Annotated in this window: 51 protein-coding genes and 8 pseudogenes; 21 read left to right on the forward strand and 38 right to left on the reverse strand. The window is 64.9% G+C overall.

Annotation, left to right across the window (positions count from 1 at the left end):
- Both BW981_RS19360 and istB read left to right on the forward strand, forming a co-directional pair.
- Positions 1 to 381 (forward strand): annotated as a pseudogene (locus tag BW981_RS19360) (IS21 family transposase); the annotation flags it as partial.
- Positions 378 to 1,232, forward strand: a complete 855-nt coding sequence (gene istB / locus BW981_RS19365) for an IS21-like element helper ATPase IstB (RefSeq protein WP_076442222.1) — start codon at positions 378 to 380, stop codon at positions 1,230 to 1,232. The pseudogene BW981_RS19360 and the gene istB, both read left to right, overlap by 4 nt.
- A 376-nt stretch (positions 1,233 to 1,608) precedes the next feature.
- On the opposite strand, the gene BW981_RS19370 is transcribed toward istB, so the two are convergent.
- From BW981_RS19370 to BW981_RS19385, 4 genes are all read right to left on the reverse strand, one after another.
- A complete protein-coding gene (locus BW981_RS19370; protein ID WP_062106251.1) occupies positions 1,609 to 1,902 on the reverse strand; it encodes a putative quinol monooxygenase in 294 nt (97 codons plus the stop codon).
- Positions 1,903 to 2,013: 111 nt separating this feature from the next.
- Positions 2,014 to 2,754, reverse strand: coding sequence for an SDR family oxidoreductase (locus BW981_RS19375; RefSeq protein WP_064311493.1), 741 nt, complete (start codon positions 2,752 to 2,754; stop codon positions 2,014 to 2,016).
- Between the two features lie 204 nt (positions 2,755 to 2,958).
- A complete protein-coding gene (locus tag BW981_RS19380) occupies positions 2,959 to 3,255 on the reverse strand; it encodes a putative quinol monooxygenase (protein WP_064311494.1) in 297 nt (98 codons plus the stop codon).
- 71 nt (positions 3,256 to 3,326) lie between these two features.
- On the reverse strand, positions 3,327 to 4,121 hold the full coding sequence (locus BW981_RS19385; RefSeq protein WP_076442296.1) for a type 1 glutamine amidotransferase domain-containing protein: 795 nt from the start codon (positions 4,119 to 4,121) through the stop codon (positions 3,327 to 3,329).
- A gap of 113 nt (positions 4,122 to 4,234) precedes the next feature.
- Here BW981_RS19385 and BW981_RS19390 point away from each other — a divergent pair, with 113 nt between their 5' ends.
- The 4 genes and pseudogenes from BW981_RS19390 to BW981_RS23500 all read left to right on the forward strand — a co-directional run bounded on the left by BW981_RS19390 (position 4,235) and on the right by BW981_RS23500 (position 6,568).
- Positions 4,235 to 5,170 carry a LysR family transcriptional regulator gene (locus BW981_RS19390; RefSeq protein WP_076442223.1) on the forward strand — a complete coding sequence of 312 codons (936 nt, stop codon included), beginning with the start codon at positions 4,235 to 4,237 and terminating at the stop codon, positions 5,168 to 5,170.
- Between the two features lie 124 nt (positions 5,171 to 5,294).
- Positions 5,295 to 5,563: pseudogene (locus BW981_RS23495) on the forward strand (Tn3 family transposase); the annotation flags it as partial.
- A gap of 15 nt (positions 5,564 to 5,578) precedes the next feature.
- Positions 5,579 to 5,719 (forward strand): annotated as a pseudogene (locus BW981_RS19400) (ArdC-like ssDNA-binding domain-containing protein); the annotation flags it as partial.
- Positions 5,720 to 5,824: 105 nt separating this feature from the next.
- On the forward strand, positions 5,825 to 6,568 hold the full coding sequence (locus BW981_RS23500; protein WP_244560388.1) for a hypothetical protein: 744 nt from the start codon (positions 5,825 to 5,827) through the stop codon (positions 6,566 to 6,568).
- Between the two features lie 414 nt (positions 6,569 to 6,982).
- Here the strand turns inward: BW981_RS23500 and BW981_RS19410 are convergent, their stop codons facing one another.
- From BW981_RS19410 to BW981_RS19430, 5 genes are read right to left on the reverse strand one after another with little or no spacing between them, the layout of a single operon-like run.
- A complete protein-coding gene (locus BW981_RS19410; protein ID WP_348521417.1) occupies positions 6,983 to 7,867 on the reverse strand; it encodes an SDR family NAD(P)-dependent oxidoreductase in 885 nt (294 codons plus the stop codon).
- The gene (locus BW981_RS19415) at positions 7,773 to 8,480 is read right to left on the reverse strand and encodes an ABC transporter ATP-binding protein (RefSeq protein WP_076442227.1); all 708 of its coding nucleotides are present in this window, start codon (positions 8,478 to 8,480) and stop codon (positions 7,773 to 7,775) included. Before BW981_RS19415 ends, BW981_RS19410 begins: the two co-directional genes overlap by 95 nt.
- On the reverse strand, positions 8,480 to 10,288 hold the full coding sequence (locus BW981_RS19420; protein WP_076442229.1) for a branched-chain amino acid ABC transporter ATP-binding protein/permease: 1,809 nt from the start codon (positions 10,286 to 10,288) through the stop codon (positions 8,480 to 8,482). Before BW981_RS19420 ends, BW981_RS19415 begins: the two co-directional genes overlap by 1 nt.
- Positions 10,288 to 11,175, reverse strand: a complete 888-nt coding sequence (locus BW981_RS19425; RefSeq protein WP_076442230.1) for a branched-chain amino acid ABC transporter permease — start codon at positions 11,173 to 11,175, stop codon at positions 10,288 to 10,290. Before BW981_RS19425 ends, BW981_RS19420 begins: the two co-directional genes overlap by 1 nt.
- A 25-nt stretch (positions 11,176 to 11,200) precedes the next feature.
- Positions 11,201 to 12,403, reverse strand: coding sequence for an amino acid ABC transporter substrate-binding protein (locus BW981_RS19430; RefSeq protein WP_175624177.1), 1,203 nt, complete (start codon positions 12,401 to 12,403; stop codon positions 11,201 to 11,203).
- 474 nt (positions 12,404 to 12,877) lie between these two features.
- Between BW981_RS19430 and BW981_RS19435 the strand changes: the two genes are divergently transcribed.
- Complete coding sequence (locus BW981_RS19435; protein WP_076442233.1) at positions 12,878 to 14,281, forward strand: UbiD family decarboxylase; 1,404 nt, start codon at positions 12,878 to 12,880, stop codon at positions 14,279 to 14,281.
- Between the two features lie 15 nt (positions 14,282 to 14,296).
- Here the strand turns inward: BW981_RS19435 and BW981_RS19440 are convergent, their stop codons facing one another.
- The 18 genes from BW981_RS19440 to BW981_RS19525 all read right to left on the reverse strand — a co-directional run bounded on the left by BW981_RS19440 (position 14,297) and on the right by BW981_RS19525 (position 32,786).
- On the reverse strand, positions 14,297 to 14,815 hold the full coding sequence (locus BW981_RS19440; RefSeq protein ID WP_076442235.1) for a TIGR02444 family protein: 519 nt from the start codon (positions 14,813 to 14,815) through the stop codon (positions 14,297 to 14,299).
- The gene (locus tag BW981_RS19445; protein WP_076442236.1) at positions 14,812 to 15,420 is read right to left on the reverse strand and encodes a UbiX family flavin prenyltransferase; all 609 of its coding nucleotides are present in this window, start codon (positions 15,418 to 15,420) and stop codon (positions 14,812 to 14,814) included. The genes BW981_RS19440 and BW981_RS19445 overlap by 4 nt, the downstream gene beginning before the upstream one ends.
- Positions 15,417 to 16,886 carry an aldehyde dehydrogenase family protein gene (locus tag BW981_RS19450; RefSeq protein ID WP_076442238.1) on the reverse strand — a complete coding sequence of 490 codons (1,470 nt, stop codon included), beginning with the start codon at positions 16,884 to 16,886 and terminating at the stop codon, positions 15,417 to 15,419. The genes BW981_RS19445 and BW981_RS19450 overlap by 4 nt, the downstream gene beginning before the upstream one ends.
- A 95-nt stretch (positions 16,887 to 16,981) precedes the next feature.
- Positions 16,982 to 17,902: a LysR family transcriptional regulator gene (locus tag BW981_RS19455; RefSeq protein ID WP_076442239.1), complete on the reverse strand. Its 921-nt coding sequence runs from the start codon at positions 17,900 to 17,902 to the stop codon at positions 16,982 to 16,984.
- Between the two features lie 116 nt (positions 17,903 to 18,018).
- The gene (locus BW981_RS19460) at positions 18,019 to 19,002 is read right to left on the reverse strand and encodes a Bug family tripartite tricarboxylate transporter substrate binding protein (RefSeq protein ID WP_076442241.1); all 984 of its coding nucleotides are present in this window, start codon (positions 19,000 to 19,002) and stop codon (positions 18,019 to 18,021) included.
- Positions 18,999 to 19,814 carry an alpha/beta fold hydrolase gene (locus BW981_RS19465; protein WP_076442242.1) on the reverse strand — a complete coding sequence of 272 codons (816 nt, stop codon included), beginning with the start codon at positions 19,812 to 19,814 and terminating at the stop codon, positions 18,999 to 19,001. Before BW981_RS19465 ends, BW981_RS19460 begins: the two co-directional genes overlap by 4 nt.
- 4 nt (positions 19,815 to 19,818) lie before the next feature.
- Entirely contained in the window at positions 19,819 to 20,526 is a 708-nt protein-coding gene (locus BW981_RS19470; RefSeq protein WP_083712501.1) for an ABC transporter ATP-binding protein, read from the reverse strand.
- Position 20,527: 1 nt separating this feature from the next.
- The gene (locus BW981_RS19475; RefSeq protein ID WP_076442244.1) at positions 20,528 to 21,271 is read right to left on the reverse strand and encodes an ABC transporter ATP-binding protein; all 744 of its coding nucleotides are present in this window, start codon (positions 21,269 to 21,271) and stop codon (positions 20,528 to 20,530) included.
- Entirely contained in the window at positions 21,268 to 22,308 is a 1,041-nt protein-coding gene (locus BW981_RS19480) for a branched-chain amino acid ABC transporter permease (protein ID WP_083712502.1), read from the reverse strand. Before BW981_RS19480 ends, BW981_RS19475 begins: the two co-directional genes overlap by 4 nt.
- Positions 22,301 to 23,191: a branched-chain amino acid ABC transporter permease gene (locus tag BW981_RS19485; RefSeq protein ID WP_076442246.1), complete on the reverse strand. Its 891-nt coding sequence runs from the start codon at positions 23,189 to 23,191 to the stop codon at positions 22,301 to 22,303. The genes BW981_RS19480 and BW981_RS19485 overlap by 8 nt, the downstream gene beginning before the upstream one ends.
- Before the next feature lie 66 nt (positions 23,192 to 23,257).
- Positions 23,258 to 24,436, reverse strand: a complete 1,179-nt coding sequence (locus tag BW981_RS19490; protein ID WP_076442248.1) for an ABC transporter substrate-binding protein — start codon at positions 24,434 to 24,436, stop codon at positions 23,258 to 23,260.
- Between the two features lie 48 nt (positions 24,437 to 24,484).
- Positions 24,485 to 24,961, reverse strand: a complete 477-nt coding sequence (locus tag BW981_RS19495; RefSeq protein WP_076442250.1) for a PaaI family thioesterase — start codon at positions 24,959 to 24,961, stop codon at positions 24,485 to 24,487.
- A 4-nt stretch (positions 24,962 to 24,965) separates the two neighbouring features.
- Positions 24,966 to 25,769: an enoyl-CoA hydratase/isomerase family protein gene (locus BW981_RS19500; RefSeq protein ID WP_076442252.1), complete on the reverse strand. Its 804-nt coding sequence runs from the start codon at positions 25,767 to 25,769 to the stop codon at positions 24,966 to 24,968.
- Between the two features lie 36 nt (positions 25,770 to 25,805).
- Complete coding sequence (locus BW981_RS19505) at positions 25,806 to 27,350, reverse strand: AMP-binding protein (protein WP_076442254.1); 1,545 nt, start codon at positions 27,348 to 27,350, stop codon at positions 25,806 to 25,808.
- Positions 27,343 to 27,876: a (2Fe-2S)-binding protein gene (locus BW981_RS19510; RefSeq protein ID WP_076442256.1), complete on the reverse strand. Its 534-nt coding sequence runs from the start codon at positions 27,874 to 27,876 to the stop codon at positions 27,343 to 27,345. Before BW981_RS19510 ends, BW981_RS19505 begins: the two co-directional genes overlap by 8 nt.
- Positions 27,864 to 28,691 carry an FAD binding domain-containing protein gene (locus tag BW981_RS19515; RefSeq protein WP_076442258.1) on the reverse strand — a complete coding sequence of 276 codons (828 nt, stop codon included), beginning with the start codon at positions 28,689 to 28,691 and terminating at the stop codon, positions 27,864 to 27,866. The genes BW981_RS19510 and BW981_RS19515 overlap by 13 nt, the downstream gene beginning before the upstream one ends.
- Positions 28,688 to 31,636 carry a xanthine dehydrogenase family protein molybdopterin-binding subunit gene (locus BW981_RS19520; protein ID WP_076442259.1) on the reverse strand — a complete coding sequence of 983 codons (2,949 nt, stop codon included), beginning with the start codon at positions 31,634 to 31,636 and terminating at the stop codon, positions 28,688 to 28,690. Before BW981_RS19520 ends, BW981_RS19515 begins: the two co-directional genes overlap by 4 nt.
- A 304-nt stretch (positions 31,637 to 31,940) precedes the next feature.
- Entirely contained in the window at positions 31,941 to 32,786 is an 846-nt protein-coding gene (locus BW981_RS19525; RefSeq protein WP_076442261.1) for an AraC family transcriptional regulator, read from the reverse strand.
- 1,107 nt (positions 32,787 to 33,893) lie between these two features.
- Here BW981_RS19525 and BW981_RS19530 point away from each other — a divergent pair.
- Complete coding sequence (locus BW981_RS19530; RefSeq protein WP_076442263.1) at positions 33,894 to 35,540, forward strand: DUF3987 domain-containing protein; 1,647 nt, start codon at positions 33,894 to 33,896, stop codon at positions 35,538 to 35,540.
- A gap of 51 nt (positions 35,541 to 35,591) precedes the next feature.
- On the forward strand, positions 35,592 to 36,665 hold the full coding sequence (locus BW981_RS19535; RefSeq protein ID WP_139333857.1) for a hypothetical protein: 1,074 nt from the start codon (positions 35,592 to 35,594) through the stop codon (positions 36,663 to 36,665).
- A gap of 192 nt (positions 36,666 to 36,857) precedes the next feature.
- Here BW981_RS19535 and BW981_RS19540 read toward each other — a convergent pair.
- The 10 genes and pseudogenes from BW981_RS19540 to BW981_RS19590 all read right to left on the reverse strand — a co-directional run.
- Positions 36,858 to 37,253 (reverse strand): annotated as a pseudogene (locus BW981_RS19540) (DDE-type integrase/transposase/recombinase); the annotation flags it as partial.
- A pseudogene (locus BW981_RS22370) lies at positions 37,253 to 38,025 on the reverse strand (IS5 family transposase). The pseudogenes BW981_RS22370 and BW981_RS19540, both read right to left, overlap by 1 nt.
- Positions 38,026 to 38,099: 74 nt before the next feature.
- Positions 38,100 to 38,824 (reverse strand): annotated as a pseudogene (locus BW981_RS23505) (IS3 family transposase); the annotation flags it as partial.
- 72 nt (positions 38,825 to 38,896) lie between these two features.
- On the reverse strand, positions 38,897 to 39,223 hold the full coding sequence (locus BW981_RS23510; RefSeq protein WP_083712503.1) for a transposase: 327 nt from the start codon (positions 39,221 to 39,223) through the stop codon (positions 38,897 to 38,899).
- Entirely contained in the window at positions 39,223 to 39,603 is a 381-nt protein-coding gene (locus BW981_RS23515) for a hypothetical protein (protein WP_244560389.1), read from the reverse strand. The genes BW981_RS23510 and BW981_RS23515 overlap by 1 nt, the downstream gene beginning before the upstream one ends.
- Before the next feature lie 17 nt (positions 39,604 to 39,620).
- The gene (locus BW981_RS19570) at positions 39,621 to 40,739 is read right to left on the reverse strand and encodes a S1C family serine protease (RefSeq protein ID WP_076442269.1); all 1,119 of its coding nucleotides are present in this window, start codon (positions 40,737 to 40,739) and stop codon (positions 39,621 to 39,623) included.
- Positions 40,736 to 41,227, reverse strand: coding sequence for a phosphate-starvation-inducible PsiE family protein (locus BW981_RS19575; protein WP_076442270.1), 492 nt, complete (start codon positions 41,225 to 41,227; stop codon positions 40,736 to 40,738). The genes BW981_RS19570 and BW981_RS19575 overlap by 4 nt, the downstream gene beginning before the upstream one ends.
- A 123-nt stretch (positions 41,228 to 41,350) precedes the next feature.
- Positions 41,351 to 41,842 (reverse strand): Hsp20/alpha crystallin family protein, encoded by a 492-nt coding sequence (locus BW981_RS19580; RefSeq protein WP_076442271.1) that lies wholly within the window; start codon positions 41,840 to 41,842, stop codon positions 41,351 to 41,353.
- 20 nt (positions 41,843 to 41,862) lie between these two features.
- On the reverse strand, positions 41,863 to 42,261 hold the full coding sequence (locus BW981_RS19585; RefSeq protein ID WP_076442272.1) for an Hsp20/alpha crystallin family protein: 399 nt from the start codon (positions 42,259 to 42,261) through the stop codon (positions 41,863 to 41,865).
- Between the two features lie 14 nt (positions 42,262 to 42,275).
- On the reverse strand, positions 42,276 to 42,650 hold the full coding sequence (locus BW981_RS19590) for an Hsp20/alpha crystallin family protein (protein ID WP_244560390.1): 375 nt from the start codon (positions 42,648 to 42,650) through the stop codon (positions 42,276 to 42,278).
- 275 nt (positions 42,651 to 42,925) lie between these two features.
- On the opposite strand from BW981_RS19590, the gene BW981_RS19595 reads away from it, so the two are divergent.
- The 12 genes and pseudogenes from BW981_RS19595 (at position 42,926) to BW981_RS19655 (ending at position 54,723) form a co-directional block, all read left to right on the forward strand.
- Complete coding sequence (locus BW981_RS19595; protein WP_244560391.1) at positions 42,926 to 43,333, forward strand: MarR family winged helix-turn-helix transcriptional regulator; 408 nt, start codon at positions 42,926 to 42,928, stop codon at positions 43,331 to 43,333.
- Between the two features lie 16 nt (positions 43,334 to 43,349).
- Entirely contained in the window at positions 43,350 to 45,182 is a 1,833-nt protein-coding gene (ftsH, locus tag BW981_RS19600; RefSeq protein ID WP_076442276.1) for an ATP-dependent zinc metalloprotease FtsH, read from the forward strand.
- A 61-nt stretch (positions 45,183 to 45,243) separates the two neighbouring features.
- Positions 45,244 to 48,159: an ATP-dependent Clp protease ATP-binding subunit gene (locus tag BW981_RS19605; protein WP_076442278.1), complete on the forward strand. Its 2,916-nt coding sequence runs from the start codon at positions 45,244 to 45,246 to the stop codon at positions 48,157 to 48,159.
- Positions 48,160 to 48,369: 210 nt separating this feature from the next.
- Entirely contained in the window at positions 48,370 to 49,356 is a 987-nt protein-coding gene (locus tag BW981_RS19610) for a sigma-70 family RNA polymerase sigma factor (RefSeq protein ID WP_244560392.1), read from the forward strand.
- A gap of 174 nt (positions 49,357 to 49,530) precedes the next feature.
- The gene (locus BW981_RS19620) at positions 49,531 to 50,181 is read left to right on the forward strand and encodes an HdeD family acid-resistance protein (RefSeq protein ID WP_076442282.1); all 651 of its coding nucleotides are present in this window, start codon (positions 49,531 to 49,533) and stop codon (positions 50,179 to 50,181) included.
- 2 nt (positions 50,182 to 50,183) lie between these two features.
- A complete protein-coding gene (locus BW981_RS19625; protein WP_139333859.1) occupies positions 50,184 to 50,390 on the forward strand; it encodes a hypothetical protein in 207 nt (68 codons plus the stop codon).
- Positions 50,391 to 50,463: 73 nt separating this feature from the next.
- Positions 50,464 to 51,075 (forward strand): hypothetical protein, encoded by a 612-nt coding sequence (locus BW981_RS19630; protein WP_210188705.1) that lies wholly within the window; start codon positions 50,464 to 50,466, stop codon positions 51,073 to 51,075.
- Positions 51,076 to 51,112: 37 nt separating this feature from the next.
- Positions 51,113 to 51,637 (forward strand): NADH dehydrogenase ubiquinone Fe-S protein 4, encoded by a 525-nt coding sequence (locus tag BW981_RS19635; RefSeq protein ID WP_280174208.1) that lies wholly within the window; start codon positions 51,113 to 51,115, stop codon positions 51,635 to 51,637.
- 99 nt (positions 51,638 to 51,736) lie between these two features.
- The gene (locus tag BW981_RS19640; RefSeq protein ID WP_244560394.1) at positions 51,737 to 52,420 is read left to right on the forward strand and encodes a rhomboid family intramembrane serine protease; all 684 of its coding nucleotides are present in this window, start codon (positions 51,737 to 51,739) and stop codon (positions 52,418 to 52,420) included.
- A pseudogene (locus BW981_RS23520) lies at positions 52,420 to 53,037 on the forward strand (ATP-dependent Clp protease proteolytic subunit); the annotation flags it as partial. The gene BW981_RS19640 and the pseudogene BW981_RS23520, both read left to right, overlap by 1 nt.
- Before the next feature lie 50 nt (positions 53,038 to 53,087).
- On the forward strand, positions 53,088 to 53,516 hold the full coding sequence (trxC, locus tag BW981_RS23525; RefSeq protein ID WP_076442292.1) for a thioredoxin TrxC: 429 nt from the start codon (positions 53,088 to 53,090) through the stop codon (positions 53,514 to 53,516).
- 55 nt (positions 53,517 to 53,571) lie between these two features.
- Positions 53,572 to 54,723 carry a cation:proton antiporter domain-containing protein gene (locus tag BW981_RS19655; protein WP_244560395.1) on the forward strand — a complete coding sequence of 384 codons (1,152 nt, stop codon included), beginning with the start codon at positions 53,572 to 53,574 and terminating at the stop codon, positions 54,721 to 54,723.
- Between the two features lie 325 nt (positions 54,724 to 55,048).
- On the opposite strand, the pseudogene BW981_RS19660 reads toward BW981_RS19655, so the two are convergent.
- A pseudogene (locus tag BW981_RS19660) lies at positions 55,049 to 55,228 on the reverse strand (ATP-binding protein); the annotation flags it as partial.
- Positions 55,229 to 55,442 lie beyond the last annotated feature (214 nt).

A 55,442-nucleotide genomic window follows, 5' to 3' on the forward strand; every position in this document is an offset into this window, starting at 1 on the left:
CTGCACTATCTGGCGCTGATCGAGGTCAAGCCGAACGCGCTCGACCAGGCGGCGGCGTTGCAGGGCTGGGACCTGCCCGAGACCTTCCAGCACCTGCGCCATCTTCTGGAAGCGCGGATGGGCAATCGCGGCAAGCGCGAGTTCATCCAGGTGCTGCGGCTGCTGGAGGCCTTGCCGCGCGATATCGTCAGCTTTGCGGTCGGCGAGGCGATCCGGCTCGGTGCCATCGGCTTCGACGCGGTTAAGCTGATCGCGCTGGCGCGGCTGGAACGACGTCCGGCACGCCTCGACCTGGCGGCCTATCCTCACTTGCCGAAGACGGCGGTGAAGACGACCTCGGCGGCCGACTATGCCGTGCTCCTGCCGGGAGCGGCGGCATGACGAAAGAGACGCTGCCGCCGGGCACGACCTCAGGAACGCCGCAGGTTCTGCTGGCGCATCACCTCAAGCAACTGAAGCTGCCCACCGTTCTGCGCGAGTACGACAAGGTCGCGCGGGAATGCGCCCGCGACGGCGTCGATCATCCGCGCTACCTGCTGCGGCTGGTCGAGCTCGAACTGATCGACCGTGAGCGGCGCACGGTCGAGCGGCGGATCCGGGCGGCGCGGTTCCCGGCGGTGAAGAGCTTCGACACCTTCGACTTCACGGCGATCCCGAGCCTGAACAAGATGCTCGTGCTGGAGCTGGCACGCTGCGGCTACATCCTGCGCCGGGAGAACATCATCGCGCTCGGCAACAGCGGCACGGGCAAGACCCATGTCGCTCTCGCGCTCGGGCTGGCCGCTTGCCAGAAGGGCTTCTCCGTCGCCTTCACGACGGCGGCGTCCCTGGTCAGCCAACTCCTCGAGGCCCGCGACGAGAAGCGCCTGCTCAGGCTCCAGCGCGAGTTGCAGGCGGTCAAGCTGCTGATCGTCGACGAGCTCGGCTATGTGCCGCTCTCGCCGACCGGCGCCGAGCTCTTGTTCGAGGTCTTCTCCCAGCGCTACGAGCGCGGCTCGACCATCGTCACCTCGAACTTGCCCTTCGAGGACTGGACGTCCGTCCTGGGATCGGAGCGTCTGACCGGCGCGCTGCTCGACCGGCTGACCCACCACGTCAGCATCCTGGCCATGAACGGCGACAGCTACCGCCTCAGGCAATCGGCTGGCCGCAGGCGCGCCACAGCTGCGGCGGAGCAAAACCAGGCCACCGCCGACGGTGTCGATCCCGACACCGGCGAGATCACCGCCTGATCAACCTCGGCAGCGCGATATGGCAAGGGCCCCGATCGGGGCCCTTGCCATATCCGCCAGCGCCTGACGCCAGTGGCCTGCTTTTACTCCGCCACCCTGGCCTGGTTTTGCTCCGCCGTTGACAAAAGCGGCAGATTGATAACCTCAAGAAGTTCCTGCGAAACCAACGGCGCCATGATAACGCAACAAATCAACGCCGACTTATCAGCAGCAGCATCAAAAGGCGGGATAAGCGCAAAAGATAAGGCCATCCACTATCGCGGATGGCCTGTCGTATTCTTCTCTTTAGTTCCAGAGCCGGCCGGGCCGTCCATTCCCGAGGGCAGGCGACCCTAACCGTGCAGTCGTACGGCAGCTTGGGGTGCCGACCGCTCCGCTATTTCGCGGCCAGCAGGGTGAACTTGTGAATCTGCGGCGGTTCGGAAAACAGTTCTTCCGCCTTCTCCATCAGCGCGGCGGCAACCTTGCCGTCAAGATGGGCCTGCCGATCCTCCTCTGTGTCGAACGTATCGAAGATCGCGTACGCACCGGGACCTTCCTCGATCGCGTACCAGGTCAGAGTGCCCGGCTCGGCTTGAACGAGCGGCAATGCCGAGGTCAGGAAATTGGCGACATCGCTCTCTTTACCGGGTTTGGCCTTCAGTGGCACGTACAGCGCGAGTTTGGGCATCATCGACTCCTCAAGTTAAACGGACAGATATCATTCGGCAGAGTAACGGACGAGCGGGCCGGTACGTTCCCCATGAGGCGGAGCACACGCGGCCCCGCCTCCTCGTCGAAATCAGAACTGCTGTGCGGTCGGCCGGATGACGATCGCGTTGACGTCAACGTCATCAGGTTGTTCGACAGCGAACGCGATAGCACGCGCCACCGATGCCGCCGGGATGGCCTGCTTGTAGAAGTCGAGCACCGTCTCGGCTGCCGTGCCAGACGTCGTGAACTTCAAATCGCTTTCGACGGCTCCGGGCTCGATCGACGTGACACGGACCTTTTCACCCACCTCGTGGCGCAAGCCCTCGCTGATCGCGCTGACCGCGAACTTGGTACCGGAGTAGACCGTGCCGCCTGGTGCGAAGACCTTGATGCCGGCGACCGAGCTCAGGTTGATGATGTGGCCGCTGCCCTGCTCGAGAAAGCCGGGAAGGGCCGCCGCGATGCCGTAGAGCGTACCCTTCAGATTGACGTCGATCATCTGGTCCCACTCGTCGGTGTTGACCTCGGCCATCGGACGGATCGGCATCAGCCCTGCGTTGTTGATCAGCACGTCGAGGCGGCCGAAGTCGGCAATGATTGCGGCGACGACGGACTGGACCGCCGCCTTGTCGGTGACGTCGAGCGCGTAGCTACGTGCCGTGCCGCCGTTTGCGGCGATGTCCGCGACGACCTCGTCGAGCTTGTCCTTGCGCCGCGCGGCGATGGCCACCTTTGCGCCGCGTTCCGCGAGAAGCCGCGCGGTTTCTGCGCCGATGCCGGTGCTGCCGCCGGTAATGAGAATGACCTTGCCTTCGATACCCTGGGTCATGACTGTATTCCTTCAAGTCAGTTGTTGATTTTTCGCCGGATAGCGGCTCCGCCTCAGCGGTAACCGCGTGGATGAATGAGGCCCAAGAGTCCCACGCGGAGTGCAGGTGCCAACAGGCCGATCATCCGCAACTCCTCTCTGTAGAACGGTTGTGCCAGCAGCGCCGTACCCACCCATTCTTCAGGCTTGCCCATGGCACCACCCTCAGGTCGCCGAGACGGGGTTGAGGACGAACGCGGCGCGCTCGGCCAGATCGCCGATCTGAGAGAGATAGTTCTGGAAGTGGGGCGTCTCGCGGTGGGCGGCGACCGCATCCGCGTCCGCGTACAGCTCGTCGAGCACGAAACGGTTCGGATCGCTCTGGTCCTGCCACAGATCGTAGCGCAAATTGCCCGGTTCGGCACGGCTCGGCTTTAGCATGGCGTCGAGCAGAGCGCGCAGGCGGTCGACGGTATCCGCACGGGCGGTAAGGACGGCGACGATCTTCACGTTGGCGGTCATGGCACCGTTCCTTGTCTTGGCTATATCCGAGGGAGGGCGCACCCTGAGCGCCCCGCCGGTCATCCTCGTACTCACGCAGCGGCGCGATCGAGGGCTTCGATCAACGCGTCGGCCATGGCCCGGTCCGATGCCGGATTCTGACCCGTGATCAGCTCCCGGTCCACGACGACATTCGAAGCGAAGTTCCTGTCGGTGACAGAGACGTCGCCACCGGCCGACCGCAGCGCCTTTTCCATGTCGAAGTAGAGCTCGCCCTCCAGCACCTGCTCCTCAGCGATCTTCTCCTCGCTCGCCGAAAAGACTGTCATGCGGTAGCCCGCGTAGATCCAGTCTCGCGCCAGGTCGGCCGCCCCGGCGTCATCGCCTTCCTCCAGCGCCTTGCGGAAGGCCGGAGCATCCTCGAGCGCGGCAACAACGACCACCGGTCCGTGGCAGAGGAGCGCGGTCGGCTTGTTCGCTGCGTGGAAGTGACGGAGGATCGTGCCCGCATCGCGGTCCACCATGAGGTCGACGATGGGCGCGTGACCTCCCGGCACGAACACGCCAGCAAAGCCGTCCAGACCCTCGTCGACGACCGATTTCAGCGTACGCACGTCGTTCATCGCCGGGTGGCTGGCAAAAAAGTCCTTGGCGCGCTGGAATGCCGTCTCATCGCCGCCAAAATGATCAACCGAAACGGAGACGGCGTCGATGTGCGGCTTGGCCCCATTGGGCGTGGCGAGAACAATATCATAGCCGGCGTCGAGCAGAGCCAGCGCGGGGACCGCCGTCTCGTTGAGATACTGACCGACCGTCGCGGTACCGCCGCCACGCAGACCGAGTTGTGTCGCGTTCGATCCAAGAACGAGAACCTGACCCTTGCTCATCTGAACCTCCATGTTCGCGGCGTCGATCACCGATGGACGCTAAATGGGCCTCGTTGACATATTCTAGAAGTTTATCTTTTTGATTTCAGATATAACGCTAACAGGATGACTGTATGCGCTACGATCTGAACCTGCTGCCGATCTTCGTCGCGTTGATGGAGGAGCGCAGCGTCACGCGGGCCGCCGAGCGCATGGGCATGACACAGCCCGCCCTGTCTAACGCCCTGTCGCGCCTACGACTGATGCTGAAGGACCAACTGTTCGTTCGTGAGCGCTACGGCATCCAGCCGACCCCGATCGCGCTCGAACTCTCACCGCTAATCGCCGAGGCACTCGCCCAGCTCGACGACGCGGTCCTCGGTCAGCAGGCCTTCGACCCCGCACAGGCCGAACGGCTCTTCACGATCGCGCCGAACGGCTATGTCGAGTTCGTCATCGTCCCCGCTGTCCTGGCGCGCCTGGAGAAGGTCGCGCCCGGCGTAAAGCTCCGCCTGACACCTTACGGCAACGATCTTGTGGAAACAGGCGTCGTGTCGGGCACGACGGCGCTCGTGCTGGGCCGCATCGTCGATCCGCCCGACAACCTCGTCGTCCAGCACCTGATGGACGAAGGGCTCGCCTGCGCCGTCCGCGCCGACCATCCGGCCATCGGCGATGCCATGACGCGCGAGCAGTTTGAGACGATGAAGCACGTCAACATCGTGCCGCCTGGCCGGATGCGCGCCGGGCTGTTCCAGGCGCTGGCGCAGCAGCAGCTTAAGCGCGACGTCGCGATTTCCGTGACCAATTTCTTAGCGGTAGCCGAGATGGTGGCGGTGACCGACTACTGCGCCACCCTGCCCTCGCTCATCTGCAGGCGGCTGATGCACGACCCCCGGCTGAAGATCCTGCCCGCCCCGGTCGACCTCGGCAGCTTTCCCGTGGAAATGGCCTGGCACGTCCGCTACCGGCACGATCCCGCACACCGCTGGCTACGGGCGCTGATCGGCGAGGTCATCACCGACTTCAAGGGCAAGACGGCAGCGACAGCCATGCCGTCGCCAGCGTGATGGACGTCTGTCGGCCGCGCGACGCCGGTTGACTTCCGTAAGCGCCCCTGAAGGCTGAGGTTCCTCTTGCGTATTTCCACCGACGCCATCTCACGAAGCGGCATCGGCTCACCGCGGGCGAAGAGATACCGTCGGCGCATCCGATCATGTGTTCGGCCTCATGCCATTCATCGGCTACCGCTTCGCGACGCGCCTGCGCGGCCCGAGGGACCGGCGTCTGCATCTGTTGCCGGGCCAGGAAGCGCGGCTGCTGCTGGCCGCATGAGCGGCGATCCGGTCGCAATCGGGCATGTTGACGCCCGTTGGGACGAACTGCTGCGTCTCATTATCTCGATCCGCAGCGGCACAGCCACCGCATCGGCGATGCTGCGCAGATTTTCCGCTTACCCACGTTAGAATGGACTGGCGCTGTCGGGATTAACAGGCGCCCGCGCCAGTTCAGGCCGGGCGAGCCTCTATGACGACATCACCGACAAGATCATCGCCGAGCTTGAGGCGGGCCGCGCGCCCTGGGTCCAGCCCTGGGGATCGGCCGCGGCCAAGGCGCCGGGCCACGTCAAGCTTGGTGTCGACGCGTGCGTAGTTACGGCCGAGTTCGGTGAGGTGTGGCTTGCTGCCGGTTTCGTGACACCGAGATTGGGTGTTTCATGAAAGGTGTCAATCCTGACGGCGAAGATCGTGCGCGGTGCTGTGCCCGGCGCGAAGCGCTCGACGTGGATCATGCGACCGCCGCAGCATGGGCATGGCGGATGCGGTTCAGGGGTCTGCTCGGGTTGGTCGGCGGCGAACAGGACGTCGTTCCTGACGATGTCGTCCGGGGTCGTCGCCACGATGATCTGCCTGATGCGACGATGGCGCCGGCGCGCCGGCCTGATGCGCGGCAACAAGGCCCGTTCGCGCAACGCACGGCTGGCGGCCGTGAAGCCCTTCTTCCGCTATCTCGAACACCGCGTACCCGCAGTACTGGATCAGGCCTTTCGGGTGCACGCCATTCCGATGAAGAAGATTGACGAGACGCTCGTGGCTTCGCTTTCGCGCGCCGAAGTCCGAGCGCTGCACGATGCGTCGGACCGGCGGACAACATCGGGTATCGACCATCCCCGGCGATGGCCTCGACGACGACGTATCGGTGCCTCGCGGGCTGACGGCTTGCTTGCGCGCGGGCCGAGCTCTGCGTTTCCGCGCGAGCGGACCTGCGGCCTTGGAAAGGCCTTTGTGGACGATGCCATCATGATCAGCGAACGGCCACCGGCGGTCGAAGACCGGGCGATCCCGCGCCATTGGGAAGGTGTCTCATCCTGGGCCTGCACAGCGGCGATCGGCACTCTCGTCGAACGCAGCTCGCGCTGCACGATGCTGCTGCACCTGCCGCGCCAAGAGGGATATCAGTGGGGATAGCGGGCAAGAACGGCCCGCCACTTGCGGGACACGGTGCTGAAGCCGTTCGCACGGCGCTCGCCCAATTCATGAGCGAACTGCCCGCGACGCTTCGTCAATCGCTAACCTGGTCCCAGTTCAATCGCTGACCTGGGACCAGGGAGCCGCGATGGCTCAGCACGCACGGCTCCGCATTGAGAGCGGGCCGGCACTTTACCGGGAATCTGGCTGCTGCCGCTCACGCGATGAACACGCGTCATCGCAAAACGCTCGGATGGAAAACACCGATCGAAGTGCTCGATCCGTTCCTCGCTCAGCAATAGGATGCTGGTGTTGCGATCGCGGGTTGAAGCCGCCATTGCAGGCGATGCGCCGGTCTGCAGCAGGCTTTCCCGCCTGAAAGGCGGCATGATCGCCGTGTTCCGGCAGCCGAGATCAGTGCATCACCGATCCGCCGTCGACGACGATCGTCTGGCCAGTCAGGAAATCACTGTCGGCGGCGCTGAGATAGATGAGCGTTCCGAGCAGGTCCTCCGGCTGGGCTTCGCGCTTGAGCGCGCGCGTGGCGACGTTGTTAGCGACCACGTCTGCGGCCCAGGCGGGATTGACCTTGACGTTGTCGCTCATCACCAGCCCCGGCGCGATGCAGTTCACCCGGATGCCGTCCGGACCGAGCTCGCGCGCCAGCGCGCGCGTGAAGCCGACGACGGCCGCCTTGGACGTCACGTAGTGCAGCAGCATGGGCGAGCCCTTGAAGACCGTCCCAGAGGCGATGTTGACGATCTTCCCGTAGCCCTGCGCGCGCATCTGCGGCACCACCGCCTTGGCGCATTCGAACGAGCCGCGCACGTTCACGCTCATCACGGCGTCCCATTCGGAGGACGAAATCTGATCAAACGGCTTCAGCGCGAGATTGCCGAAGAGTCCTGCATTGTTGATCAAGATGTCGGCGCGCCCGAAGCGCGAGACGGTTTCCGCGACCATGTCCGATACCGAGCCGGGTGACGTCACGTCCGCCGCGACGGCGATCACGTGCCCGCCGGTCGCCGCGATGGCTTCCCGCGTCTCCTCGGGCACGCGAATATCCGAGATGCAGACTGCCGCACCTTCCTTCGCCAGCGCCAGCGCATAGCTCGCCCCGATCCCCTGGGCGGCGCCGGTCACCAGCGCCACTCGTCCTGCCAATCTCGCCATTCGCTTTTCTCCAGAACCGCCCGCAACGCTCTCAATCGAGCCCGAGGAACTTCGCGCCGAACTCCGGGTCGCCCAGCAGGCGCTCGCGCGTGCCGTCGAAGGCGTTGCGGCCGTTCTCGATGACATAGGCGCGGTCGACGAAGTCGAGGGCGCGGTGGATGTTCTGCTCGACCAGAAGGATCGTCACGCCGCTTTCGGCGACGCGCCGGAGCGCGTCCATCACGTCGTAGATCACAAGCGGCGCGACGCCGAGGAAGGGCTCGTCGAGCAGCAGGAGCCTGGGCTTCGACATCAGGGCCCGGCCGATGGCGACCATCTGCTGCTGGCCCCCCGACAATTCGCCGGCATGCTGGCCAGCCTTCTCGCGCAGGATCGGAAACAGTTCGAGGATATGCTCCAGCGTCCGCCGCAGATCCGACCGCGCATGCCGCAGATAGGCACCCATCTCGAGATTCTCCCGGACCGTCATCTCCGGGAAGAGGCGCCGTCCCTCCGGCACCAGTGCGATTCCCTGCGCGACGTTCTCGGCCGGCGGGCGCCCGGCGATGGGCTGCCCGTCGAAGGTGATCGCGCCGGACTGGGGCGGATACAGTCCCTGGATCGCGCCCAATGTCGTGGTCTTCCCGGCGCCGTTGGCGCCGAGTAGGCCGACCTTCTCGCCAACCTGGATGTCGAGGCTGACATCCCAGATGGCACGCATCTTGCCGTGGTCCACGACGATGCGGTCGAGGCTGAGCATCAATGGCCCTCCTTGCTCGCCACCTGGCCGAGATAAGCGGCGAGCACGCGCTCGTCCTTGACGGCCTCTGCCAGGGGGGCGTCCGCGATCACCTGCCCCTGCTCCAGCACGATCAGCCGGTCGACGACTTGCGCGAGTGCCGAGAAGATGTGTTCCACCCAGATGACGGTGATGCCGTAGACCTCGCGGATATCGCGGATATGCTCCACGAAGCGGCGGATCTCGGAGGGCGTCAGGCCGGATGCGACCTCGTCGACGAGCAGCAGCTTCGGATGCAGCGCGAGCGCGCGGGCCAGCTCGAGGCTCTTCTTTTCCTGCAGGCTGAGCGAGTCCGCTCTCTGGTCGAGACGGTCCCCCAGCCCCACGAAGGCGGCATAGCTTGCGGCTTCCGACAGGGCGTCGGGGAGAGCCGGGCCGCCGGGGCGGAAGGTTGCCGCGATCGCGACGTTCTCCGCGACCGTCAGGTCACCGAAGGGGCGCGGGTTCTGGAAGGAGCGGCCGACGCCCACGGCGGAGACCTGGTCGCGGCGCAGGCCGGCGAGGTTGCGCCCGTCGAAGATCAGCTCGCCCGTCGGTTCGTAGACCTTCGAGATGCAGTTGAAGAGCGTCGTCTTGCCCGAGCCGTTGGCCCCCACGAGGCCGACGATCTCGCCCTGCCGGATGGTGATGTCGACATTGTTGACTGCGATGTTGCCGCCGAAGGCTTTCGTCAGCCCCCGGCAGACTAGCAGCTCGGATGACGGGGAGGGCTTGCGCTCCGGCAGGGGCAGCCGCGTGGTGCTCGTGCTGCGGGAGGGCTCTTGCCTGTCCAGATGGATCTCGCGCGACAGGAAGCGCAGCGCCGGCAACGAGCGGACGAGCCGGGAGCGCAACAATCCTCCGGGCATGAAGCGCCCGATCATGAGGATGATGAGACCGTACACCGTGGCGTGGAGCATGGTCATGTTGACGAGCAGCGCCTGCTGGATGCTGAACAGGAGGGCGACGCCGATCATCGGACCCCATAGCAGGCCGGAGCCGCCGAAAAGCGCCATGGCGACCGGCACGAGCGCGACATTGAGGCCGAAGACCGTCGGCGGATCGATGTAGCTGAGCTGCCAGGCATGCACCGCGCCCGCCAGGGACGCCGCCGCCGCCGACAGCACCATCACGCCGAGCTTGGCCGGGAAGATGCGGATGCCGACGACCTCGGCCGCCTGCTCGTCGTTGCGGATACTCTTCAGGGCGTAGCCGAAGCGCGAGCGCGCCAGCACGACGGTGAGCGCAAAGGTGCAGGCCGCGATCGCCAGCGCCGTATAGAAGGCCTGCGAAAGCACGTATTTCGGCGGCAGGACGACGCCGTCGGCGCCGCCGGTCAGCCGCACGAGGTTGAATGCCAGAAGTTCGGACAGGGGGAGGATCGCCAGGGTCGCGAAGGCGAAATAGTCGCCTTTCAGCCGAAACAGCGGGAAGGACAGGATCGCGGCGACCGTCGAGACGACCGCGATCGCCATGACGAAGCACAGGGGCGCTGGAACGCCGGCGGCAAGCGCGATGCTGAAGGCATAGGCGCCGATGCCGTAATAGGCGAAATGCCCGAGATTGACGTAGCCGGCGAGGCCGCCGACCCAGTCCCAGCTCTGCGCGAGGATGAAGGATACGAGCAGGGTGAAGATCAGGCTCGTAACGTAGGGAACGCCCAGCAGCGGCACCAGCGCGATCGCACCGACGCACAGCGTTGCGACGATGGCGCCGACGAACGGAGCGGGTCTGCGCGCGGCAGCCGCCGAGGCGCCGATGGCGGCGACGGGATCGTTGACGCGCGACATCACGCCTTCCTCGTATTGCCGAAGCCGTTGGGGAAGGCGACGAGGATGATGAGGAGCAGCGTGATCGACAGGGCCGGCGCCCATTCCGGAGCCCAGAAGAAGGCCGTGAAGGCCTCGGCGACGCCGAGGAACAGGCCTGCCGCCAGCGCTCCGACGAGATTGCCGATGCCGCCGAGGACGATGATGGTGAAGGCCTTCACGGTGAGGCTGAAGCCGGTATACGGATCGACGGGGTAGACCATCGCGTAGAGTACGCCCGCGATCGCCGCGAGCGCGGTCCCGAGCCCGAAGGTGATGCCGTGGATCGCGCGTGAGCGGACGCCGCAGATCGTCGCCCCGACATGATCCTGCGTCACAGCCCTGACCGCCCGCCCGTACCAGGAGCGGGTCAGAACCAGTTGCAGGACGACGGTCAGGAGCGCGATGCCGGCGAGCATCCAGGCTTGCGAGACCGGGATCAGCACATCGCCGATCTCGATCACGTCCGACCGCAGCGGAATGTTGCGCGGCCGCGGCCCGGCCAGCGTGGCGGCGACGTCGCCGATGACGATCAGGGCTCCGACGGTGGTCAGAACGGTGCCCACCGAGGCCTCGAAGTGATTGCGCCGCTTCAGCGGCGCAAGCAGGAGATCGTGGAATCCCCAGCCGAACAGGAAGAAGGCCAGCGCCAGCCCGGTGATGATGGCGACCAGCGCAAGCGGGCTCGCGCCGAGTGCGCCATAGAGGATGCTGGCGAGCACGCCCGCGATCGCCAGCAGCGTGCCGTGCGAGAAATTCAGGATCCGCGCGACGCCGTAGATCAGCGACAGACCGAAGGCGAAGAGCGCGTAGAGCCCTCCGATCAGAACGCCGCCTATGGCGATCTGGGCGAGAATGTCGAGCGGCATCGCAGCGATTCCCCGGTGCGCCGTATCAGTTCCAGCTCGGCGCAGGCCAGACGGCCTTGCCGGTCTGCTGCGGCCAGACGACAACGACCTTGCCGTTCTGAATCTGGATCGTGTACGCGCCGTTGCTGGTGGGGAACCCCTTGTCGTCAAAGACGATCGGCCCGGGAGGCGACTCGAAGGTGCCGTTGGTCAGCGCCTCCCGCACCTTCTCGCGGTCGACCGCGCCGGCCTTCTCTATGGCCTGGACCATGACCAGATAGGAGCCGATGCGCGCCATGGTGAAGATCGACTCGAACATGTCGACCTTCGAGCGTTCCAGCACGCGGCCGACCAGTTCGCTGTGCTTGCCGCCGACGCCCGGATACCAGGCGAGCTCGCCGGTCATTCCCTCGATATCCTTGCCGACCTGGCGCGCCAGGGAGCCGGTCAGCATGGTGTGATGAACGCCCATCGCCTTGACGCGCTGCTGGCGCATCTGCTGGACCAGCGGGGCCGAAACGTTGTCGAAGGACGCGATGTAGACGATGTCGGGCCGCGCCGCCCGGATCTTCAGGATGATGGCCGAGAAGTCTTTGGCGTCCGCCGGAAAGGTCTCCTTGCCGACGACCTTGATGCCTTGCTCTTCGGCCTTCGGCGCCCAGAAATCGGTGATGCCCTTCATCACCGGGTTGTCGTGGGTGACGAAGAAGATCGTCCTCGGCTTCGGATCGGCCTGGGCCAGCATCTCGAAATAGCGCTGCGACCAGAGCGGCACGACGGGATAGGGCGTGCCCCACATGTATTTGAGGCCGCGGACATAGGCCGAAGGGGTCGCGACGTTGGCGGCCACGATCGGGATCTTGTGACGTTCCGCGACCGTGGGAACGGGCAGGCCGAGAGAGGTCCAGTCCGGCCCCACGAAAAAATCGACGTTGTCGACCGACGCCATTTTCTCGTAGAGCGAGACGGCGGTCGAGGGGTTCGACTGATCGTCGTAGATCACGATCTTGACCGGGATCTTCTTGCCGCAGGAGGCGACGTTGACCCCGCCCTGCTTGTTGATCTCGTCGAAGAAGTTCTCCGTCATCGCCTTCCAGTTGTCGGTCAGCGTCGAGAACGGCCCGGTCTCGGAAATGGTCGTGCCGAGCAGGATCGGCTCGTCGCAGGACCCGACCTTCGCCTGGGCCGGGCTGAGGAACGCCAACAGCCCGAACATGGTCGCCGATATGGAAAGCGCTGGTCTGATCATTGCTCGATTTCCTCCGAAGCACGCGGTTTTCCGCATCTTTGGGCCGAATAGAGCGATCAGCAGTCGTCTTGGCCAATATGGAATGTTGATGCCCTTATCTGCCCGGATGATACTTGGGCGAAGCCGATTGAAGTGCCTCGCCATATCCCAACCGGCCTCTGACGAAGCCCGGCAACACGTTTCGCTCAGGGTGCCCGGTCGGACGGCGGCCGTGCGGTCCGCGCGCGGCAGCGCGATCCAGGCTCCGCGTCCCTCGGGCGACTCGGCTATCATGTGATAGCGGCCGCTTCCGTCATCATCCGCCGTGATGCCGGGAATAACGACAAAATATTACCGCCGAGGGCGGAGGCCACCTACGGTTTCCGGCATGGATCCTCGTTCGCCGGCTTTGGTCGCCAGAGATGGTTCGCATAGTCTGCGCCGGAAAAACCGCGAGCCGGGGCTCGGCTGGCACGCGCCATGGGTGAAGCGTCAATGTCTCAAGTCTCTTCCGCCGCCCCTTCGCCCGTATTCACCCTGCGGGACTGGCTCGACCGGCTCGCCGGCAACGATCGTTTGGCCGTGGCGAAGCCCGGCATCGGGCTCGTGCACGAGGTCGCGGCGGTGGCGAACCGGCTGGACGGGCGCAAGGCGAGCTTCTTCCCGCGGCCCGGCGGCCATCACGGCTCGGTCGTCTCCGGGCTGGTGTCGAGCCGGGCCTGGATGGCCGAGGCGCTGGGCGTCTCGCAAGGCGAGCTGGTGCGTCATTTCCAGAAGGCCGCCGCCAATCCGCTGCCACTGAACGAGGTGGCGGACGCACCGTGCCAGACTGTAGTGCACGACCGCGACATCGACATCCTGAAGCTGATGCCGGTGCCGACGCTGAACGAGCATGACAGTGGGCCCTATGTCTCAGCCGGGCTGATGATCTCGCACGACCCGGCGACCGGCGCGCAGAACGTCGCCATCCTGCGCTGCCAGATCAGCGGGCCGGACCGGATCGGCGTGCTGATCCTGCCCCGCCATACTGACCTGTTCTATCGCAATGCGGAGCAGGCGGGAGAGGGGCTGGAGGTGGCGCTGGTCGTGGGCGTCGATCCCGCGACGCTGCTGTCCTCGCAGGCGATCGTCGCCGCAGGTCAGGACGAGCTGGAGATCGCCGGCGCGCTGGTCGGGCGGCCACTCGACGTCGTGCGTTGCAAGACCAACCGCGTGCTCGTGCCGGCCGAGGCCGAGATCGTGATCGAGGGGCGCATCCTGCTGCGAACCCGCGAGCCCGAAGGGCCTTTCGGCGAGTTTCCGCAATATTACGGGGAGCGCGCCGACCGGCACGTCATGCATGTCGATGCGGTGACGCATCGCGAGAAGCCGATCTTCCACACCATCGTCGGCGGCGGGCTCGAGCATCTTCTGCTCGGCGCGATACCGCGCGAGGCGACGATCCTGGCGACCTTGCAGCGCAGCTTCCCGAACGTGCAGGATGTCCACCTCGCGCTCGGCGGCGTCGGCCGCTACCATCTCTACGTCAAGCTGAAGCAGACCCAGACCGGCGAGGCGAAGAATGTGCTGCTCGGTGCCTTTGCCGCGCATTACGACATCAAGCATGCGGTGGTGGTCGACACGGATGTCGACATCCACGATCCGCAGGAGGTCGAGTGGGCAATCGCGACCCGCTTCCAGGCCGATCGCGACCTCGTGGTGATCTCGCATTCGCAGGGCTCGAAGCTCGATCCGTCGACCGAAGGCGGCGTCGGCGCCAAGATGGGCCTCGACGCCACCATCCCCCTCGACGCGCCCGAGATGAAGTTCAAGCGCATCCGCGTTCCCGGCCAGGCCGAGGTGGATATCGACGTCGTGATCGCGTCGGGCTCCGACTGGCGCGGGGCGCTGGAACGGTAGGCCGACGCGGCAAGCTCAGCTGCTTCGCGGCGTCGCGGCGATCTGGTCGGCGCAGGCGGCGACGATCGTGTCGAGCCATGCCTTCGAGGCGGCGTCTATCGGGGCACACGGCAGGCAGGCGGCGAGATTGCCGGCGACGAGCGTCTGATCGGCCGCCAGCCCGGAGGGAAAGCGCGCCTGCCTCCATTCGACCAGCATGTCGAGTTCGATCCGCTCGGCGGCCAGCTCGTCGATCCTGATGCGGTCGCGAAGGGTTGCGCCCTCCGGACGGGTCACCGCAGGGGAGGATTTCAACTGCGTTCGGATCGCCCTGAGTGGCAGGATCGCCTGCTCGCGCCAGGACCAAACCAGCGCGGCGGCGTCCGCCGCGCCTTCGGAGGAGAACACGACGCCCTCGCTCGCCAGCCAGCCGCCGAAGAGCAGCAGCACGATGTCGGCGCCATCGCGCTGCTGCAGCCGCAGGCAGGCGTCCTGTACGTCCGGGGCGGCATAAACCGCGCCGATGAAGCGCCAACAGCTCTCCTGCGCGCTCATGCCTCGCTTACGCGGCGGCGCGGCTTCGGGCCGACCGCCTCGCCCCAGCGCCTGACCGTGCCGGCCTCGATGCCGAACAGGTCGAGCATGCGACCGACACTGTGGTCGACCATCTCGTCGATGGTGCCGGGCCGGACATAGAAGGCGGGCACCGGCGGGGCGATGATCGCGCCCATTTCCGAGAGCTGCGTCATCGAGCGCAGATGGCCGGTATGGAGCGGCGTTTCGCGCACCATCAGCACGAGCCGGCGCCGCTCCTTCAGCACCACGTCTGCCGCGCGGCTGAGTAGGCCCGAGGTCACCCCGGTCGCGATCTCCGACATCGAGCGGATCGAGCAGGGCGCGACCAGCATGCCAAGCGTGCGGAACGAGCCAGACGAGATCGCCGCGCCGATATCCTGCTGCGCATGAACGACATCGGCCATTGCCTTAACCTGCGCGATCTTGAGATCCGTCTCGTGCGCCAGCGTGATCTCGGCCGAGCGCGACATCACGAGATGCGTCTCAACACCGGCCGCGCGCAGCAATGCGAGCGCGCGCACGCCGTAGATGACGCCCGACGCACCCGAGATGCCGACGATCACACGTTGCCTTGCACCGCTCATGAAGCTGTGAGGGCCGGGACGACCCCGGCATTGAGATAGATGTGCTTGAGTTCCGTGAAATCGGCGAGCCCGTCGAAGCCGTGCAGACGCCCGAGGCCGCTCTGGCGATAGCCGCCGGTTTCGGCCTCTGCGAAGAGCTTGTTGTGGTCGTTGATCCAGACCGTGCCGTTGCGCAATGCGCGCGCGATCCGCATGGCGCGCGAGACGTCGCGGGTCCAGACGCTGGCCGATAGCCCGAACACGGTGTCGTTGGTCTTCGCGACGGCTTCGGCCTCGCTTTCGAAGCGTTCGAGCACCAGTAGCGGCCCAAAGATCTCTTCCTGGGTGAAGAACGCCTTGGTGTCGGTATGGGCGACGATCGACGGTGTCAGATAGGCGCCCTCCGCGAGCACGCCGCCCGGCACCGAGCCGCGCAGCACGACCTCGTCGGCAAGATCGAACGCTTCCTCGATACGCGCCCCGACCTTGTCGCGCGTGGCATGGTCGATGAGCGGGCCGATCTGCGTCGCGGCATCCAGCCCCGGCCCCACTCTGAGCGCGGACAGCGCCGCGCGCAGGGCCGCCTTCATTTCCCCGTAGCGCGAGGCATGCACCAGCACGCGCCGCGCCGCAGTGCATTGCTGGCCGGAGATGATGGTGGCGGCCGCCGCGATCTGCGGCGCGATCGCGGCGACATCGATATCCTCGAAGACCACGCAGCAGGATTTGCCGCCGAGCTCGAGGGAGAGCTTCTTCATCGTTGGCGCGGCCGCAGCCATGATCGCCTTGCCGGTTTGGGTCGAGCCCGTAAAGCTCAGCACGTCAACATCGTCGGAGAGAGCCATCTCCTGCGCCGCTTCGTGGCCGGTCTCGGCGACCATGTTGCAAACGCCCGCCGGTGCGCCCGCCTTGTCCAGCTCCTGCAGGAAGGCGGCGGTGAACAGCGTGGTCTGCGGCGCGGGCTTGACGATCGCCGTGCAGCCGACGGCGAGGGCCGGAGCCAGCGAACGCACGAGCAGCACAGCCGGCGCGTTCCACGGCACGATGATCGCGGCGACGCCGGCGGGCTCGCGCAGCATGGTCGAGAACACGCCCGGCTCCACTTCCAGCACATGGCCGGGGACATGGCGGGCAAGGCCGGCATAGTAGCGGATCTCTGAGATGGCGCCCCCCATTTCGCCCCGGGACTGGGCGATGGCCTTACCATTCTCCCACGTCAGGAGACGGGCGAGTTCGTCCTTTCGCGCGTCCAGCCGCGCCGCCCAGGCCAGCAAGACGTCCTGCCGCAGGCGCGGGTTCTGCGACCATGCGGGGTCGAGGAAGGCGCGCTTGGCGGCGGCGATAGCGGCTCGCGCCTCGGCCCGCCCACCGGCGGCGAAACGGCCGAGGGCCTGGCCGGTGGCAGGATCGATGCTCTCGGCGAGGGCGCCGTCCTGCGAGGGCAGCCATTCGCCGGCAATCCAGTGCAGGGCAGTTTCGATCGTCATTTCGGGCCTCACGCTCGCAATCCGGCAGATCAATCCGAACCGGATCGTAAAAGCGCAGCGCTATCAGCGATAATAGGGATAGGTGATATGGGCTATCAGGCCGAGCCGTAATCCTCCAGCACGTCGGCAGCCGCCGCCAGCTCCCGGGTCATAACCTCGATGAACAGCCGCGACGCCTCTGACAACGGTCGGCGCGGATTGTGGACGCAGATCAGTTGCCGGGTCACGCGCGGGGCGACGATGCGGTGCGCGCGCAGGCTGCCGTCCTGCAGGCTGCGATGGACGGCGATAGCGGGCAGCATCGAGAGGAGATTGGATTGCCGGATCAGCCCCTCAATCGCCGTCACGGCGTCGACTTCGAGCCGGATCGAAAGCGCGACGTTCTCCTCGTCGGCGATGTCGTCGATGATGGTGCGCAGCCCCGTTCCCTTGGAAGGCAGGACGAGCGGCAGCCCGGCGAGATTACGGAACAAGACCGGCGAGGGAAGGTCGCGCCCGCTGTCCGCCTTGGCGACGAGCACCATTTCCTCGTGCAGGAGATCGATCGACGGAAGCTCGAGCCGCCGCCGCATCTTGTTGACGATGGCGAAATCGAGCATGCCGCCGCGAACCTGGTCGATATGCGTCGTCGAATAGCCATCGCAGGCCGAGACCTCGACGCCCGGATATTGCCGCGAGACGATGGCGAGCGTGCTGGCGAGCACGCTCGTCGTCACCGAGGCGACCACGCCGACCGCGATGCGGCCGCTGATCTCGTCGGAACTGCTGGCGACGCGCCGCTTTGCGTCGGCGATGTCACGCAATAGCGGTGAGAAGAGCTGGTAGGCGAGCACCCCCGCAGGCGTCGGCGTCATGCCCTGGGAGGAGCGCTCGAACAGCTTCTGCCCGAATTCGTCCTCCAGCTTGGAAATCTGCATGGAAAGAGCGGGCTGGACCACATTCATCCGCCGTGCGGCGCGTGTCGTCGAGCCCTCCTCGTAGAGGCTCAGGAAATAGTTGAGCTGGCGCAGATCCATGCGTCCACGTTATCATCATGTGTGATCGAATGAGGAAATCCTATCATCCCCGCGAGAAACCGCCAGCATCGCTGCCGGCTTCCCGCGGATCGGCTTCGCTCAGCCGGTCGTCCCTCTCATTGGGCGGCACCGATGCCGGCATCCTTGATGACCTTGGCCCATTTCGCGATCTCGTCCGAGACGAAGGTCCGGAACGCCTCCGGCGAGGAGGAAGACGGCTCGACGCCGATATCCAGCAGCCGCTTTTGCACGGTCGCGTCGGCCATCGTCGCCCTGGCCGCTTCGCTCAGGCGCGCGAGCACGGTAGCGGGAGTGCCCTTCGGCGCGGCCAGCCCGAACCAGGCGTAGGACTCGTAGTTCTCGACGCCGGCCTCAGCCATGGTCGGAAAGTCGGGGAAACTCTTGCTGCGCTGCTTCGTCGTCACTGCCAGCGGCTTGACCTCTCCCGACTGTATCTGCGCGATCACGTTCGGGATGAGCTGGAAGCTGACCGGGACGTCGCCGCTGACCAGATCGAGCGCGAGCTGGCTGCCCGAGCGATAGGGCACATGGACCATGCGCGTGCCGGTCACCATGTCGAAATAGGCCGCGGCCAAGTGCTGCGACGATCCCGGCCCGACCGAGGAGTAGCTGATCGCGCCAGGCCGCTCCTTCACGAAGCGGATGAACTCCTGCACGTTTGAGACCGGAATCTTCGTCGGGTTGACCACCAGCACGTTGACGAGGGTCGCGACCGGCGAGATGAACTCGAAGTCCTTCTCGGGGTCATAGGGCAGTTTTTCGAGCGTCTTGTTGACGACGAAGGGGCCGGGTGCCGCGAAGATCAGCGTATAGCCGTCGGCGGGGGAGCGTGCCACCGCCCCGGTGCCGATATTGCCGCCGGCGCCGGCGCGGTTCTCGATGATGATGCGCTGGCCGAGCAGGTCGCCGAGCTTGTCGGAGACGATGCGCGCGATGGTGTCGCTGGCGCTGCCGGCCCCGAAGGGCATGATCAGCCTGATCGGCTTGTCGGGATAGGTTTCGGCCGAGACGGCTGCAGGCTGGAGCGTACCCAGCAAGCCTATGAGGCCGGCTGCCCGCAGGACATGGCGGAATTTCATGATGGTCCCCCTTGTTCGGCCGGTCCCAATGCCGGCTCTCTTCGGTTCTTTTGCTGGAGCGCGAGCGCGGCGCCGACCCAGCTCGGGATCAGGTCGGCCGTCCGGTGCGGTGCATGGCCGGCCCCTTCGATTATCCGCAGATCGACCGGTCCCCGGCTGGCGTCGCGAATGCATTCGACATGGACGCACGAGCCGAACGGATCGGCATCGCCTTGTAGGAGCAGCGCCGGCACGCGCATCGCGGCGAGCTCGTCTACCATGGACCACTGCGCGAATTCCGGGCTCGACCAGATCTCACTCCAGAGCCTGAAAGCGCGGACACCATCGTCATGCCCCTTCATCGCGTGGCGGCGAAACGTTTCGTCGCCGTCGAAGCGGGCCGTCATGGCGCGGACGCCATCCAGCGTCACGGGTTCGACGAAGACATGCGGTGCTTCGGCGACCACGAGCTCGACGAGCTCGGGACAGCGTGCGGCGGCGATCAGCGCGATGCTGGCTCCGTCGCTATGGCCGAAGAGGCAGGCGCGCCTCGTGCCCAGCGAGGCAAGGAGCGCGGGAAGGATGTCCTCGGCTTCCCGCTCGAGGAAGTCGGGCCGGCGCGGGCCCTCGCTCGCGTCGGAACGACCGCAATCCTGCCGCGAATAGGAGAGAACCGGACGGCCCGTCGCTGCGTGCAGGCGCTGCGGGAAACGGCCCCAGCAATCGGCGTGTCCGAAGCCGTGATGAAGCAGCACGATCGGCGGACGGCCCCCGTCGAGAGTGCCAAGCAGGCGGTAGTCCAGCCATCGGCCGCGGATGAAGCGCTTGGGCATCGGCTCAGACCGCGATGAGCTGCATCAGCCGCGCGCGGTCGTCCGCGTTCTCGGCCTCGCCGCTGAACACGATGCGGCCGCGCTCGACCACATGGAAGCGATCGGACACTGACAGCGCCTCGTGGACGTTCTGCTCGACGAGCAGCACGATCGCGCCGCGGTCGCGCAATTCGCGCACGATCGCGAAGACCTCGGCCACGATCATGGGCGCGAGCCCCTCGCTCGGCTCGTCGATCAGCACGAGGCGCGGCTCGCCGACCATGACGCGCGCCATCGCCAGCATCTGCTGCTCGCCGCCCGAGAGCGTGGTGCCGAGCTGGTGGCGGCGTGCGCCGAGGCGCGGGAAACGGTCGTAGATCGCCTCGACGGCGCGACGCTGCTCGCGCGCCGGCCGGCCCTTCACCTGCAGCAGGCCGAGCGAGAGGTTCTCCTCGACGGTCAGACCCGGGAAGATGCGCCGGTCCTCCGGCACGAAGCCGACGCCGGAATGGCAGATCCGGTCCGGCGTCAGCCCGCCGAGGCCGAGCTCGCCCAGCGTGATCACGCCCTCGCTCGGCTTGACCCAGCCGGCGATCGTTTTGAGCAGCGTCGTCTTGCCGACACCGTTACGGCCGAAGATGCCGATGACTTCGCCCGGCCCGGCGTCGAGATTGATGCCCTGGATGATGTGGCTGCGGCCGTAATGGCTGTGGAGTCCGCGGATGGCGAGCATGTCAGTGATGTCCGAAATAGGCGGCCTGCACGGCCGGGTCGGCGCGCACGACCTTCGGCGGACCCTCCGCCAGCTTGCGGCCCTGATGCATGACGACGACATGGTCGGAGAGGTCCATGACCAGGCCGATATCATGCTCGATCAGGAGCACCGTGACGTCCTCGGTCAGGTTGCGAACGAGCTTCGCGGTGTCCTCCGTGTCGCCGTGGCTCATCCCCTGCGTCGGCTCGTCGAGCAGCAGGATCTTGGGCTCCGAAGCGAGGCAGACAGCGATCTCCAGCCGGCGCTGGTCGCCATGGGAGAGGTTGCCGGCGATCTCGTCGCGGCGATGCGTCAGGCCGAAGCGCTCCAGCATCTGCGCCGTCTTGGCCATGGCGCGCTCGGAACGGCGTACCGGCAGGAAGGCGCGGCCGGCCGGCTCCAGAACCTGCGCGGCGAGCCGCAGGTTTTCGGCGACCGTCAGCTCGAAAAACAGGTTGGTGATCTGGAAGGAGCGGGAGAGCCCGGCCGCCTTGGTGCGGTTGGGGGCGGCACCCGTCATGTCGACGCCGTCGATAAGCACCTGCCCGCGTTGCGGCTTGATTGCGCCGCTTATCAGGTTGAATAGGGTCGACTTGCCGGCGCCGTTGGGCCCGATGACGGTGGTGATGCGGTGGCGTTCCGCAGAGAAGCTGACCTGATCGACGGCCTTCAGCCCGCCGAAGGAAATGCCGAGATCGCGGATGTCGAGCACGGGCGGGGTCATGCGGCGCTCCCGGATTTGATGGTGGCGGAGGATGGCGGAGCCGGTTCCGGCGCGGCCGGCTCGCGCCCGAGCAGCCGCTCGATGCGCGGGCGAACGAAGCCGACCATCCCCTTCGGCAGGAACATCACGCAGGCCATGAAGAGCAGGCCGATGACGATCAGGTGGTGCTCGGTCCAGCTGCCGATGATCGACTTCAGGATGACGAGCAGCACCGAACCGTAGATCGCGCCGATCAGCGTGCCGACGCCGCCGAGAATGACCGAGATCACCGCGTTGCCGGAGGTGGCGAAGAACATCAGCTCCGGCGAGACGAAGCCGCGCAGCATCGGATACAGCGCTCCCGAGAGCCCTGCGACGAGCCCGGCGAAGACATAGGCCGCCATGCGCGCCCGCCAGACCGAGTAGCCGAGGAAGGGCACGCGCTTCTCGTTGGCCTTCAGCGCGGTCAGCACGCGCCCGAACGGCGTGTCGAGCAGATAGGCGGTCAGCGCGTAGAGCCCCATGATGATCCCGAGCACGACGAGGAAGAAGCCGGCCGGGCTCGCCGCCGAGACCGAGAACGGCCCGAGCCCGATCTGGATCACCGGCACGCCGATCATGCCGTCGGAGGCGCCCAGTTCGCGGGTGTTGTAGACGACCTTGGCGAAGACCTGGGCAAGGCCGAAGGTGATCAGCGCGAAATACACTCCGCGCACCCGGTTGGCGATCAGCCCGCCGATGATCGCCGCCGCCAGCGTGACGAGGAAGGCCGCGCCCATGGCGAGCCAAAAGGACGGCACCTTCATCAGCGTCAGCGCCGAGACATAGGCGCCGATGCCGAAATAGAGCGCCTGGCCGAGCGAGAGCGCGCCGGAGTAGCCAAGCAGCAGGTCGACCGAGAGCGCGAGGCCGGCGAAGATCAAAGCCTCGGTGCCCAGTCGCAGATAGAAGGTATCGCCGGTTGCCGCGCCGAACGCCGCCAGGCACAGCGCAGCGACGACGAAAATCAGCGCGAGCACATGGCTGGCGCGCATGGAGGTGGTGAGTCGATCACGCATGGCCGAGCCTCCCGAACAGGCCCTGCGGGCGGAAGACGAGAAAGGCGACCATGGTCCCGAACACGATCGGATCGGTCCAGACCGGCGAGATCACCAGGCTGGCGAGCGCCTGCACCTGCGTCAGCAGAAGGCCGGCGACCACCGCGCCCCAGATCGAGCCCATGCCGCCGACGATGACGACGGTGAAGGCGAGCAGGATGAAGTCGCGCCCCATGGTCGGGAAGACGGAGTAGATCGGCGCGAGCAGCACGCCCGCGAGACCGGCGAGGCCGACGCCGAAGGCGAAGGTGCCGGCATAGACCAACGAGACCGGCACGCCGAGCGACGCCGCCATGTTGCGGTCGAAGGCGGCGGCCCGGACCATGGCGCCGAGCCTGGTGCGGTAGACGACATAGGCGACGCCGGCGACGATCAGCGCGCCGACCGCGATCAGGAACAGCCGGTAGTTCGGCACGATGATGCCGAACAGGTCGGTCGCGCCGGGGATTGGCGTCGGCGGGCGCTGCGTATTGGGGCCGAAGATCACCTTCAGCACGTCCTCGACGATCAGCGCGAGGCCGAAGGTGACGAGCAGCGTGGTGACGTGCCGGTCCTTGCTGTCGAACACCGGCCGGATCAGCAGCCTTTCCGCCGCCATGCCGAGCGGCACCATCAGGATCGGCACGAGCACGAGCAGGAACCAGAAGCCGATGCCGGCCGCGCCCATGGCGAGCGCGACATAGGCGCCGATAGCGTAGAACTCGCCATGGCTCATATTGATGACGTCGAGCATGCCGAAGATGATCGTCAGGCCGAGCGCGACGAGCACGACCGCGACGCCGAGCGCCAGGCCGTTCACGACCTGCGGCGCCAGAACGAATTGCAGGTAGTCGATGGGGGACATTGGGTGCTTTCCGCGAGGGCGCCGCATAGCACTCCATTGGTAATGGAGTGCTATACCGGCTTGTCCTCAGAACCGGGTGCAGGTGTCGGGGCCGATCGCCTGATCGGCGGGCACGTTCGCGATGATGTCGAACTTGCCCTTGTTGACCCGGACCACATACATCGGCTGCATCGCCTGATGGTCGCCGGCGCGGATCGTCTTCTCGCCCTGCGGCGTCTGCCAGGAGAGCCCGCGCAGCGCCTCGCGCACCTTGGCCGTCTCGGTCGAGCCCGCCTTTTCCACCGCAGCCTTGTAGGCGAAGAGCAGGCCGTAGCTGTCGGCGCCGTAGAGGTCGGGATCGGCCTTGGTGGCGGCCCGGAAGGTCTCGACGAACTTCTTGTTGGCGGGCGTGTCGATCTGCGTCGAATAGCCGACGCCGGTAGCGAAGCCCTCCGCCGCCGCACCGATGGCGCCGATGTTCTGCGAGGTCACGGTGCCGGAGGCGCCGACCACGGTGAGGTTGGAAAGCAGGCCGAAATCCTGCAGCTGCGTCAGCAGGCGCACGGTATCGTTGCCGGCGACGGAGGTGTAGACCACCTGCGGCCGCGAAGCGCGAATCTGGCCGAAATACTGGGTGTAGTCCTTGGCGTCGAGCGGGGCGAAGACCTCGCCGGTCGACTGCGCGCCGGTCTTCTCGGCATTGGCCTTGAAGGCGGCCACGGTCGAGCGGCCCATCTCGTAGTCCGGCCCGAGATAGAACACCTTCGACTTCGGCTTTTCCTTCTCGAGCCAGGCGGCGAGCGCGACCGACTGCTGCTCGGCGCGCGCGTTCACGCGGAACATGTTGGGCGAGCATTTGTCGGCGGTGATCGAGTCGGCGAAGGAGACGGTCGTCGCGGCGAGCTTGTCGTTGCGCTCGGCGAGCTGCGCCACTGCGAGCGTCGAGCCGGAATTCACCGTGCCGGCGAGGAAATCGACCTTCTCGACCTGGAACAGCTTCTCGGCCTTCTGGACGGCGACGGCGGGGTTCGCCTCCTCGTCCTCGAAGAGCAGGTTGACTTGCCGGCCGGCGATGCCGCCGGCGGCGTTGATTTCCTTAGCGGCGAGTTCGAGGCCCCAGCGGACCTGCTGGCCGATCGGCGTGTAGGTGCCGGACAGCGGCGTCACGACGCCGATCTTGATCGGCCCGGACTGGGCGAGAGCGGGCTGCGAGAGCGCCGCAGCGGCGAGCAGTACGGCGGCGGTGATGCGAATTCTGGCCTTCATGATGAAAATCCTCCCGTTGAGATATTTGCGCGGGCAGGTTGACCCTGCTCAGGCAGCCGCGCGGACGGGTTCGTCCGTGCGGTTCTTGATGGCGATGCGCAGTTTCGCGACGCAGAGCAGCCGGTCGTCGGCCGTTTTTAGATGCACTTCCCAGTCATGGGTGCGGCCGCCGAGGCACAGCGCCCGCACCATGACCCGCACGGTTTCGCCGACGGCGACGCAGCCGCAGTGATTGGCACTCGCGTCGAAGCAGGCCGTTTCATGCGACCGCCGGTCGATGACGGCCTGGCTCGCCAACGTGCCCGCGGCCTCCGCGATCGCCAGGGCGATGCCGGCCTGAAGCCGGCCGTCACGCCCGGCGATCTCAGGGCTGACGGGCAACTCGGCGGCGAGCGAATCCGCATCGATCGCGACGAGGCGCAGGCCGAGACGATCGAGGAAGGTGCCGCGCGCCAGACGGGCGAGTTCCTTCACCGTCGCCTCGTATCGGCCCTTGTCGCCCACGGTCGCGAACTCGCTCCCCATGGCCTCAACTTCCGACGAACTTCGGCGCGCGCTTGGCGTGGAAGGCCTCGACACCCTCGCGGAAATCGTCGGACTGGCGCAGGCGGCTGTAGCAATGCCCCTCCAGCTCGATCGCGATCGCGAGCGAGGAATCCTCGGTGTCGTTGAGCAGCTTCTTGGCGGTGCGCTGGGCGATCGGCGAAAACGCACGCAGCTCGTCGACGAGCCGGTCGGTTTCGGCTTCCAGCTCGCCGTCCGGGACGCACTCGGTCGCGAGCCCCCAGTCGAGCGCCTGCTGGCCGGGGATGCGCTTGGAGCGCATCACGATGTCCTTGGTGCGGGTGATGCCGACGATCTTCTGCAGGCGCGCCGAACCGCCCGAGCCGGGGATCTGACCGAGCTTCTGCTCCGGCAGCGCGTATTGGCAGGTTTCGGAGACGATGCGGAAATCGCAGGCCAGCGAGATCTCGAAACCGACGCCGAAGGTGTAGCCGCGATTGGCGACGATCACCGGCTTCGAGCAGCGGGCCGGGGCGGCGATGTTCCAGGCGAGCTTCGAGACATGCTCGGGCGAGGCGTCGAGGAAACCCTTGATATAGCCGCCCGAGGAGAAGTTCTCGCCGATTGCGCGCAGCACGATGACGCGGACGCGCTCGTCCTCGTCGAGCGCCTCGAAGACCTTTCGGAGCTGGTCGCGCTGCGGCATCGAGATGACGTTCATCGGCGGGCGGTTCAGGATGATGTCGGCGCGCTCGCGGGCGGCGTCGATCTCGACGGTGAAACCATCGAGATCGGTGAGCGCGGGGTTGATCGACGAGACGGCGTTCATGGAGCTTTCAGCCTTTCGAGTGGGATTTGACGGATGTCATTCGGCGGCGATGCCGGAGCTTTCCGGCTCGTATTCGCCCGCGACGAGTTGCCGGCGCAGTAGCTTGCCGACCGGCGATTTCGGGATGGCCTTGACGAATTCGAAGCGTCGCGGGCGCTTGAAGTTGGCGAGCCCCGAGACCTTGCAATGGAGATCGAGCTCTTCGGCCGTGACCCTGCCGCGGCGCTGCACGAAGGCGACGACGATCTTGCCCCAGCGCTCGTCGGGCAGGCCGACCACGGCCACTTCCGACACGCCCGGATGCAGGGACAGGCAGCTCTCGATCTCAACCGGCGAGACGTTCTCGCCGCCGGTGATGATCATGTCGTCGACACGGCCGCTGACATGGAGGTCGCCGTCCTCGTCGACATAGCCGGTGTCGCCGGTGAAGTACCAGCCGTCGCGCAGCGACTTGGCGTCGGCCTCGGGTCGCTTCCAGTAGCCTTCGAAGGCCTCGTCGCTCGCCGCCAGCGCGACGATCTCGCCTTCTTCGCCGGCCGCCGCGATCTCCTCCGCGGAGGTCCCGCCGAGCCGGACGACGCGGATGAGCTGGTTGAGCCCGGCCCTGCCGGCCGAGCCGGGCTTCTCCGCCGCCTTCTGGTTGATCGTGAAGGTGTAGATCTCGGAGGAGCCGTAGTGATTGACGAAGAGCTCCGGCCGGAAGGCCTCGGTCAGCCTACCGAGCAGCCCGTCGGTCATCGGCGCCCCGGCGAAGCCGAGCTTGCGCACGCTGGAGACGTCCGTCTGCGCGAAGCGCGGATGATGGACGACGTCGTGATAGAGCGTCGGCACGAGATAGAGGTTGGTGATGCGCTCGGCCTCGATCAGCTCGAGCGCCCTGGCGACGTCGAAGCGCGGCAGGCAGACGAAGGTGCCGCCGATCAGCGACATGGCGATCAGTGAGCGCACGCCCATGGTGTGGTAGAGCGGCATGACGCCGAGCGTGCGCTCGCCGCCGGCGTAGAGGTTCTGCGCGACATGGGCGAGGCCGGCCATGCGCTCGGCCCGGTGGCGGCGCGGCACGCCCTTCGGCTTGGCGGTGGTGCCCGAGGTGTAGAGCATCAGCGACCAGGCCTCGGCATCGGCGCGCGGGCTCGCGAGCGGAGCCGGCGTCGCCAGCATCTCGGCGAAGGTCAGCTCGGCCGCGCCGTCGGCCGCGGCGAGCGCGATGCGCGGGATCGCCGCCGCCAGCAGGCTTTCGGCGATGGCGTCGCCGGCGACGGCTTCGAAGGCGATCGCCCGCGCGCCGGCGTTCTCGACGACGAAATCGATCTCGTCGGGCTTCGCGCGCCAGTTGATAGGCGTGATGGTCAGCCCCGCGAACTGGCAGGCCCAATGCAGCGTCGCCGCCTCCCAGCGGTTCTGAAGCACGGTGACGACATGGTCGCCAGCCTTCAGCCCCATGCCGTCGAAGGCGGCGACGACCGAGGAAATGCGCTGGAGCCACTGCGCATAGGTGAGCCGGACATCGCCGTCGACGATCGCGAGCGCGCCGGGCGTGCGCGCCACGCTGGCCAGAAAGCTGGTGCCGAGATCAAACATGGACGGGGTCTCGATTGACGGATGAAGCGGGTTCGCCGCGCAGGGTGGCGGCGGCATCAAGCGCGGCGGCGACGATCGCGGTGTATCCGGTGCAGCGGCAGAGATGGCCGCCGACGACCTCGCGCAGTTCCTGCTCGTCCGGATTCGGAGAGGTGCGCAGGAAGGCGTCGAGAGAGATCAGGATGCCGGCGGTGCAGAAGCCGCATTGCAAGGCGTGGTGACGGCGGAAGGTCGCTTGCAGCACGGAGAGGCGGTCGGCTGCCGGGGCGAGCCCCTCGACCGTGCGCACGTCGCGGCCTTCGAGCTGCACGGCGAGAGTCAGGCAGGCGCGTGCCGGTTCGCCGTCGATCTGGATCGTGCAGGCGCCGCAGGCGCCATGCTCGCAGCCGACATGAGTGCCGGTGGCGCCGAGTTGCTGGCGCAGGGCGTCGGTGGCCAGCAGGCGCGGCTCGGCATCGAGCGAGACCGGCTTGCCGTTGAGCGTGAAGGCGACCCTGTGGCGGGCGCCGGCGGTCAGGCGCGGCATCGCAGGGCCTCCTCGATGACCTCGCGGCCGAGGCTGCGCACGAGGTCGCGACGCAGGCGCGCGGTGGCGTGGATGTCGTCGCGCGCGTCGAGCTCCCAGGCGAAGGCGTTGAGGGCGTCGTCGAGTGCGCTGCCTTCGAGCAGGGGGTAACTGCGCCGCTCGGGCCGGTCGGCGACGGCGCCGACCGCGACATGGATCGCATCGGCCGTAGCCATCGCCGCGCAGGCGACGATAGCGAAATCGCCATGGCGGCGGGCGACCTCGCGGAAGGCGTAACCGGCGCCTTTCACGGCGGCGGGAAAAGCGACGGCCTCGATCAGTTCGTCCTCGGCCTTGTCGGTCACCATCATCCCGGTGAAGAACTCCGATGCCTTGAGGCTGCGCCGCTTCTTGCGGGAGCGCAGGCGGATTTCGCCGTCGAGGGCGACGAGGCAAAGAGGGATCTCAGCGCTCGGATCGGCATGGGCGGTCGAGCCGCAGACCGTGCCGCGCGCGCGGGTCTGGTAGTGGCCTACCCAGGGCAGTGCCGCGGCGAGCAGGGGCTGTTCCGTGGCGAGGCCAAGCCGCGCGAGCAGCTTCGCTTGCCTGACCCCCGCCGGAACGACGATGGCGTCTCCCTCCCGACGGATTTCGCCGAAGCCGGGAATGCCCATCACGTCGACCAGCACGGCCGGCTTGGCGAGGCGCATGTTGAGCATCGGCAGCAGGGACTGGCCGCCGGCGATGACGCGTGCCTCGCCACCCTGCTGCTTCAGCACGTCCAGCGCCTCGTCGAGATGCTGCGCGCGGACATAGTCGAAGGCGGCGGGCTTCATGCGCGCCTCCCGAAGAGCCGGGCGAAGAACCCGGGGCGGGACGGCGCGGCGCGGCGCGCCAGCGCTGCGAAGAACTGGCCGATGATCGCCTTGGCCGCGCCATCGAGCAGCCGCCCGCCGATCGCCGCGACCTTGCCGCCGACTGCGGCCTCGTAGGTGTAGGCGATCGTCGTGATACCGTCCGCGCCGGGAGTGAGCGTGATGCGGCCCGCACCACCGCCGGTGCCCAGCGCGCCGGAGACCGAGCCGGTCAAGGTCGCGGCCTTTGGCTGGTCGAGGTCGGACAGCTTGATCTCGGCCTTGTAGCGGCCCTTCACGGGGCCGATGCCGAGCGTCACCTCGGCGGTGAAATGCGTGTCGGACAGCTTCTTGACGCCGTGGCAGCCGGGGATGATGGCGGCGAGTTGGTCGGCGTCGAGCAGCATCGTCCAGATTGCCTCCGGCGGTGCCGCGACCTTGGCCTGACCCTCGCCCCGCAGGGTGCGGTCGCCGGCCTTCGTCGATGCGGCGGGGCGGTTCGAACGGTTGGCGGGAGGCGCGGGCTCCTCGGCCGCGACGAGCGCGGCGACACGCCCCGGCGTCATCGGCAATGTGATGTCGGAGACGCCGAGCGCGTCTGCCACCGCATTGGCCAAGCAGACCGGTGTCGACATGCAGTTGCCTTCGCCGACGCCCTTGGCGCCGAGCGGCGTGAAGGGCGAGGGCGTCTCGATGTGCAGGATCTCGATGTCCGGCGTCTCGGTCGCGGTCGGCAGCAGATAGTCGGCGAAGGTTCCGGTCAGGAAGGCGCCGTCATCCGCATAGGCGAGCTCTTCGTAGAAGGTCGCGCCCAGCGCCTGGGCGAAGCCGCCCCGGATCTGCCCGTGGACCATGCCGGGATGCAGCACGGTGCCGCAGTCATGCATGGTGACATAGCGGTCGATGCGCACCTTGCCACTCTTTGGATCGACCTCGACACCGGCCATGTCGAAGATGAAGCCGTGGCAGAGCGAGGAGTTGACCTCGTCGAACTCCGTTGGTGCCGTGAGCTCCGGCGGTGTCCAGAAGGCAGTCTCGCGGATCGCCTGGTCGACACCTTCCGGCAGCAGGGCCGGGGACCAGTGGGAGAGTGCCGCCACGCGGCCGAAAGGCAGGGTCTTCTCCGGCACACCCTTGGCGAAGACGGCGCCGCCGGCGAAAGAGATCTGCTCTGCCGGGACGTCGAGCTGGCCTGCCGCGATGCGGGCGAGCTTGTCGCGCAGCCTGGTCGCGGCAAGATGCGCCGTGCCGGCCACGGCGGCGGCGAAGCGGCTGGAATAATTGCCCGATGCGATCGACCAGGCGTCGCGGCCGGTGTCGAGTTCGGTGACGATCCGGATGTCCTGCCAGGGCAGGCCGAAGGCGTCCGCGACGACTTGGGCGAGGACGGTGCGGTGCCCCTGGCCCTGCGGCACCGAGGCGACATGGACGCTGACCGAACCGACGGGGTCGATGGCGACGGTCGCGGTCGCCTGCGCGCCGTTCTTGGGGCCTGCCTTGGCGCGCTCTGCGGCCGTCAGGACGGTGGTGATATAGCCCATGTTCGAGACGCTGGGCTCGACGGCGGCGGCGAAGCCGATGCCATAGAGATGCCCCTCGGCGCGCGCCTCGTCCCGGCGGCGCTTCAGCGCTGCGAGGCGCCCATCCGCCGCAGCGAGATCGATGGCCCGGACATAGTCGCCGGAATCGTACAGCGCGCCGGAAGCGGTGCGGTAGGGAAAGGCGTCGCCGGGGATCAGATTGGCGCGGATCACGGCCAGCGGGTCGAGCTTCAGCTCGACGGCGATGCGCTGCATCAGTCGCTCCAGCGCATAATAGACCTGCGGGCCGCCGAAGCCGCGCACCAGCCCGGTCGGCGCCTTGTTCGTCAGCGCGACCCGGTTGCGGATGGCGACGTGCCGGACGTCGTAGGCGCCGGTCATGTTGCCGTGCATGCGGTAGAGCGTGGCGGGCTCCGGCGCGCGCGGATAGGCGCCGCAATCCTCGACCTGGTCCCAGTCGAGCGCGGTGATCCGGCCTTCGGATGTGACGGCGGCCTTCAGCGTGGTGACGCGGTTCGTCGCGGCGACGGCGGCGCCGAGATGCTCGAGCCGGTCCTCGATCCATTTCACCGGGCGGCCGGCGATGCGCGCCGCCACCGCCATCAGGATGATGTAGGGCGCGACGCCCTGCTTGACGCCGAAGCTGCCGCCCGAATCCGGCGGCATGCGCAGCCTGAGCCGGTTGCCCGGCACCTTCAGCGCCCGCGAGAGCACGGCGTGGATGCTGAACGGCCCCTGGAAATTGGCGAGGACGTCATAGACGCCCTCATGCGGGTCGTATTCCGCGACCACGCCGAAGGTCTCCATCGGCGAGCCGGTATTGCGGGGATAGGCGATGGAAACCGAGATCTGATGCGCCGCCTCGGCGAAGGCGCTTTCGGGATCGCCATAGCGAAAGCGGCGGTCGCTGACGAGGTTGCCGCTCGTCTTCTCGTGCAGCAGCGGCGCATCGGGCGCGATCGAGACCAGCGGTTCGACCACGCAAGGCAGGGTGCGGTAGGAAATCTCGATTGCGTCGAGGGCGTCTTCCGCCAGATAGCGGTCCATCGCGACGACGATGGCGACGGGTTCGCCGACATAGCGCACGCGCTCGACGGCCATCGGCCAGTTTTCCGCGGCGATCTTCAGCCCGGCCAGCATCGGGGTCGTCAGCTTCGCCAGATCGGCTCCGACGACAACAGCCGCGACACCCGGCATGGCAGCCGCTGCCGCGATATCGATCGAGAGGATGTCGGCATGGGCGTGCGGCGAGCGCAGAATGGCGGCGTGGAGCGTGCCGGGCTTCACGCCGAGGTCGTCGATGAAGCGGCCACGACCGCTCAGCAGGGCGGCGTCCTCAACGCGCTCAACCGATTGTCCGGTCCATGTGATGGCTTCTGGCCGCAACGACGTCTGCTCCCGGGACGCTCTTTGTGTCTGGCGTCTGGCCGGGGAAGCTGTGCGAAACGGTCGGCGAGCGCGATCCCGCTTAGTCTCGCGACTTACCGATAAGTCTCAAAATTTAATGAGATAGCATAGCTCAAGAGGGGGATTGCACATCCTCTTCCGGTCTCTGGATTTGACCAAAAGTCTCCAAAACGACCTGAAACGGCCGATCTCAAAAAAACACTTTGAGATGATGGTCTGAATTTGCGCGATATCGCGTGATTTCCCGAAAATGACGGTCGAGCGTCAGCGTCCGTAAAACCACTCAGCGCCCGAGCCGCGCGACTTGCCGGAACTCGCTGGGCGCGACGCTGCAATGGTCGCGGAAAAAGCGTGTGAAATGCGCCGGCGCGCTGAAGCCGAGCCGGTCTCCGATCGTGGCGAAGGTCTCGTCGCCGTCGACGATCGCGCCCACCGCCATCTCGACCCTCAGCACGTTCAGGAAGACGTGCGGGGTTACGCCGGTCGAGCTTTCGAACATGCGAAAGAAGTGCGCGCGCGACAGACCGGCTGATTTCGCCAAGGTATCGACGCTGGGCGAGGCCGCCGGATCGCTGCGCATCAGCATGATCGCCTTGCCGACCCGCCAATCGATCGCTTGGCTGCGCGCGATTTCGCGCAGCGAGGCACCGACGGAGCGCCAGGGCGTGAAACGCTCGATGACGGCGATCATCAGCTCCGAGAGCAGATCTTCCTGACGCTTCGAAGCGCCTGGCGCATGGACCATCTCGGCCGAGAGATCCAGCGCGATCTGGCGGATGTGGGCGGTCACCGCCCCAGCCGATTGCTCGAAAAAGCCGGGTGCGCCGCTTGCCGCCCAGTTCGGCCGGAAGCCGCGCAGCCAGTCCGGCTCGATGTAGAGGGCGAGGATCAGCGCATTCTTTCGGCGAGGGTCATGGATATAGGCATGAGGCTCCCAAGCGTTGACCAACACCGCGAGATCGTTTGTCAAGGGCGCGACATGATCACCGACGAGAAACTGGGTGTCGTCGCCATCGACCTTCAGCAGGACGTGGCAATGAGGATGCGCATGACGGACCAGGCTGCGGTCCATGTCCAGCAGTGCCACTCTCCCGAAGGCTCCATGCACGATGCGCAGGGCGTCGGACATTCACCTCTCCTATCCAGCCCGATGCTGCTTAGCGTGTTCCCCAGCGCCTCCGACGTTTCGAGAACCGGACATGGCGAAGCTTGTTTACGCGACAGTTCGAATGTGGCGACAGGCGTCGTCTTAAGCAAGTGAATGTCACGAATGACCGCCGGAGCGCCGGGATGGGTTGTCGCCCGTGCCTCGTCCGCCGCCCTGCGAGGATGGCGTCGCGCGCCACCGGCCGCTCGGCGCAGGCCGGGCCCGAGGTTGCGCCAGCGACGATGGTCAGGACCGCATCTCACCGCGAAAAGATGCGAGCGCTACGAAAATATAATGATTTCTGTCGCCGCGGACCTGACGCTCGACAAATCGATCCTGAACGAAGCCGGGTCGGGAAACGACGTAACCACAGGCGTCGCCATGCATGCGTGGAGCACGTCCGGCTCGTCCCGGCGGTATCAGAGTGACGGGTTTGCCGCGTGCTCGGGCAGAATCGCTCGCCCCAGCGCCGGCCCCGCGGGTGGAAAAGCTCGCGCATTCGGGCAATTCGTCGCGGAAAATATCGCGAGCGGCTCGATCCCTTTCCGGACAGGCTAGCTGCAGTCTTTGCCAGATCGGGTGGAATTCGCCACGGTGCCGCACGTCTCGTCGACAGTACCCGCGCGGCGACGCAGGCCGTCAAGGACGACCCCGCCAATGTGCAAGAGGTTCGCAGATCTGTACCGAAGCGGCGCGCCCGACGAGATAATGATGGGCACTGCAATCATTGGGAAATTCGGCACGTACGAAAGGCATGACCGGTGTCGTCGAGCGGGACGAAATATTAGAGGCGGTAGAACGCGGCCACTGCTCTGCCCTAACAGCGACCACAATCGCGAAGGTCGCGGTGTTGTTACGTAGCGCTCGTGCGTGCGAGTTCAGGAGCGCGTGCTCGCTCAGACGCCGCCCTGATGTTGGTGGTCGATCGCGCGTCGTCCGATCAAGGTCGCGGGAACAAACGGATACCCAACTGAAAATATTCTGATTTTTCCTACATTGTATGGCTAGACAGCGGCGCGAGCGCTGCCGATCTTCTGCGGCGAGAGCCGGTTCTCACGACCTCGGTGCACCCCAAGAGGCGTGGGATCAATGACAAGTCATCTACACCGTCCGCAAGCGGATATCGCTGCGGAGGAAGGTAATCCGCTCAATTCCGGTCGGCACCCGAAGCCGCCGGAGGTCGAGAGTGCGCCGTCGCATACGGCGCCGCAGGAGGCGAAACTCAGACAGGCCAAGGCGCTGGTCACGATCAGCTCCGAGACGACGACGCTCGATGATGGGGCGGCTGACGGATTCGCCGAACTGGACGAAGCAGTGGTCGAAGGCATCGTCGGTCGACCAGTGCGGCCGCCATTAATCTTCCCGGTGGCGATTGAGAATTGCCTCGACGACGTTGCGCGCGTGCACTCGCTTCCGCGAATCGTGGCGACGAGTGCGTTCCTGGTCATTGCCGGTGCCGCGATCGGTACGCGGGTGCGGGCGCGGGCAGGCGCAGTTTGGTCAGAGCCCCCCAATCTCTGGGCCTGTCTCGTGACGCCGGCCGGCTGGCGCCGGATGTCGATTGCGACCAGCTTGTCGAAGCTCTTGCTGACGATAGAGGCTGGCGAATTGACGAGATGGCAGGAGGCACTGGGCGAGCTCGTCCAAGAGAGGCTGCTTCACGATGCTGCGTTGAAGGGTCATGCCACCCTGGCAAAGCGCGCCGAACTTGAAGGCAGGCCCGAGCCGCCACCACCGACGTGGACGGGTGGGCAAGGTGCCCCTGTCATGCCCCGGATCGTGGTGCATGAGACGGCGCCGCCTGCGATTGTTGAGGCAGCGGCGGCCGGGCGGGGCCTGTTCTACATGGTGGAAGAGGGCGGTAAGCTCTTGCGGGCAGCTCAACCTGGCGAGCCGCTCGGCGACCTCGTCCTCGCCGGTTATGATGGCGATGCCTTTAATGTGCCCTCGGCAATGCATGACGATATCCGGCGGATCGAGGCGTTCGGATTGTCGCTTCTGATCGGAACCGTTCCGGCGGCGCTCGCGGATCTCAAGGTCGAGCGCAATCATCAGCTCTTCGCGCGGATGATGTGGATTGCTCCAGCTCGCAAGCCGGCCTTCGCCATCGCGCGCAATGCCGTAGATCTGACGGTGATCGAGAACATTCTCTCCGTTCTGCGGAGCTGGGGGGAAAAGGAGCACGAACTCCTCCTCAGCGTGCATGCGGTCGAGGTTCTGGAGCAGGCTGTGCGGCGTTGGGAACAGGAAGCCGCCCGGCTTGGCGGGGGGCCGGCCTCGGCCTGGTTGGAGCGCGCCGGTACGCAGGCAATGAGGGTTGCGCTCGCCATCGAGATGTTGCGGGCGGCTTCGGCTGTCGAGCCTAGGCGGCCCCGGGGGATTTCCAGCGGTACGGTCGCTGCTGCTGTCCGCTTCGTCGATCTCGTTCTTGTGCCGGGTATGATGGAGGCCCTTGCGGCTTCAGGTTCCACTGTGCCGGCTGGTCTGGCTGAACGGGTCATACGTTATGTCGTCGAGAACAAGCTCGCGACGGTCAATCGAAGGGACCTGAGTAGGGGACACCGCGGACTGTTCCCGGACGGGCCTGCTCTTCGTCAGGCCTTCGATAGCCTGGCTATAGCCGGCGTGCTTCGACCGGTCGGTAACCTTGGCGCAAAGGGGCGTCCATCGGTGTCCTACGAGGTCAATCCGCGCCTGCGTGTTGCAGTGGAGAAGCGGCGTTTTCCGACCGGCTGAGCAGTCTGGCCGGTCCAGCATTTTCATTCGCGTAACACCGGAGTAACGGGGGTGTACATCATGAGTTCGGCAGATCCGACACGGAGGGAAGAGACAGAAATCGCTTACGCCAAGCGCTTTCGGCAGCTCTGGCTGCGTGCTCAGAAGGAACTCCAAAGCCCCAAGCTGAAGGCCGTCGCGTTTGTGGAATGGCTTCTGGTGCAGCAAGACCAGCTCAGGCCCCGCTCGTTCCGGCAATACCGCGCTGCGACGACGTTTGCCCTGGAATTCCAATTGCAGCGGCTGTCGGATCGTCCTCCCCCAAGTTTGCCTGAAGCACTGAAGCTGCTCAAGGAATCCAGGGGCAAGACCGTCGCTGTTGCTGCTGTTGCTCATGCAGATGGGTCAGCGGCTGGCGGCAGGGGAAAGCCCAAGCTTCCGCTTCGTACCTCTGCCGCGAAGGCCAGGGCGCTGACCGACGAGGCCTCGGAAAGCATCCTGGCCAAGGCGCAAGGGCTGCGGTCTCGCTACGCCTCGGATTTCAGCGCCTTCTTCAAGGCGAACCTGCTCTGCGGCCTGAGGCCGATCGAATGGCATGAGACGGAGATCAGGATTGAGGGCAGGGCGTTGGTCATGATCGTGCCGAATGCCAAGCGGGGGAACGGGCGCGCCCACGGCCCGAAAAGGACGCTCGTCTTCGGCAACCTGTCCCAGGACCATCGCGACAATATCGTAAACTGGGCCAATCGGGTCAACGCTTTGCCTCGCAAGGTCTACCAGTCACTGCTGAAGCGCATAGAGGAGGTCATGCGCGCGATCACCAGGCTCCTGTTCCGCAAGAACCGCCCGACGCCTTATACTACCCGCCATGTCTTTTCGGGCAGGCTCAAGGCCTTCTATCTCGGAAACGCCCGCACCGAGGAGGAATACGATCTCGGATGCGCCATCATCGCTGCGCTGATGGGACACGCGACCGACGACACTGCGGATTTCCACTACGGCAAGAAATCCGAGAAAGCGGGGAAAGGCCTGCCCATTCCGCGGGCCGATCCGGCCGAAGTCGCCAGGATCAGGCCGCGGCTTGCTCACAGTCGCGGCAAGCTTCGCGCTCTTGAAGCACGGCGCAGCGGACCGGGGCTGCGGTAAACGCCACGTGCGCCCAGCAAGGGATCATGCCCGAGTTTTGGCATTCTGGCATTCTGGCCTCGGCCGCTTAGCAAACTTCGATGAGATGCAGATGGCCGTCGGCCTCAAAGATGCTCACAATGAATAGCCCCGAGTTTCGTGGACGCCATCGGGCTACTGGACGGTCCCCGGTTTCGCGGACAAAGCCGAGTCTCACGCCGATGCGCGTTCGAACGCCTCGGGACTGATGCTGCCGAGATGGCTGTGGCGGCGGGTTCGGTTGTAGAACGTCTCAAGGTAGTCGAAGATGTCGGCGCGGGCCAAGGCGCGGGTCTGGTAGATGCGTTTCTGGATGCGTTCCTTTCTCAGGCTGCTGAAGAAGGATTCGGCCACCGCGTTGTCCCAGCAGTTGCCGCGCCTGCTCATGCTGGTGTCGAGCGAATGGGCGGCGCAGAACCGCTTGAAGTCGTCGCTGCCATATTGGCTTCCCTGGTCGGATTGCACCAAGACGCGTCCGTCGGGCTTGCGGTCCCAGACCGCCATGAGGAGGGCATCCAGCGCCAGTTCGCGGCTCAGCGTCGGTTTCATCGACCAGCCCACCACACGAGCTAGGCCGTCGACTCATTACGGCGTAGCCAGATCCTGACGCATGCGAGCTTGAGGCTTGCGAGGAAGTTCTCCGCGAGCTTGTCGTAGCGTGTGGCGACGCGGCGGAACTGTTTGATCTTGTTGAAGAAGCGCTCGATCAGGTTCCTGTCGCGGTAGAGGTGGCGGCTGAAGCAGATCGGGTCCTTCCGATGGCTCTTGGGCGGGATGTTGGCCCAGGCTCCGCGTTCGCCGACGAGCGCGCGCAGGGCGTTGGCGTCGTAGCCCTTGTCAGCCAATAGCATCGCGCCCGGAGCGAGGTGGCCCGTCAGCTCTGCGGCGCTGGCGATGTCACTGGCCTGGCCCGCCGTCAGCTTGAGCTGGATCGGGCGCCCTTTCGCATCGACGAGGGCGTGGATTTTGGTGGTGAGCCCGCCTCGCGAGCGACCGAGACAACGATCTCGACCCCCCTTTTTCCGGTTGCACCCTGCTGGTGGACCCGCACGACCGAGGTATCGATCATCTGGACGTCGCCGTCGTAAGCCTTTGTGATCGCGTCCATCAGCCGATCCCAGACGCCGGCTTTGCGCCAGCGGTTGAAGCGATTGTAGATCGTCGTCGGCGGCCCATAGCGCGCCGGCACATCCGCCCAGGGCGCGCCCGAGCGGAGCACCTAGAAGATGCCGTTCAGGACCCGGCGATCATCGACACGGGGTACACCGCGCGGCTTGTTGGGAAGATGCGGCTCGATCGCCGTCCATTCGAAATCGCTAAGTTCGTAGCGGCCCATCGCCAAGCTCCTCTTTCGGAGCTTGAATCACGAAATCGACGGCGCTGGAATCGGCCGGACGCGCTTATGGGTTTACGGCCTAGGTCCAGCACCACGGCCAGGTACAGCCAGCCCTGCCAGGTCCGGATGTCGGTAACCCAGACCTTGTTGGGTGCGTCGACGGTGAACGCTTGCTGCAAGTGATTGGGCGCGATGAGGGACGGACGACCGGTAAACGCCCGGGGCTTCCTGTAGCCGCGGACGGCCCGGATCTTGTGGCGTCGCATGAGCCCCTCGACACGGTGCAGGCCGCAGGTTTCGCCGACTTCCCGCAGGTCGCCGAACACCCGGCGAGCCCCATAAATCTAATGACTGCCCGCATGGGAGTGCCGGATGAGCTCCAGCAATCGGGCATCCTCGATGTCGCGATCCGATACCGGGGCATGAAGCCAAGCATGAAATCCGGCCCTGGCAACCCGCAGGACACGGCACATCAGCGTGACGGCATAGTCATGCCGGTGCTCATTCATAAAGCGGTACTTCACTCGGGTTGCCTGGCAAAGTACCGCGCGGCTTTTTTTTGCAGATCGCGCTCCTCCTCGACCCGACGCATCTCAGCCCGCAAGCGAAGCATCTCGCTCCTGGCTTCCAGCAGCTCCTTCGTCTGCTGCTCGGATCGGTCAGGCGAAACCGCCTTGACCCACTTGTATAGGCTGTGGGCCGAAAAGCCCAGGCGTGCAGCTACATCGGGTACGGAGTAACTCCGCTCGACGACCTGCCTGACCGCCTCCTCCTTGAACTCCGGCGCAAATCTCTGCGAACTTATGATCAACCTCCTATGCTCAAAGGATAGGTCGGCGGTGTCTAACGGACCGGGCGCAGTCCAGACGACGTTGCCCTACAACAGGGTCGGGGCGAGCTGGGTCTCGACGTAGAGGTCGAAGGCGATGCGATCCATCGCCTTGTCGATGATCCACGGCGCGGTCAGGCCGTGGCAGCGCAGGCCTGCGCTGAAGCTCTGTGTGCGCCAGTGTCCGAAGGGGGCCGACGCCGGCAACCGCTCGCCGCGGGGGCTGCGGCCGCGCAGCCGAACCATCTTGGTGGTGATCGCCGTCTCGTCGATGAAGACGAGCCGATGAGGTTGGAGCCGCATCAGCGGCTGGCAGCGCGTGATCCAGAGATGGCGCTGCTCAGCAATGTCCGCGCGTGCGCATTCCGATGCCATCAGCGCTTTTTATATGTGAAGCCCCGCCGGCACAGGAAGCGCGACAGAACCGCCGGCGCCGCGCCGACACCCGTCGCCGTGACCAGCCGGGCGGCCGGCTCCGGCATCGTGATGTCGGGCCTCGCCTCGACCTGCGCCACCAGGAAGGCGCCGTGCGTATCCAACCTGCTCCCGGCCGGGCGCCCCTGGCGTGCGGGACGCAGCGTCTTCAGCTTGCTCGCCCGCTGAAGCAGCTTGACCGCAAAGCTCTCGCTCACGCCGAAATGGCGCGCCGCCGCACGACGCGAACACGCCCATGGCAGCACAATTTGATGAAACTGGCCTCCGGCAATTCCGAAGCGGTTCAGTGAGACCAGAACCAGTAGCGTGACGTCAGCCATCCCAATCAGAAAGGACCCTAAGAGGAACTGCCGAGCGCAATTGCAACACGAAGCTGTTGGCCTCCACGAGTAATAAGTAAATCTACCGTATTGCCGGGGATGTACCTTTCCAATGCGGCGATCAAATCCGAGGCATCATCGATCTTGGTATCGCCAAGACCTACGATGCGGTCGCCTACCACAATTCGTCCGTCGGATGTAAGGCGTGACGGTATGAGACCCGCTTGGGCGGCCGGACCTTTGGGATCAATCCCGAGCACGAGGACGCCAGCGGCGCCATTGCCGGCGAGGGCCGCATCCACTCGCGGGTCGAACCGGATACCGAGGCTCGGGGGTGCATAACGACCGTGAGCGATCAACTGCGGCACGACACGATTAACCGTGTCGACTGGTACCGCGAAGCCGATACCGGCGCTTCCGCCAGACGGACTATAGATGGCAGTGTTAACACCGATCAGGCGACCAGCGCTTTCGAGGAGAGGCCCCCCGGAATTGCCAGGGTTGATGGCCGCATCTGTCTGGATCAGACCCCGGATCGGCCGCCCGCCGTCGCTTGGCAACTCGCGGTTGAGAGCCGAAACGATCCCCGTCGTCATCGTCCAGTCGAGGCCGAACGGGTTGCCAATGGCGAAGACGTTCTGACCGACACGCAAATCCCTGCTGGTCCCCACCGATATCGGCGCCGGCCGGCCCGCGCCGACGCCGATATGTAGCACTGCCAGATCGTGCTCTGGCGCACGTCCGACGAGGCGTGCGGGAAAAGCGCGACCATCCGCCAACCGAACGATCGCGCGGCTGGCGGCCGCGATGACATGGTTGTTCGTCACCACATGGCCAAGCTCATCCCAGACGAATCCTGACCCGCTGCCGCTCGGCACGTCGTAGGCGTTTCGCGTCCAGGGATCGACCACGCGCTCTGCCGTCGTGATGAACACGACGCTGTCGCGCGCCGTCTCGAAAATCGCGATCGAACTCTGTTCGGACGCGGCGAGATCACCCCTCGGCGCGACGGAGCGTGGCTCGGCGAAGCGACCAAGCAGGATCCCGCTCAGGAGCGGGAAACTCTGCCATGCAGCCACAACCAAAAGTGCGGCCGCGGTGACTGAAACCACGCGGGTGAAGAATGGCGCGTTCACACAGCGTCTCCCGATTTTTCAGATTGAAGCTGCTCGCGCGCATCCTGATCACGCACCAGCCAGTGAATCGCGCCAAGGGCCAGGGCGGCTCCGGCGAGCGCAGCTATCTTGGCCGCGCTCGTTTCACCGAGATCGAGGATGATGAACTTGCGCGTGATCGCAAGCAGCGCAATCAGAATGATCGTGCGGACCTGAAGGATCCCGAACTGGCGCTGCGTTACTACCAGAAGGGAGCGCTTGAACTCAAGTGCGATCACGACGGTGAAGATCATCCCGAACACGATCTGGAAGGTCGCGAAGTCGAGCGGGTCGAGCGCGCCGAGGACCAACCGGCTCAGCACTTCGCGCAGGAGAGCCCAGACGGATGCCACGACAACCACAGCGATTATGGCGCTGAGGAGAAAGATGACGGCCTGCTCAAACTTCTCATAGACTGTCAACGCCGACCATTGTTCTCGGGTCAGTTCGAACAGCGTCCGCCGTTTCATTGCTTTCCCCTGAAATTTAGCCCCGGCGGAGCTTTCCCCAGAGCTTCGGCGAAGGATGCTGGGGGCGATCCCCACCTCGGCCGGATGGGCGTCGCAATCTGACGCCCATCTGGCTCGTTTGGATCAACCGTTCTTGACTTCGATGCGTTTGACTTTCGCCTGCGCCTCCGGCGTCTGCGGAAGCCGGATGGTCAGCACCCCGTTCTTGAACGAGGCCTGCACCTTTTCGCCGTCCACGCCGGGGGGCAGCGGTATCGTCCGGTAGATCGCGCCATAGCTGCGCTCGGACAGATAGTATCCCTTCTTCTCTTCCTGACGCTCGATCCTCTTCTCCCCCTTCACGGTCAGCATGTCGTCGTTAACCGTCACCTCGATGTCCTTCATTTCCATTCCCGGCAGCTCGATCGAGACCTCGATCGCATTGTCGGTCTCGACCATGTCGGACTTTGCCTCACCGCTTCCCCAGGGCCAGTCGAGATTACCGACCCGGTCCCAGAAGTTCTCGAACACACGGTTCATTTCGCGCTGAAGCGTCGCAAGCGGATTGTCTTCGCCGCGTTTGGCTTCAGGGGCGCTGTCCTTGCGCGCCCAGGGGATAAGGTCCTTGATCTGCATGATGTCGTCTCCCGTGGTTGTCAGGCGCCTCTGACGGCAATCCTTCTCGGTTGCGTTTCGGCGGATCGCGGAAGCGTCAAGGTCAGAACGCCGTTGCGCATCTCAGCTTCGATCCTGTCGGGGTCGAAGTCTTCCGACAGGGAGAATGCGCGCTCGAAATCGCCTTCGCCATATTCGGCGTAGGCGAGCTGCAGGTTATCGGGCTGGGTCTGCTCGACCTTGCCACGGACCGTCAGCACGCGATTCTCGAGGGTGATCTCGACATGATCGGGCCCGACGCCGGGCAACTCGAGCATCATCGAGACGCCCTGATCCGTTTCGACGATATCCGTCAGCGGGCGATAGATGCGGCCGCCCGTTCTGGTTTCGGGAGCATCCGTCGGTGTCTTTTCGGTGGCCTGCGTGATGTCGCCAGTCATCGGTTCGTCTCCAGTCATGCCGCCTTGACGTCGATCCGTCTCGGCTTCGTTTCCTCGGGGCGGGAGACGACAATCCTCAGCACCCCGTTGATCATCCTCGCCTCGACCTTGTCGTCCGTAGCCGCGAACGGCAGGCGGATAGCGCGGGAGAACTTGCCGTAGCCCCGTTCGTTGCGGTGCCAGCGCGCGCCCTCGGGGATAGCAGGAGCCTTGCGTTCGCCCGAAACCGTCAGAACGTTGCCCTTGACCGAAATCTCGACATTGTCCGCTTCAATTCCGGGCAGTTCCGCAGTGACCGCGATGGCGTCCGGGCCCTGCCAGACATTCACCGCCGGGAATGTCACGCGAGACGTCGACGGCCAGACGCCGCTGCTTTCGAGATCGTGCATCATGGAGCGCATGAGTGCGAAGGGATCGTTGCGGCGACCTCGTATCGGATAGAGCATTGCCGACCTCCTGAAGCTGGAGTGCAACCGCTATGCAGCCAACGGAGCACCTTCTTTGCGGCAGCCGGCGCCAACGGTTCGCGAATAATGGCAAGCCTACACCAAGCATAGTGTTTTGCAAGCAGATTTATTGCTAGCAAAACAAGTCATGGCGGCGCATGATCGACGTTGTTGCGATGCAGATGACGGACTGCACGATGATCTCAACCGGCCATGACTTGATCGGCACGACGATCCATCGTGTCGCTCAGCTGATCCAGCAGCGGATCGACAGCGAGATCGGCGACAGCGGGCTGACACGCCTGTCCTGGATGGCTGCGGCTCATGTAGCGGAAGCGGCGGGCCTCACGATCGGCGAACTGGCGGCGCGGCTGGAGGTCGGAAGCGCGACAGCCAGCCAACTTGTCGACCGCATGGTGCGAGGCGGCTGGGTCGAACGTTCGCCTTCGCCTGGCGACCGGCGATCGCAGATCGTCACGACGACGGAAAAGGCGAACTCGGTTCTGCGAGACCTCGAGCCTCGGCAATCGCTGCTCGAAGAGGAAATACTGCAGGATCTGTCGCTCGAAGAGAGACAGATCCTTCTTGCCCTTCTCGAGCGCATACGCGCGCGGCTTTCGCGCTAGAAGGGACGGTGTCGGCGTGGAAAAGAGAACCGAATACAACATATGGTACTGGGTCGCGGCGTTCGTGGCTGTGGTCCTTATCCAGAGCCTGATCGGTAGCTGGCAGTCTGTCGCGCCAATCAGCTACAGCCAGTTCGAGAAATATCTCAATGATGGTAAGATCGCTTCGGTCACAGTCGGATCGGAAACGATTACCGGAAGTTTCATCGAACCGATCGGTGGCAAGAGGCAGTTTGTCACGACGGTGGTGAATCCCGCAATTCTCGAGCGGATCGACCGCTCCGGCGTGGAGATCAGGGGCGTTCCGCAGAACACCCTGCTCGGCACGGTGATCTCCTGGGTGGCACCGGCGCTCGTGTTCTTCGGGATCTGGATGCTCCTTTTCCGCCGTTTCGCCGAGAAGCAGGGTTTCGGCGGCTTCATGCAGGTCGGCCGAAGCAAGGCCAAGGTCTACATGGAGAAGGAGACCGGCGTCAGTTTTGCCGACGTCGCCGGCGTGGACGAGGCCAAGGCCGAGCTCGAGGAAGTCGTCGCATTCCTGAGGAATCCGGCCGAATACGGCAAGCTCGGCGCCCGCATTCCAAAGGGTATCCTGCTGGTCGGCCCACCCGGAACGGGCAAGACGCTGCTCGCCCGCGCCGTGGCCGGCGAGGCAGGCGTCACCTTCTTCTCGATCTCCGGCTCGGAATTCGTCGAGATGTTCGTGGGGGTCGGCGCGGCGCGCGTCCGCGACCTGTTCGAGCAGGCCCGCAAGTCGGCGCCCGCGATCATCTTCATCGACGAGCTCGATGCGCTCGGTCGCGCGCGCTCGGCCGGCCAGATCGCCGGCGGGCATGACGAGCGCGAGCAGACGCTCAACCAGCTTCTTACTGAGCTCGACGGCTTCGACCCGTCGGTCGGCATCGTGCTCCTGGCCGCCACCAACCGGCCCGAGATCCTCGACCCTGCGCTTCTCCGCGCGGGCCGGTTCGACCGGCAGGTTCTGGTGGACCGGCCCGACAAGAAGGGTCGCGTGCAGATTCTCGGCGTGCACATGAAGAAGGTGAAGCTCGCCCCGGACGTCGATGCCGAGAAGGTGGCGGCATTAACGCCGGGCTTTTCGGGCGCCGATCTCGCCAATCTGGTCAACGAGGCGGCGCTGCTCGCCACCCGCCGCAAGGCCGATGCGGTGACGATGGACGACTTCAACAACGCCGTCGAGCGCATCGTCGCGGGGCTGGAGAAGAAGAACCGCGTGCTGAACCCGCGCGAGCGCGAGATCGTCGCGCATCACGAGATGGGCCACGCGCTGGTGGCGATGGCCCTGCCAGGCGTCGATCCGGTGCACAAGGTCTCGATCATCCCCCGCGGCATTGGCGCGCTTGGCTACACGATCCAGCGGCCGACCGAGGACCGCTTCCTGATGACGCGCGAGGAGCTCGAGAACAAGATCGCGGTGCTGTTGGGCGGGCGGGCGGCGGAAAAGATCGTCTATAACCATCTCTCGACCGGCGCGGCGGACGATCTGGTGAAGGCCACCGACATCGCCCGCGCCATGATCGCGCGCTATGGCATGGATCCCGATCTCGGCAATGTCAGCTACGACAGCGAACGCCCGGGCTTCCTCGGGACCGGCGATCAGGCGTCCTGGCTCAACCGACGCTACAGCGAGGCGACGGCCGAGCGCATGGACCAGAAGGTGCGCGAGGTCGTGGATGGCGTCTTCAAGCGCACGCTGGCGCTTCTCGAAAGCAACCGAGGTCTTCTTGAGCAGTCTGCACGCGATCTCTTGCAACGAGAAACGCTGGATGAGACCGAACTGAAGGAAATCGGCCTCAAGGTGAAAAGAACGGAAGCGGTTGCGGCATGACGTCCTTAGCTGCGCGGATGGCGCGAACAAATCGAACTGGATGAGCGAAGGGAGAACACAAATGGCAAACGGTAATTGCGACATCTGCGGCCGCCCGGCGACGGCCCGCGTCCGGGCCTCGGTCAACGACCGCGTGCAGGACATGGAACTGTGCGATCAGCATTATCGCGAGATGGTGCGCCGGTCTGGCCGCAGCGCGTCGCCGCTCGAATCGCTCTTTGGAAGGCGCTCGCTGCTCGACGAGTTCTTCGGCGACAGCGGATTCGGAAGCCTCTTCGGCGACAGCCCGTTGGCGGGAAGCGCGCTCGGGTCTGCGGGCGGCGACGATGCCGTTGACGCAACCTTCGACGATGCCGCCGCCCGGCGCGGCGTCCGTCGCGGCGGGGGCGGACGGACAATCGCCGACCGGCTGAGCGAGCAGGGCAACAAGCTTTTGCAGGAAGCGGCGCAAAAGGCCGGAGAGTTCGGGCGTAGCGAAGTCGATACCGAACATTTGCTTCTGGCCCTGACTGCTTCCGAGGTCGTCAAGACCATCCTCGAGCAATTCAAGGTCGATGTGGACGATCTGCGTCGACAGATCGAGACAGAGGCAAAGCGCGGCGATGCCAAGCCGCAAGGCGAGATCGGCGTCAGTCCGCGCCTCAAGGACGCGCTGAACCGGGCCTTTATCGCCTCGAACGAGTTGGGCCACTCCTATGTTGGCCCTGAGCACCTGCTGATCGGCCTCGCCGAGGAGGGTGAGGGTCTCGCCGCGTCGATCCTCCGCAAATACGGATTGACGCCGCAGGCGCTGCGCCAGCAGGTGACGAAGGTCGTCGGCAAAGGCGCCGAGGAAGGCCGCGTGGAGGCCCCCTCCAGCACGCCCGATCTCGACCAATACAGTCGTGACCTGACCAAACTCGCCCGCGAGGGCAAGCTCGACCCCGTCATCGGCCGCGCTCGAGAGATCGAGACGACGATCGAAGTGCTGGCCCGGCGCAAGAAGAACAATCCCGTCCTGATCGGCGAGCCCGGCGTGGGCAAGACCGCCATCGTCGAGGGGCTGGCGCAGCGGATCGTCGCTGGCGAGGTGCCCGAGGCGTTGCGCGACAAGCGGTTGGTAGAGCTCAACATCAACTCTATGGTCGCCGGGTCGAAATACCGTGGCGAGTTCGAGGAACGAGTCCAGAAGATCCTCAAGGAGATCACCGAGGAGAAGGACAGCCTTATCCTGTTCATCGACGAGATCCACACGATTGTCGGCGCGGGCCAGGGTGGCGGTGAAGGCGGGCTCGACATCGCGAACACCTTCAAGCCGGCGCTGGCGCGGGGCGAATTGAATCTGATCGGCGCAACGACTCTCAACGAATATCAAAAATATATCGAGAAGGACGCCGCGCTCGAACGCCGCTTCCAGCCGGTCTATGTCCCCGAACCGACGGTCGCGCAGACGATCATGATCCTGCGTGGTCTGCGGGATACTCTGGAGGCCCATCACAAGGTCACGATCACCGACGAAGCCATCGTCGCGGCGGCAGAGCTTTCGGACAGGTATATCACCGGCCGCTTCATGCCCGACAAGGCGATCGACCTGATCGACCAGGCTGCCGCGCGCGTGAAGATCAGCGCCACCGCGCGCCCGGTTGACGTGCAGGAGCTCGATGCCGAGGTCCAACAGATCAAGCGCGAGCAGGATTACGCCGCGGCCCGCAAGCAGTTCGACCGGGCAGCGGAACTCAAGAGAGAGCTGGAAACCAAGCAGAAGGAACTGGACGAGCTACTGGAAGTCTGGAAACGCGACCAGGCATCGGCCACGGCCGAAGTGCGCGTCGACCATGTCGCCCAGATCGTCTCGAAGATCACTGGTGTTCCGGTCACGGAGCTGACCACCGAGGAGAAAGACAAGCTCCTCAAGCTCGAGGAGAAGTTGCACGAGCGCGTTATTGGCCAGGAAGAGGCGATCCGAGCTGTGGCCGACGCGGTGCGCCTGGCGCGTGCGGGTCTGCGCGAAGGACGCGGTCCGACCGCGACCTTCCTGTTCCTCGGCCCGACCGGCGTCGGCAAGACGGAACTGGCCAAGACGCTCGCCGAGGTTATCTTCGGCGATCAAGACGCTATGATCCGTATAGACATGTCGGAATATGGCGAGCGGCACTCCGTTGCCCGGCTTGTCGGGGCACCTCCGGGCTATGTCGGATACGACGAAGGCGGGCAACTGACCGAGAAGGTCCGCCGTCGGCCCTACTCGGTCGTGCTCCTCGACGAAATCGAGAAGGCGCATCCGGATGTCTATAACATCCTGCTTCAGGTGTTCGACGATGGCCGCCTGACAGATGGCAAGGGCCGCGTGGTGGACTTCACCAACACCATTATCATCGCCACCTCGAACCTCGGTTCCGACATCATCCAGCGCAACCTCAAAAAGCGCGGGACGCAGGAGTTCGACGAGGCGAAGCAGAAGGCCGAGCTGATGGAGGTCTTGCGCGGTCATTTCCGGCCAGAGTTCATCAACCGGATCGACGAGATCATCGTCTTCCACTCGCTGAACCAGGCCGAAATCCGCCGGATCGTCGAGCTGCAGCTGGCACGCGTCAAGCGAACCGCCACGGGCCAGGGCGTTGAGCTTGAGTTCGACGCGAGTGCCGTGGACCACTTCGCAGCAGTCGGGTTCCGTCCCGAGTTCGGCGCTCGCGAGTTGCGGCGACTGATCCGCTCGCAACTCGAGACCGAGCTCGCTCGACAGATGCTGTCGGGCCGTATCGCGGACGGCGACAGGGTACGCGTCGCTTGGTCGGCCGAGGATCAGAAGGTGGTCTTCGAGAAGCTCGAAAGGGCCAAGCCTGCCGATGCGTCGACCAAGGACGCAGACGAGTCGAATGGCGCACTAGGCAAAAAGGGCAAGCGAAAGTCGGCGAACAGAGAACACAAGCCAAGTGCAGAGGAGCCCGACAAAAAGTCACCGAAGAGCTCGTCTGGCGAACAAAAACCGTCCGCCTGATACCAGCGGCCCGGCCGGACACGGGCCACTGCGCCCATTCCGGCCGGACCTCCAACGCAAAAGTCAGCGAACATGAAGATTCGAACCGCATTTCGCAATCTCGACCGCCACGGGCGGCAGCGCGCACCCGAGGTGATCGCCGAGGAGGTCCGGCAGCTTGAAGGTCATCTCAAGCGCTTCCGACCCGAGCTGGTTTGTTTGGAGATCTCCGTGTCGCAGACGGAGGGAAAGACCCGCATACACGCCAGCCTGCGTCTGCAACTGCCCTCGGGCGTGATCGCAGCGCAGGAGGACGGATTCGAGATCGAACCTGTCCTGCACAAGGCGTTCGCCGATCTGCGCAGACGTGTCGATCGGAAGGTGGCGCTGCTCAAGGGCGAGCCGCAGTGGAAGCGCCTCGCACGCCGCGCCCGGATCAAGGCGCTGCTGCCGCCTGCACAGGACATGGCCGAGGCCGAACGGCGCACACTCTATTTCGGCCTGATTGAGGATCATCTCGATGCGGTCTACGACACCGTGAGGCGCGAATTGACCTACCTGGAGGCCAGCGGGTCGGTCCGCGAAGGCCGTCTCGATGTCGGTGATCTGGTTGATGCGACGATCCTGAAAGGCCTTGAGCGGTTCGAGCAGCGGCTGGCAGAGTTCTCGGTCGGCAACTGGCTGACGCGGCTCGCCTTCGAGATCATCGACGCTGCGGCACGGGAGGCCAGCCATGCGCTGCCGGATAGCGCCGCCTCTCTCGACTCCGAGCCCGAGGCCCCGGCGCAGGATCCGACCGAGGCCGACCAGGAGATGTTCGAGTTCTATCAGCCCGACGAAGCCCTGCGTCTGGAAGACCTCGTGGCCGACGGCTCCGCCGCCAATTCCGAGGCCGAAGCGGCGCGGCGCGAGGAGGCCCTGGCGCTGCACCGGGCCGTCGCGGCGCTCCCGGCGCTGTGGCGCAGGGTGCTGCTGCGGCTCGATCTGGAGAACGACACGGCGGAGCACGTCTCCCAAATCCTCGGCATTCCGGAAGATGACGTCCGACGGATCGCCCAATCCGCGCGGGCGCAGCTTCGCGAGAAGATGCAGGCGTCCGGATACCCGGCTGACACCGCCGGGAGGTTCAGGGAATCGTCGCGCATCCCGCAGCCACTTCTGGATCGGGATCGGATCGAGAGGGGTCTCCTGGGCGACGTGAAGGGAGAAGCGTCATGACGCGCGGACATAATCGACCGCCCTTTCCGCCGAAGGCGCCTGGGAAAGACATGCGGTCGAGGGACGTGCCGACGGCCATCATCTACCGGCCTGCGCGTTCGGGAATGAGCGTAGAAAGTGCCGGCGCAACTCGGTTCCAGGAAACTTCTGAAAACTCAAGGAGGAACAGAAGAAATGAACACTGACGCGAAACAAAATGTGCATGGCAGCGTGGATCTTCTTTGCAGCCTCTCCAAGAACTGGTGGGCATTCGTGCTGCGCGGCGTTCTCGCGCTTTTGATTGCAGTGCTGGCATTCATCATGCCGGCAGAGTCGCTCCTTGCTTTGACGCTCGTCTTCGGCGCATTCTCTTTTGCCGACGGTGTGTTCGGACTAATTGCCGCCGTACGGCACCTCCGCAAGGGCGAACGTTGGGGCTGGCTGATGTTCAGCGGCATCCTTGGAATTGCGACCGGTGTCGTTGTGGTGGTCTCGCCCTTCGTCGCCACACTGGTACTGGCCACCTTCCTCTGGGCGAGCATCGCTTTCTGGTCAGCGTTCTCCGGCATCTTCGAAATCGTCGCGGCGATCCGACTGCGCAGGGAAATCAAAGGCGAGATCTGGCTTATTCTAAGCGGTCTTGTCTCGGTTGCCCTGAGCGTCGCCGTAATCTGGCTGCTGCTCACCCGCCCGGTCGAGACCTTTCTTGCGCTCGGTTGGCTCCTCGGCTTCTACGCTGCCTTCTTCGGCGTGATGATGGTGTTGCTCGGCCTCCGGCTTCGCAAGGCTCGTAGTTCCGACGGCCCCTTCTCCAGTGACATTATGAACAAACCCAGTGAAGCGTGAGCGTGGCGACCAAACACCACCGATCCATTGGCGACGAAGACGACGATATCACTCGTTGGGATGAAACGATCTTCGAGCGATGTTTGCGCGTCGGCTTCAATCCGTTCGGTTCCGGGCCGACGCCCGTTTTCTTGCGGCACGAGCCAATGGAAGAGACCGCAGCCGACCATCTTCCGGAGCAAGCTTCGGGAGATGGTAGAGATGAATGATTGCAGGGAGCCTGACTGCGCCAAACAATCCGTATATAGGCGTTCGATGCATAGAACTCGCGACCTGATTTACATGCTTTTCTCTATCGCCATTGGGGGAGCAGCATATCTCGCTTTTCGCGAGATGTTCGTCGAGAGCGAGCCCGTTCCCTTCGCCCGGGAAGTAGTGCTGGTGTTTCTCGGGGCCGTTGCGACAATCTATCTGACAGCGGTCTTGCTGAACAGGCAAACTGAGCTGGAGCTTCGCAAGGAAGGACAGGTCATCATTCTCCAGCAGAAGAATGATATTTACATGGCGTGCATCGAGAAGGTCGCCAAAATCGTGGAGACTGCTCTGCACAACGACGACCTGATTGATGAATTGCGGGTCTTGAACCACAAGTTGGCCGTGCTGGGTAGTTCTGACGTCATCGCCTCCTTCGAGAATGTCCTTGATACCCTGATTTCGGGCCTGCGGGACGGGAAACTGAATTCAGAGGATGGTTCGAATATCATGAAAGCTGTCGCAGAAATGACCTCTGCGATGCGCAGAGATATTCTCGAAGAGATTGCTGCAGGGAACGTGCGTATAACGCGCGAAGCCATTCTTCGGAACTCGAACCGTATGCAAGATCTCGATCGGATTGAGTTCGATAGTTCCGAACGGGAACTACATCAGAAGGAAAACGGCAATGCGCGGACATAATCGTCCTCCCTTTCCGCCGAAGGTGCCGGGGACCGACATGCGGTCGTGGGACGTGCCGACGGCCATAATCTACCGGCCGGCGCGGTCAGCGATGACCTCCGCGCCCCGGCCGAATTACTGGGTCCTCGAATTCGAGCCATCGCGACCGCTCCGGATCGAGCCGCTCATGGGCTATACGTCCAGCGACGATCCCTATCGTCCGATACGGCTCAAGTTCCCTGATCGGCATAGCGCCATCGACTTTGCCGAACGCAACGACTGGTTGTACATCGTCCGCGAAGACGCCCCGGCCCGTGCCCACCACAATCGTTGGCGGGGCGCCGAAAGACATCAGCTCTACAAGGGCGCTGACGCACCGGGGGCGTTTCGTATCCACGCTCGACAGAAGCCGGGAAGGTCGGACCACAGCCTGCAACGCGTAGTAGAACGAGACGGCGCCGTGGAATTGTCCGCGCCCGATCACACAGATTTCGATCCCGTGCTCGAAGCGAGCCTCGAGTCCTTCCCCGCATCCGATCCGCCGGCATGGACAGGTGTTACCGTGGCGGCGAAGAAACCGTGACTCGAACTTTAAACTGAAGCAGGCACGGAGCACTTGTTTCCCTCTCTCGACACCGTCGCGCGGAGATATCCTCCCGTCATCGTCTGGGCACTCTTAGGGGTGAACGTCCTCGCGTTCCTCTACCAGATCAGCCTGCCCCAGCGCCTGCTGGATCGGTTCCTGTTCGAGTTCGCGCTTGTGCCATCGCGCTTCTTCGGGCAGCTCAGTCTTGTCGCCCCCTTTGATTGGACTCCCTTCCTGACGAATATGTTCCTGCACGGGGGGTGGCTGCACCTCATCCTCAACATGTGGACACTCTGGATTTTCGGTCCCGCGGTCGAGGACCGTCTCGGCCCCGGGCGGTTCATCCTGTTCTACCTGTTCTGCGGCGTGGCGGCCGGGCTGGCCCATGCGCTCGCCAATCCCGACTCGGCCGTGCCCGCGCTCGGTGCATCCGGCGCAATCGCTGGCGTGATCGGGTGTTACACGCGGATGTTCCCGGCGGCCCGGCTGGTCGTGATGGTGCCCATCGTGTTCATACCGTTGTTCTTCGAAGTGCGGGCAATCGCGTTCGCCCTAATCTGGTTCTTCATGCAGCTCGTACCGGGCTTCTTCTCATTGGGTGTCCAGGCATCGGGCGGGATCGCCTGGTGGGCGCATATCGGCGGCTTCGTCGCCGGCTGGCTCATCACGCCACTGTTGCGCAGGCCGAGCGCAGCCTATCGCCAGTACTATCGGGACGAAGGCGTCTACGGCTTCCTGCCGGATGGACGCCGGAAAGGAAAACAAGGTCCATGGACGTGATGCAAGTCTTCTGGCTTTTCTTCATCGTGTCGGCGCTACAGCCCGTGCTGCAGCGGCGGGATCTCGAAGCGATGCGCACGCGAAAGATCGCGCAGATCGAGAAGAAGCGCGGCAGCCGCGTCATTCTGCTGATCCATCGCCAAGAGACCATGAACCTCTTGGGCTTTCCCCTCATGCGCTACATCGACGTCAACGACTCGGAGGAGGTCCTGCGCGCCATCCAGATGACCGGCGACGAGGTTCCTCTCGACATCGTGCTCCATACGCCTGGCGGCCTCGTGCTGGCGGCGACCCAGATCGCCCAAGCGATCCAGGGGCACAAGGGCAAGGTGACGGTCTTCGTGCCGCATTATGCAATGTCAGGCGGGACCCTGATCGCCATTGCGGCCGACGAGATCGTGATGTGTCGCCATTCTGTGCTCGGCCCGATCGACCCCCAGCTCGGCGGCATGCCGGCGGCTTCAATCATCAAGGTTGCCGAGGAGAAGCCGATCGCCGAGGTCGATGACCAGACGCTGGTCATGGCCGACATCGGCCGCAAGGCGATCACCCAGGTTCAGACCATGGCTTTGCAGCTGCTCGCGGAAAAGACGGACCAGGACCGCGCCCGGTCGCTGGAAAGAAGCGCCGCGTCATTCAGGACGGTAATTCCATCGGAGAAAAAGCGATGCCGACACTCGCATGCCCGCAGTGCAACACGACCAACCGGGTTCCCGAAGATCGCCTGGCCGACGATCCCAAGTGCGGCCGTTGTGGGGCTCGGCTCTTCCAGGGGAAGCCGGTCATTCTCACTGCGTCCAATTTTGACCGCCACGCCAGCGCCGAGCTGCCATTGCTCGTGGATTTCTGGGCAGAATGGTGCGGGCCATGCAAGATGATGGCGCCCCAGTTCGAAGCCGCCGCACGTTCACTGGAGCCGCATGTCCGCCTCGGTAAGCTCGATACGGAGGCGGAACAGCAGATTGCGGGCCGGTACGGAATACGCAGCATTCCCACCATGATCCTGTTCACGGCAGGCCGGGAAGTTGGCAGAACCAGCGGCGCCATGACGGCTCAGCAAATAACGGCTTGGGCGCGCTCGCAGTCACGAGAGTAATTTTCACGTTTCGTCGTCGCTCGCAGATAAGTGGAAAGGAATCGATTTGCACGGCATGACCGGCTTTCTCGAAAGTGGCGCTCTTCTTGTTGTTGCAGCATTTATGCTCGTGACGATCTGCGCGCGGATCGGAATTCCAAGCATTGCGGGCTACATTCTCACGGGGCTATTGATCGGACCGTCGGGTCTCGGACTGGTGTCGGAGAGCGCCGCCCTGACCACCATCGGGGAAATTGGGGTGGTCCTGCTGCTGTTTGCGCTCGGCCTGGAATTCTCATTCGAGAAACTCGCGTCTCTCAAGCGTCATGTCTTCGGTCTGGGCATGGCGCAGGTTGCGGTCACGACGATCCTCGTTTCTGCGACGACATTCTCTCTGTTCGACCTTGGCATCGTCCCCGCGGTCCTCGTCGGCGGAGCCGTCGCGATGTCATCCACCGCGCTATGCCTCAAGGTGCTGGCGAGCGTGAACGCCCTTGGCTCGCTGCAGGGGCGGATGGCGATCGCCGTGCTTCTGTTTCAGGACATTGCCGCCGTGGTGTTCCTGTTGCTCCACGATGCATCGAGCGGCGCCGCCGAAGGATTCGGAGCGATTACCGTAATTCTTGGAGCCGTGGCGCTGGTCGTCCTTCTCTTCATCGCGCGGGGACCTTTGCAGGTGATCGCCAAGTGGATTGCAGCCTCTGGCGACCCAGAGCTTGCACAGCTTCTCGCGCTCGCGATCGCACTCGGCTCGGCTATCGCCGCAGCCTCCGCCGGGCTCTCCCCGGCGCTCGCTGCCTTCGCCGCCGGGATGGTCATAGGTGAAGGCGATGCGCGTCATGCCGTCGAAAGAGAAATCCGACCCTTTCGCGATCTCTTCGTCGGAATCTTCTTCATCGGCATCGGGACGCAACTTCCGCTCGGGACCTTGGCGTCATCCTCGCCCGCTGTGTTGGCCTGGCTCGGCATCCTATTTATTGGCAAGGCGCTGATCTTTCTCGCTGTCGCTCGCTGCCTCGGCGAACCCCTCCCGGCGTCATTGCGAACCAGCATTATCCTGGCTCACGGCGGCGAATTCAGCCTCATGCTGCTTTCGGTCTCGATGGCCTCAGGCCTCCTTCCCGCAAGCTTCGGCGGTCCCTTGTTCATCGCCATCGGCATAAGCATGTTGTGCGGGAGTGTTCTGGTCCGGCGGGCCGGACGAGATGCTCAGTCGAACCTGCAGTGAAGTTGGAATGCGCCAGCGTTCGCGCATGGCTATTGCTACATTGACGGCGGTCATTGGCGCCTGATGCGCAAGTCGTCACAGTGAGATTACCTTTGGCTGTCGGAAATGAGCGCCTTGAGCACATGCAATTGGCACAACTGGCTCCTGATCGCGCTTGGCGGCTGGCTGGTCGTGTCGCCGCTTGTCAGTAGGCGTCGTAACGGGACCCCTTATCGGCTCCCAAAAGGGACCCCTGCCTCTAGTTGCATCGGGTCAGCGCGCGTAGGCCCGGAGCTCTCCATTTAGCGCAGGGGCCTGCGGGCGCGGGTTGTTTGTCTTTTCGGCTTTAGCTTTGAGAGCGGTTTTTAAAGCGCCAGGATTCGTTCCCGGTTTCCACGATCTCGCAATGGTGTGTGAGCCTGTCGAGCAGAGCGGCGGTCATCTTGGCGTCGCCGAATACGGCCGGCCATTCGCCGAAGGCCAGGTTCGTCGTGACGATGATCGATGTCCGCTCGTAGAGCCTGCTCGTGTGCCTCTTGGGCAGTCAAATTGCTCACAGCTGAATATCTTCATAGGTGCATAAGACAACCGACTGGGAAACGCCCATGGCCTGCCCCCTGAAAAGTTCTCTAATCGCATTGGTCAAGCTGGACACCCGCAAGAACCCTCCGATTTCTGGCGCTCTGATGGGTTCGGTGCAATGTCTGCCTGATGATCGGCTTCGGGCTGCCTGAGGGCCG

It is taken from the genome of Allobosea sp. TND4EK4 (assembly GCF_900156025.1).
In the GTDB taxonomy this organism is placed as follows: Bacteria; Pseudomonadota; Alphaproteobacteria; order Rhizobiales; family Beijerinckiaceae; genus Allobosea.

Bases quoted from the DNA above. Each gene is read 5' to 3' on its own strand.
- BW981_RS23510 (WP_083712503.1), bottom strand. From the start codon at position 39,223: ATGGCATCGGAATGCGCACGCGCGGACATTGCTGAGCAGCGCCATCTC.
- BW981_RS19620 (WP_076442282.1), top strand. From the start codon at position 49,531: ATGAACACTGACGCGAAACAAAATGTGCATGGCAGCGTGGATCTTCTT.
- BW981_RS19430 (WP_175624177.1), bottom strand. From the start codon at position 12,403: ATGATCAGACCAGCGCTTTCCATATCGGCGACCATGTTCGGGCTGTTG.
- BW981_RS19635 (WP_280174208.1), top strand. From the start codon at position 51,113: ATGCGGTCGTGGGACGTGCCGACGGCCATAATCTACCGGCCGGCGCGG.
- BW981_RS19495 (WP_076442250.1), bottom strand. From the start codon at position 24,961: ATGGGGAGCGAGTTCGCGACCGTGGGCGACAAGGGCCGATACGAGGCG.
- BW981_RS19420 (WP_076442229.1), bottom strand. From the start codon at position 10,288: ATGTCGCGCGTCAACGATCCCGTCGCCGCCATCGGCGCCTCGGCGGCT.
- BW981_RS19380 (WP_064311494.1), bottom strand. From the start codon at position 3,255: ATGACCGCCAACGTGAAGATCGTCGCCGTCCTTACCGCCCGTGCGGAT.
- BW981_RS19455 (WP_076442239.1), bottom strand. From the start codon at position 17,902: ATGGATCTGCGCCAGCTCAACTATTTCCTGAGCCTCTACGAGGAGGGC.
- BW981_RS19375 (WP_064311493.1), bottom strand. From the start codon at position 2,754: ATGACCCAGGGTATCGAAGGCAAGGTCATTCTCATTACCGGCGGCAGC.
- BW981_RS19580 (WP_076442271.1), bottom strand. From the start codon at position 41,842: ATGCAGATCAAGGACCTTATCCCCTGGGCGCGCAAGGACAGCGCCCCT.
- BW981_RS19500 (WP_076442252.1), bottom strand. From the start codon at position 25,769: ATGAACGCCGTCTCGTCGATCAACCCCGCGCTCACCGATCTCGATGGT.
- BW981_RS19590 (WP_244560390.1), bottom strand. From the start codon at position 42,650: ATGCACGATCTCGAAAGCAGCGGCGTCTGGCCGTCGACGTCTCGCGTG.
- BW981_RS19585 (WP_076442272.1), bottom strand. From the start codon at position 42,261: ATGACTGGCGACATCACGCAGGCCACCGAAAAGACACCGACGGATGCT.
- BW981_RS19510 (WP_076442256.1), bottom strand. From the start codon at position 27,876: ATGCCGCGCCTGACCGCCGGCGCCCGCCACAGGGTCGCCTTCACGCTC.
- BW981_RS19435 (WP_076442233.1), top strand. From the start codon at position 12,878: ATGTCTCAAGTCTCTTCCGCCGCCCCTTCGCCCGTATTCACCCTGCGG.
- BW981_RS19630 (WP_210188705.1), top strand. From the start codon at position 50,464: ATGCTTTTCTCTATCGCCATTGGGGGAGCAGCATATCTCGCTTTTCGC.
- BW981_RS19470 (WP_083712501.1), bottom strand. From the start codon at position 20,526: ATGCTCGCCATCCGCGGACTCCACAGCCATTACGGCCGCAGCCACATC.
- BW981_RS19415 (WP_076442227.1), bottom strand. From the start codon at position 8,480: ATGCTCAGCCTCGACCGCATCGTCGTGGACCACGGCAAGATGCGTGCC.
- BW981_RS19440 (WP_076442235.1), bottom strand. From the start codon at position 14,815: ATGAGCGCGCAGGAGAGCTGTTGGCGCTTCATCGGCGCGGTTTATGCC.
- BW981_RS23515 (WP_244560389.1), bottom strand. From the start codon at position 39,603: ATGGCTGACGTCACGCTACTGGTTCTGGTCTCACTGAACCGCTTCGGA.
- BW981_RS19460 (WP_076442241.1), bottom strand. From the start codon at position 19,002: ATGAAATTCCGCCATGTCCTGCGGGCAGCCGGCCTCATAGGCTTGCTG.
- BW981_RS19515 (WP_076442258.1), bottom strand. From the start codon at position 28,691: ATGAAGCCCGCCGCCTTCGACTATGTCCGCGCGCAGCATCTCGACGAG.
- BW981_RS19490 (WP_076442248.1), bottom strand. From the start codon at position 24,436: ATGAAGGCCAGAATTCGCATCACCGCCGCCGTACTGCTCGCCGCTGCG.
- BW981_RS19525 (WP_076442261.1), bottom strand. From the start codon at position 32,786: ATGTCCGACGCCCTGCGCATCGTGCATGGAGCCTTCGGGAGAGTGGCA.
- BW981_RS19505 (WP_076442254.1), bottom strand. From the start codon at position 27,350: ATGTTTGATCTCGGCACCAGCTTTCTGGCCAGCGTGGCGCGCACGCCC.
- BW981_RS19485 (WP_076442246.1), bottom strand. From the start codon at position 23,191: ATGTCCCCCATCGACTACCTGCAATTCGTTCTGGCGCCGCAGGTCGTG.
- BW981_RS19465 (WP_076442242.1), bottom strand. From the start codon at position 19,814: ATGCCCAAGCGCTTCATCCGCGGCCGATGGCTGGACTACCGCCTGCTT.
- BW981_RS19575 (WP_076442270.1), bottom strand. From the start codon at position 41,227: ATGAAACGGCGGACGCTGTTCGAACTGACCCGAGAACAATGGTCGGCG.
- BW981_RS19475 (WP_076442244.1), bottom strand. From the start codon at position 21,271: ATGACCCCGCCCGTGCTCGACATCCGCGATCTCGGCATTTCCTTCGGC.
- trxC (WP_076442292.1), top strand. From the start codon at position 53,088: ATGCCGACACTCGCATGCCCGCAGTGCAACACGACCAACCGGGTTCCC.
- BW981_RS19605 (WP_076442278.1), top strand. From the start codon at position 45,244: ATGGCAAACGGTAATTGCGACATCTGCGGCCGCCCGGCGACGGCCCGC.
- BW981_RS19530 (WP_076442263.1), top strand. From the start codon at position 33,894: ATGACAAGTCATCTACACCGTCCGCAAGCGGATATCGCTGCGGAGGAA.
- istB (WP_076442222.1), top strand. From the start codon at position 378: ATGACGAAAGAGACGCTGCCGCCGGGCACGACCTCAGGAACGCCGCAG.
- BW981_RS19385 (WP_076442296.1), bottom strand. From the start codon at position 4,121: ATGAGCAAGGGTCAGGTTCTCGTTCTTGGATCGAACGCGACACAACTC.
- BW981_RS19445 (WP_076442236.1), bottom strand. From the start codon at position 15,420: ATGAGCGGTGCAAGGCAACGTGTGATCGTCGGCATCTCGGGTGCGTCG.
- BW981_RS19425 (WP_076442230.1), bottom strand. From the start codon at position 11,175: ATGCCGCTCGACATTCTCGCCCAGATCGCCATAGGCGGCGTTCTGATC.
- BW981_RS19450 (WP_076442238.1), bottom strand. From the start codon at position 16,886: ATGACGATCGAAACTGCCCTGCACTGGATTGCCGGCGAATGGCTGCCC.
- BW981_RS19410 (WP_348521417.1), bottom strand. From the start codon at position 7,867: ATGTCATCGAGAACGGCCGCAACGCCTTCGACGGCACGCGCGAGCGCC.
- BW981_RS19655 (WP_244560395.1), top strand. From the start codon at position 53,572: ATGACCGGCTTTCTCGAAAGTGGCGCTCTTCTTGTTGTTGCAGCATTT.
- BW981_RS19370 (WP_062106251.1), bottom strand. From the start codon at position 1,902: ATGCCCAAACTCGCGCTGTACGTGCCACTGAAGGCCAAACCCGGTAAA.
- BW981_RS19480 (WP_083712502.1), bottom strand. From the start codon at position 22,308: ATGCGTGATCGACTCACCACCTCCATGCGCGCCAGCCATGTGCTCGCG.
- BW981_RS19390 (WP_076442223.1), top strand. From the start codon at position 4,235: ATGCGCTACGATCTGAACCTGCTGCCGATCTTCGTCGCGTTGATGGAG.